Consider the following 56,770-nt stretch of genomic DNA (forward strand, 5'->3'; position numbering starts at 1 on the left):
CCAGGCCCGTCGAAACGGGGTGAACACCCGGTAGCGACCGCCGTCCGCGCTCCGGACCCGGCCAGGTGCCACCGCGTAGGGAGAGCCTGTGCGGACCAGCTCTCGGTCCTGCTCGGTGAGCACCCGTTCCACGGCACGGTCGCGTGCCTGGCCGTAGGGCCCGAAGTCGGCGGCGATGTGGACGCTGTCCGCGCCGATCTCGCGGGCGACCCGCGGGACGACCTCGACCGGGTCGCCCTCGACGACCAGCAGCCGGCCGTCCAGGCTCTCGTCGAGATCTCGCAGACACCCGTAGAGGAACCACTGCCGCGGCGCCCCGGCCGGCGCGAGCAGGCGCTGGTCGAGCACGAACAGTGCCAGTGCTCGAGTGTTCTGCCCCGCAGCGAGGAACGTGGGCTGGTCAGTCACGCGCAGGTCGCGGCGGAACCACACCAGCACTGGGGAGTCATCCATGTCTGCACCAACGTAGCCGTGCCCGGTAGACGCCGCCATGCGCGTGACCCGGACGGGTGCGAAGGTCGTGGAAAACTGGCCATACCTGGGAGGTCTCGGTGACAGATCACGACGTGGTGATCGTCGGAGCGGGCATGGCCGGGCTCGTCGCCGACTGGACCTTCCGTCGCTCGACCTGCGGCTGTTCACCGCGGGCGCGCTGGTGCGCCACGGGAGTCGGCTGCACCGGGTCGTCAATCCACGCCGACACCCCGGCGGCCTCGCGGCGACCGTCGGGTCAAGGCTGCTGCCGTGGAACGACAAGCTGGCACTGGCCACCTACACCGCCCACGCGGCGTACCGACCCGTCCACCGCGTGCTCACGTGGGACGAGACAACCGCTGGCGAATCCCTACGCTGGTGGGGTCTCAGAGGGGCGGGGCTCGAGCGCTTCCTGCGGCCGTTCCTGGCCGGTGTGCTGGGCGAGGACGAGCCGAACACGTCGAGTCGCTATGTCGACCTGGTCTGGCGCAGCTTCGTTCGCGGTCGCGTGGGCGTGCCCGCCGCGGGCATGTGGTCTGACGACGATCTATCACGCCGCGCCGGAACCGCCCGGTGCCGAACCGATCCTGCTGCTCGACGGCAATCCTGACCGCACGATCGCCAACTCGGTCGTCCTGAGCAACGCCGCTGCCGCGTACGCCCCCGACGGTCGCGCGCTCATCGCGACCTCGCTCGTGGGGTCCGCCTCCGTGGAGGCCGATGAACCGGCTGTTCGCCGGCGGCTCGCTCATCTCTACGGCGCATCCACGGCGCGCTGGGAGCATCTGCGAACCGTGACCATCCCGAACGCGCTGCCCGCCGCGCCACCACCGCTGGGTGACCTGCGTCGGTCGGTCGACCTCGGCGACGGTCTCTTCGTCGCGGGCGACCACCGCGACACGCCTTCCATCCAGGGAGCGATGGCCAGCGGCACCCGTGCCACCCAGGCAGTCCTGCGTCGTTCGGAAGTTGGAACCGTCGCCTGAGTTCCAGCTCAGCCCGGACCAGGTCCGCCGTTGCACCAGGGAGCACGGCTCGCGGTCGCGTGCGTACGGGAGAAACCGTGCTTATGGTCGGGAAGACGGCTTCGAGACGGGGGCCAGCCCGAGCCAGGGAGCGCCCGATGACCCAAGATCCGCTCCTCCCCACCGGTAGTTCTGCACTGGGGCACAGCGCGTCGAGAGGCACCTTGTGACGCGCCGCTCTCGGCACCGGACACGGCCCAGGAGCTCGGGGACAAGACAGGACGTCGCGCTCGTCACCGGCGCGTCCAGCGGCATCGGGTTCGCGATCGCGCGCGAGCTCGTACGCCAGGGTCACGACGTGCTCGTCGTGGCCGATCGAGGCGTGGACGACGCCGTGCGCCGGCTGCGCGAGCACTCGGACACCCGGGTGACCGGCCTCGAGGTCGACCTCTCTGTGCCCGCCGGTGTCGAGGAGGTCATCGCCCGTACCCGGGAGCTGGGGGTGCGCACGTTCGTGCTCAACGCGGGTGCCGCCGTGCACGGACCGTTCCGGCACACTCCCCTGGAGAATCAGCTGCGGCTCGTCGATCTGAACGTCCGCTCTGTCGTGCACCTCGCGCATCTCGTCGTTCCCGACCTGGTCGCGGCAGGCTCGGGACGGCTGCTGATCATGTCGTCGATCGCGGCGACGATGCCCGCCCCTCTCTTTGGCACGTATGCCGCGTCGAAGGCCTTTCTGCGCTCCTTCGCCTGGTCGTTGCGCCGCGAGCTCGCCGGCACCGGCGTCAGCGTGACGACGGTCCTACCCTCGGCGACCCAGACCCCGATCTACCGCACGGCCCATATGGAACGCACGCGTATCGGCCGGATCCCGAAGTCCGGCCCCACGATGGTGGCCCGCCGGGCAGTCGACGCACTACAAGACGGCCGCGCCGAGGCCGTTCCCGGTCTGCAGGCCAAGGCGATGGTCGCGATCGCCTCGGTGCTTCCCCAGCCCGCGCGCGCGGCGTTCCACGGCTGGTTCTACGGGCCGGCCGCCCCGCCGGCCGGGCTCAGCCGTTGAGGGGGTCGTGCCCCCAGTTCATCAAGGAGTAGCGCCACCTCGTGTGCTCCACGTCCCCGTCCGGGCGCTGGGCGAGGTGCCGATGGACATACCCGACGACCTTGCGCATGTGCGCCTGGTCGTCGTCCGTCAGGTCGCCCTTCTTCTTGCGCAGCAGGCGCACGATGTGCCGGCCGGACTCGTGGCCGACCGACTCGCCGCCGTCGGACTGGCCCACCGACCTCGACTCGTCGGTGGCCAGCCACCGCTCCAGCTCGGTCGCCGTCATGTTCACGGCCTCGTCGAACTCGTCGCTCACGCGTCGTCCCCCAGCGCGGACGGCTTGTGCACCGCGTCCTTCCCGCTCTTGTCGCTGCGCACGCGGTACTGAGGGTCGTCCTCCGAAGCCCGAACCGTCCGGCCGGCCGCCTCAGTGTCCTCGGTGATCTCCTCGACCACCTCGCCGTGCACCGTCTGCCCATGACTGGACCAGGTGACCTCGTCTCCCTGGTGGACCCTTTTCTCGCTCATGAGTGCAGTCTGTGTCGTCCGACCGCACCTCGCACACGGGCGGGCGGGGTTCGTCGTCAGGCGCGCGGGCGACCCCGGTGACCGCACAAGCACTCGAGCCCGTCACGAATACGGGTCTTGACTGTCAAGGGTTCCACGCCGAGGTGATCGGCGACCTCACGATAGGTGAGGCCTCGGCAGCAGGCCACGGTGATGGCCTCGCGCTGATCCGGTGCCAGCGAGTCCAGGTGACGGCGCAGGGCTTCGTCCTTGACCCCGGCATCGACGTCACGGGCGTCGTCAGGTGTGGCTACGGCTCCGGCATCGACAGCCAGGTCGCGCAAGCCTGGGTCGCGCCCGGAACGCTCGGCCCGGACGTGGTCGCAAGCTCGCCGGCGAGCGATCGTAGCGACCCAGGTCCTGGCGGAAGCGTGTGCAGGGTCGTACAGCGCGGCGGTCTGCCAGACCTCCATCATGACGTCTCGAGTCACCTCGGCAGCGCGATCCGCGTTGCTCACCACACCGAGCGAGACGCCGAAGGCCACGGGCGCCAGTGCGTCGTAGACGGGACCGAAAGTGGCGGGATCTGCTCCGACGCACGCCACGAGCGCTGGGCCGGCGGAGCCCGAGGCCGACGAGGAGCGGCTCGCGTTGTTCACGGCCTCCTCCTGCGGTTCTGCTCCTCGGCTGCGCGGGCGATGTTGCGCTGCATCCCACCGAACACGATGCCGTGGAACGGGCTGATCGCCCACCAGTACAGCTGTCCGGGTAGCCCCCGCGGCGAGAAGATCGCACGCTGGCGGAACGTGGGTCGTTCAGCGGTGTCGCCCTCGATGGACAGTTCGAGCCAGGCCAGTCCAGGCAGACGCATCTCGGCCCGCAACCGCAGCAGCCGACCTGGGTCGACCGTCTCCACCCGCCACCAGTCGAGCGCGTCGCCGGGAGCGAGGCGGTCCGGGTGCCTGCGGCCCCGCCGGAGTCCGGGACCACCGAAGAGGCGGTCCATGACGCCGCGGGCCACCCAGCCCAGACGCCAGGAGTACCAGCCACGCGCGCCACCGATGCCCTCGATCACCGTCCAGAGCGCCTCGCTCGTCGTATCCACCTCGCTCGACCGGTCGTCCACGAGCAGACTCCCGCCGGCCCAGTCCGGATCCTCGGGCAGGGGGTCGGACGGCGCGCCGGGAGTGGAGGCCGAGACCCAGCTCGTGCGCACGTCCAGGTCGCGGATCCGGGCGAGCGCGAGCTCGACCGCCGTGTCGAAGTCGATGAGCCCCTCGGGCGGGTCAGGCACGTACTCCTTGATGTCGTGCTCCTGGGCCACGACCTCGTGCACCAGCGACCCCACGAGCGGTCGCGCGATTCCCGGCGGCACCGGGGTCACGAGACCGACCCAGTGGCTGGCCAGCCCGGGCGTCAGCACGGGCACGGCACGAATGAACCGGGGGCGAAGCCCGGCGACGGCGGCATAGCGCTGCATCATCTCGCGGTAGGTCAGGACGTCGGGTCCGCCGATGTCGAAGCCGCGGCTGACCGTCGTCGGGATGCCGGCCGCTCCGACGAGGTAGCGCAGGACGTCGCGCACGGCGATGGGCTGGATGCGATTGTTGATCCAGCGCGGCGCGACCATCGCCGGCAGACGCTCCGTCAGGTACCGCATCATCTCGAAGGACGCGCTGCCCGAGCCGAGGATCACCGCGGCGCGCAGCACGAGGGTCGGCGCGCCGCCGTCGAGCAGGATCTGCTCGACCTCCCGACGGGACTCCAGGTGGGGCGAGAGCCGCTCACCGTCCGGGTACAGTCCACCGAGGTAGATGACGCGGCCGACGCCGATCTCCCGCGCCACGACCGCGAAGCCTCGCGCGGTACGGCGGTCGCGCTCGGCGAAGCCCGAACCGGTCCCCAGCGCGTGGATCAGGTAGTAGGCAACGTCCACGCCGTCGAGCGCCCTGCGCAGGTCGTCGCGTGAGGTGGCGTCACCGGCGACCACCTCCACGTCGTCGGACCAGTCGCGGGAGGCGATCCGGTCCGGATGGCGGGCCAGCACGCGCACGTCGTACCCGGCAGCCAGCAGCTCAGGCACCAACCGCCCCCCGATATAACCGGTGGCCCCGGTCACCAGGACACGCAACTGGCCCGTCACCGGCGCGTCCGCCGTCGTTCGATCCATGTCATTGCGACCGCTCCCGCTTCCTCGCTCGCCCTCGTGTGACTGAACGTATTCCTAGATAGGCTAGCGAACGCCACAGTCATCGGCCTGCGCGACCTCTAACAGATCGGCTCAGGCCGCCCATAAGGAGGGCTTCATGACGGACCACGCAACCGACCGACGTTCCAGGGACCGGGCTCAGCAGATCGTCGTCACCGCCAGCTTCCTGGTGTGCCTGGTCGGCTCCATGATCGGAGTCGGCGTGTTCGGCGGCACACCGATCGCGTCCGCAGCAGACGGTGCGCTCGCTGCCGACGCCACGCTGCTCGCCCCGGCGTCCGGGGCCTTCTCGGTCTGGACGGTGGTCTATCTCGGGCTCGCGGGATACACGGTGCTGCAGTGGTTCCCCACACCGGCATCCGCTGCCCGGCAGCGCCACCTCCGGCTGCCGGTCGCCGGGACGATGCTGCTCAACACGGCGTGGATCCTGGTGGTCCAGGCCGGTTGGATCTGGGCGAGCGTTGCGGTCATCGCGGTACTGCTCGCCCTGCTCTGCCGGGTCCTGGTGATCCTGATGCGGTCCCGTGCGAGCGGGCCGCTGGAACGTGTTCTCGTCGATGGGACCCTCGGCGTCTACCTGGGCTGGGTCTGCGTAGCCACCGCGGCCAACGTCGCGGCGGCCCTCACCAGCTCCGGTTTCGACGGAGCCGGCCTTGACCCTGAGACGTGGGCGGTCACGATGCTGGTGGTCCTCGGCGGTATCGGGATCGCTCTGGCGACACGGAGCAGGGGCCGTATCGCCGTGGCCGCGGCGATCGCCTGGGGCCTGGCCTGGATCGCCGTGGCCCGGTGGGACACCATGCCGCACTCAGGACCGACGGCAACGGCCGCAGCGGCAGTCGCTGTCACCGTGCTCGGCGTCACCCTGGTACTGCGCGTGCGCGCCGCCCGCGAGACCGCCAAGGTCGGCGCCTGACCACGCAGCGCGGAAGACGCCTCCTGAGCAACGAAGAAGCCCGCTCAACCGGAGCATCTGCCCTGGGCAAGGCGGCGCCTGGAGGTGAGCAGCAGCGTCAGGCCGTCGAGCAGGCGTTCGAGCCCGAACGAGAACAGCGACTCGAGATCGAGCTCCGTGCCTGGCTCCGTCACCTGGGCGACCAGTGGACCGTCGACGGCGAGCCGTGCGACGGTCCACTGCTTGCTGGTCATCCCGGTGTCGAGCTCGGCACCGGCCTCGGACTCGATGTTCACCGCGGTACCGCGCACGTAGTTGACCATCGTGCCGGGCTCGAAGGGCCCTTCCAGATAGCGCATGCGGACACCGTATGGACGCGTACGCCTGGCCAGTTCCGACGGCTCCTGTGCACTAGTGCAGGATCGCTCGGTGCGCGGGAGACCGAGACCGCTCCCGAGCCACACGCGCTGGATAACGCTGTCAGAGTGCAGGTTGACGCTCCCGCGTACGTCCGAAGAGGACGGCACCGAGCCTGTTCGCAAGCGAGTTCAAGACCTTGAACCTCGTGTCCCAGAAGCGACGGGTCTTGCCCCGCCTCAGGGGGCGGCTGGACGCAAGCATGCGGTGCGCCAGAAGTATTCGGATGGACGCACGGTAGCCCGCACTACGAGGTCCTTGAGGCGGTCCCCGAGCCGTGACGCAGGCCCAGCGCCACGACCAGACCCACCACGACGTGCGCGACCATCAGTACCGTGACGGCCCCCGGTGTGGTGCCGGAAGCGGCGCCCACCAGCGACCCGAGCAGGACGACGCCGCACAGCACCAGCCATGCCACCTCGCCGCCGCCCTTCGCGAGCCGCCCGATCACGGTCCGCACGCCCCAGCCCACCAGTCCGCTGACGAGCGCGGCGACCAGCATGGCCACCACCGAGACGGACTGGGTGCTCGCTCCGGTGCGCGCCTCGAGCTCGACGCCGAGCGCCGCACCGACCAGCCAGACCGCCACGGCGGCCGCCGCGCCGACGAACGGCACCGTCCAGGCGGGCCACCTACGCTGAGCTGCTGCTGTTGAGATCTCGGTCATGGGAGTCCTCCTTCTCGGCACGTCCGTCGTGCCTTGAGCCAGCCTCCCGGGGACCGGCCCGCCGGGCATCAGCCTGCAGTACCGACCCGACCGGCCCTTCAGTCGGGGGTCCCCCTACTTCGGTCGGTTCTGTGCCCTGGCCGCCGTACGTAGGGTCGCCGACATGACACGTGATGACGCGCAGGACTGCCCGCCGGACGGCGACACCCGTCCCGGACGGCTCGGCCGCAGACGAGGGTCGCCGTGGCGGACGGCGGTGCCTGCCGTGGTGGTGCTCGCCGCCCTGATGGTCTGGGCGGTCCTGGCCCAGCGGTCGGCGGTCTCCGGGCTCCTCGGCCCGGACCAGCTCACGGTGCTGGACTCCGCCGTGGCAGTCATCGCGCTCGCCCTCGTCCCCTTCCTCTGGTCACGGCACCCGGTGGCGGTGGTGCTGGGCCTCACGGTCCTCGCCGCCGTCTCGCCCGTCGCCACGCCCGCGGCGACCGCCGGCACGCTGCAGGTCGCGCGCTGGTTCCCCCTCCGCACGGCGGTCCTCGTCGCGGTCGCGGGCGTCGCCGCACATGCCGTTCAGGCCCTCTGGCGCCCCACGGCCCTGCCGTGGGGCTGGTGGCTGCTGTGCGACGTCGCCGTGCACGCGGCGCTCCTCGGCTGGGGCGCGTTCTGGCAGGCACGAGCGCAGGTGCTGCGCGACCTGCGGGAACGCGCTCGCCGCGCGGAGACCGACCGGGGCAGGGCACTGACAGAGGCCCGCGCCGCCGAGCGCAACCGGATCGCCGCCGAGATGCACGACGCCCTCGGCCACCGGCTGTCCCTGCTGGCCGCCACCGCGGGCGCCGTCGAGTTCCGGCCGGACGCCCCGTCGGAGCAGCTCGCGGCCGCCGCCGGCCGGATCCGGACCGGCGCGGCGGACGCGCTGGAGGACCTGCGGCAGCTGGTGCGCCTGCTCCGCGACGGCTCGGACCGCCTGGCTCCGCCACCCACCCTCGCCGACATCCGGGGCCTGGTCGACGCCGCCCGGTCCGTCGGCACCGCCGTCGACCTCGACCTCGACCTACCGGACGGGCCGGACGGCGACGGGGCGCCGCCCGCCGTCGCCACCGCCGCCTACCGCGTGGTCCAGGAAGGACTCACCAACGCGCGGCGGCACGCGCCCGGCGCCGCGGTCCGCGTCGCGGTGACCACGCGCGTGGACGAGGTCCTGGTCACCGTGGCCGACGACGGCCCGGCCCGCCCCGAGAGCGGCACCCCGGGCACAGGACTGGTCGGCCTGCGCGAGCGGGTCGAGCTCCTGGGCGGCACGCTCGACGCAGGCCGCTCCCCCACCGGTTTCCTCCTGGACGTGCGGATACCGTGGCGCTGATGGAGACCCGGATAGTGATCGTCGACGACGACGCGCTGGTGCGCGCCGGACTGCGCCTCATGCTCGACGGCGCCGACGGGATCCGCGTGGTCGGTGAGGCCTGCGACGGCGGCGACGTGCCCCGGGTGCTCGACGCCCACCCGGCCGACGTCGTGCTCATGGACCTGCGGATGCCAGGTGTCGACGGGATCGAGGCCACCCGCCGGGTGCGGTCCCGGCCGTCCCCGCCCGCCGTCGTGGTGCTCACGACCTTCGACACCGACGCCGAGGTGGTCGGCGCGCTGCGCGCCGGTGCCGCCGGCTACCTGCTCAAGGACATGCCGCCGGCGCGCATAGCGGCGGCGGTCCGCGCGGCCGCCGTGGGCGAGCCGGTGCTCGCGCCCGACATCGCGCGCCGCCTCATGGACACCGTCGCCGCCGGGGGCGGCGGGGCGGGGGAAGCACGGGCCGCGCTGGACCGGCTCACGAGCCGCGAGCGCGAGGTCGCCGTGGAGATCGGGCGCGGCACGTCCAACGCGGAGATCGCGCGGCGGCTCCACCTCAGCATCCCGACGGTGAAGGCGCACGTCTCGAGCGTGCTCGTGAAGCTCGGCGTGGAGAACCGCACGCAGGTGGCGCTGCTGGTCCAGCAGGCCGGCGCGGACTGAGGTCCGGCTACGGCGTGTCTCGGAAGCCTTGAGGCTTGTGGAACACCGCCCTTCTCCGGCGTCCAGGTTCCGGTGCGGCCCCGGACTGCAGAGTCGATGAGCTCCGTGACGTACCGGTGCGCGCATGGCCGACTCTGGTCCGTGAGAGGCGAGCGCCCGCCTCCTTCGAGAACGTCTCCGCCCACGTCGAGCGGGAGGGGGAGGCTGACGAAAATCTGGCGTCGCTCCTGGCATCGGTGGATGCGACCACCAGCTTCCCCGCAGGCGAGACCGCTCGCCAGGAGCTGGCCACGGCGCTGATCAACACCGACGATGCCCTGCTTGACGTCGGGCGGCCCCAGCGAACGCGCCTCGCGGGTACAGGAAGCTGGGGCTCATCGCCGTCACGGTAAGCACGACCCGTGTAGACGAGGATCGCGTCACGGTCACCCAGCTGGATCAGCCGCTCATCAGTGATCTCGTCCGTCCGCCACGGAGGTGCGTCATTGAGGGAGGCCACTCGCCGCCACCGACCCGAGGGCGCAGTCGGTCGAGCCCGTCACTTGATCTCTGGCAGATCCGCCTCACAGAGCAGGGCCACCGCGCCGCCCCACTCCTGTGTGACATCGCCATTCGCCTGGTCACGGGTGGACGCCGAGGTCTAGGTGAACGTCGAGCCCTGGCTCGACGGCGACCGCATCACCTACACGGCACCATCAGGCTGCTCCCTGGTTGAGGACGGCGTCTACGGCTGTGTAGAGCGTCTCGGTCTCGGTTCTCAGGATGGATTCGCCGGCGGGAAGCGCTCGTTCGACGGAGAGCCCGTCGAGGACCGTGGCCAGGAATCTCACGGCGCGAATGTGGTCCTGCCGAGGCAGGGCGCCCTCCGCTGCGAGCACGGTGAGCCAGTACTCGATACGGCGACTTCCCGCTTGTTCGTGAGCGAGGTACGCGGCGCGAACCTGCTCGGTCGGTTCGGGCGCGATGAAGGCCTCGTAGGCGATGGTCCATCCCCGTCGCGCGTCTGCGCCGACACCTGCCGGTGCCAGCACCTGCCGCAGGCAGTTGACCAACCGGTCCCGGGCGGGGAGGGACCGGTCCCGGATCGGGTCGTCCGGCATGACGTGCTCGTAGATCCGCCCGAGTACCGCTTCCCGCAGGTCGCGTTGGGTGGGGAAGTGGAACCGCAGGGACCCCGTGCTCACGCCGGCGCGTGCCGCGACGGCCCGAACGCTCAGCTTTGCGGCCGTGTCTTCGGCGATCATCTCGGCAGCCGCCTTCAGCACCTCCTCGCGCGAACTGCTCAACGTTCCTCCTCCGAAGCCGGGTGATCCTCACGCCACAGTCTACTAACACAGTGTGATAGCGTCCTGACTATCACACTGTACTAGTAGATCTGAGCTGTCGAGAAAGGCTGGTCACATGAGCGTGGGGCAGTGGTGGGCGGCAAGGCGAGTCAAGCCGGGTGACGGCCGGCCGCTGCAGCGATTCCGCTGGTGGCAGATGCCGGTTCGCTCGCTGTTCTCGATCCAGCTGACCAGCTCAGATGGCGGTGTCGGAACGTTTGCCGTCGACGTCCGGCACTGGGCGCGGCTCGACGACAGCAAGGTCCGGGCTCACCTGTTCATCGACGAAAGACATGAGGCTGAATCGAAGGTGCCGGCGTCGTTTCCCGTCGACGGCGGCAGGATCGCGGTAACGATGAGCAACTTCGGGGTCAGGCGCTGTCACTACATTCCCGCCCAGGGCACACCACAGCAGCTCAGCCCCGACCCCGCTTCCGCGGAAGGCCGTCGGGCCCGCCTCGACGCGGATCATCCGGTCTTGAGCCGGACGATCGGAAGCGTCTCGATCCTGATGCTCGTCATAGGGATCGGTCTGAACCTGCTCCAGGTCGCAGAACCGATCTCCCAGATCCCGCCGATCGCGGAGAGCCTCGGAACCTTCGAGTCCCCCATCCACCTTCCGCTGTGGCTCAACCTCGCCCTCGGCGCCGGGGCAGTGCTGGCGAGCATGGAACGAGCACTCCGGTTGCGGTACACGCCCCTGCTCGACATGGCCGGCAACTGACCGAACTCCGGCAACTAAACGGCTCAAGGAGAAAAGAACCCATGGCAACAACCGTCGCGCCCAGCTGGCTGCTCAGCCCCGGAGAATCGCGCCACGCGCAGGCCGTACCAGGCGGGGTCGAGTACCACCGCGTCCTTGCCGGCGACAGACGTCGCATCGGACGTGGCATCCTCGCGATCGTGCTCCTGCTGGCCGGGATCGTCGTCTTCCCGACCGTCATCGGACGGCTCCTGGGACTCGTCGACCTGCAGATGGGAAACACGACACCGATCCTCGGTGGCAACGACTACACGCCGCTGTACCACGCGGGCTCGATGATCTCCCTCGCCCTGCTTGCGCCGTGGAGCATGCTCATCCAGCGCTGGCTCTACGGCATCCCCGCCGCGTCCCTGCACTCGGTGACCTCTCGATTCCGGTTCGATGTGCTCGGCAAGGCGCTCATCGTGTTCGGGCCTGCCTGGCTGCTCGTGAACGTCATCGGGTTCTTCGGACCCAGCGACGAGGTGCCCTGGTCGCGCCTGGACCTCATCGGCATCTTCGTCGGCACTCTTCTGCTCACACCGCTGCAGACCACAGGAGAGGAGTACGGCGCACGAGGGCTGATGTTCCGTGTGATCGGGAGCTGGACGCGCAGCCGCCGGGCCGGGCTCATCGCCGGGGTCCTCGTCTCGAGCATCATCTTCACCGCGGTCCACGCCTCCACCGATGTGTACATCAACACCTGGTACATGGTGCTCTGGTGCTGCCTGGCGATCATCACGTGGCGCACGGGCGGCCTCGAGATCGCGATAGTCCTCCACGCCGTCCTCAACACGGTCGCCCTCCTCGGCGCGCCGTTGTTCCGCATCGATCTCGGCGGCGCGCTCGCCGACCGATCCGCGGGGGTCGGTTCGCCCACCCAGCTCATCCCGACCGCGGCGGTGATAGTGATCACCGCCCTCGTGTGGTGGTGGACCCGCAGGTCCGGACCCGCGCTCACTCCACTTGCGCGACCCGCCGCCACGCGCTGAGGCAGGGCCGTTCGGCCGCGCCCGACGAGCTCCCTGGGCAAACCGTCACGGGAATGAGATCACCCGTGACGCTTCGCCCCGGCGGCGGACCGATCAGCCGCCCGACGGGAATCGAACTCAACGACGGCACCTTCATCAGCCTGTCACTCGACCACGCCGGGCACAGAACCATGTACGTCACCGACGAGAGCTATTGGCTCCCGCAGCACGCCCCGACGCCCTTGGTTGTGGTGCGGGCGGCACACCTTCCCAGCGCAGACATCACCGCGCCGAGGGAGAACCGCCATGCTGCCCATCCTCCTCACCCGAGAGCCCGAACCCGCAAAGTAGCGGCAGGGAACCCGGGCCGGTTCAAGGTGCTGGTAATGAAGAACCACGGTGGGGTTGCTGTGCCCAGCGATCGCCATCAGCTCCCGCCAACGTGGCTCCCGATCGCGCCGCCCAGGTCAAGGCTGTGTGGCGCAGGTCGTGAAAATGCAGCTCGTCGAGTCCCACGGCAACACGAACCACAGACCAGTTCCGCTCGATGATCGAAGCGTGCAGCACACCCCCGCGCTTCGCCCGGAAGAGCATCCCGTCCGGTCCTGGCGGAGAGAACCTCGCCAGGTGCTCCTTGAGGATCGGCACGACGAACGACGGGATTGCCACGTCTCGGTAGGAGGCGTCAGTCTTCGGCGGCCCGATCTGGTTGTACTTGCCGGCGACCTTCTGATTCGCTGCGGTGCCCCGCACTGCCACCTTTGCCCGCGTCGGGTCCGAGAGGTCAAGGTGCCGCCGCCGCAACGCTCGCAGTTCCCCATTGCGCAGACCCGCGCCAACAGCCAGCGGCACGATCGCTTGAAGGTATGCCGGCATCAGTTCGGTCATCCGCCACATCTGGTCGGCAGTCACCACGATCGGCTCGTGCACCGCCTTGTACCGCAGGGCTCCCCTGACCTTCGCCGGCGAGGCGTCGAGCAGCTCGTGGTCGACGGCGTCGTTCAGGATCGACGACAGTGTCTGATAGGCCGAGTACAGCGCGCCACGTCCGTCGGACTTCTCCTGTCCGTGCCACGTCCGCGACCGCGCTTCCTCCGCATGGCCTCACGAGGCCACTCGCGTCCACTTCCGTCTCACGGGCCCGAAGAAGAAACAGCAGGTCAGGCGACATTTCCCCAGTTCAGGGACCTGCCGCCCGACCTCCTCGATCCTCAGACGTGCTTCCGACGTCTGAGCCTGCGGTTCCGCTACGGGCGCGTGCCTCGTTCCTCGGCCCGCACCCTGCGCTGCACCTCCGGCTCAGACGTTGAACCCGAGCATCCGCAGCTGCTCCTTGCCGTCGTCCGTGATCTTCTCCGGACCCCACGGCGGCATCCAGACCCAGTTCACGCGGAACCCGTCGACGATGCCTTCGAGCGCCTGCGCGGTCTGGTCCTCGATCACGTCCGTCAGCGGGCAGGCCGCCGACGTGAGCGTCATGTCGATGGTCGTGTGGTTGTTCTGGTCCACCTGGACGCCGTACACCAGGCCCAGGTCGACGACGTTGATGCCCAGCTCGGGGTCGATCACGTCGCGCATCGCTTCCTCGACGTCCACCGCGGTGGTGGGCGAAGAGCCCACCCCGTCAGCGGGAGCGGCCGGGGCTTCCTGCCCGACCTCGGTGCTCGCCTCAGTCATCGGTCTCTCCTCACCTCGTTGCCAGCGCGCCACTGCGCGCCAGCGAGTCCTTGAGCGCTGCCCAACCGAGCAGCGCGCACTTGATTCGCGCGGGGTACTGCGACACACCGGTGAAGGCCGCCGCGTCGCCGAGAGCGTCCTCGGCCTCGTCGCCCAGGCCCTTGCCTCGGGACGACATGAGGTCGTGGAACAGCCCGTCGAGCCGCGCCACCTCAGCGAGAGGAACGCCCTCGACCAACGATGTCATGACCGACACCGACGCCTGGGAGATGGAACATCCCTGCCCTTCCCACGAGACGCCCGCCACCGTGCCCTCCGGCGTGACGTCGACCCGGAGGGTCACCTCGTCACCGCACGTCGGGTTCACCTGGTGCGACTCCCCCGCGAGGTGCCCCTCCACGGCCGCCAGGTCGACGAGCCCGTGGCCCACCGGACGCTTCGCGTGGTCCAGGATCACCTGCTGGTACATCTGCTCGAGCGTACTCACGACGCTGCCTCTCTTGATCGTCCGAACAACCGTCCGAACAGTCCGGCCGAAGTTCTCACTCTGCTCCGAAGAACGCGCGGACCCCCGCCAACGCTTCCCGGAACGCCACGACCTCTTCGACCGTCGTGTAGACGGACGCCGACGCGCGCGCCGTCGCGGCCACGCCGAACCGGCGGTGCAGCGGCTGCGCGCAGTGGTGGCCCACCCGGACAGCGATGCCCTTGTCGTCGAGCACCTGCCCGACGTCGTGCGCGTGCACGCCGTCGACCACGAACGAGACCACGGCGAGGCGATCGGCCGTATCGAGCGGACCGATCACCCGGACACCCGGGATCTCGGCGATCTTGAGCAGCTCGGCGGCCAGCTCGGTCTCGTGCCGGGCGACGCCGGCCATGCCGAGCTCGCCGAGGTACTGCGCCGCGCACCCCATGCCGACGGCCTGGGCGACCATCTGGGTACCGGCCTCGAAGCGCTGCGGGGGCGGCGCGTAGGTGGTGCTCTCCATGGTCACCACCTCGACCATGGACCCACCGGTGATGGTGGGCGGCATGGCTGCGAGCAGCTCGCGCCGCCCGTACAGGGCGCCGACGCCGGTGGGCCCGAGCATCTTGTGCCCGCTGAACGCGGCGAAGTCGACGCCGAGCTCGTGGAAGTTCACCGGCATGTTCGGCACGGACTGGCACGCGTCGAGCACCGTGAGGGCGCCGACGCGCTGAGCCGCCGCCACGAGCGTGGCGACGGGCGCCACGGCCCCGGTCACGTTCGAGACGTGCCCGAACGCGAGCACCTTGGTGCGCTCGGTGAGGAGCGTGTCGAGGTCCGACAGGTCGAGCCTGCCGTCGTCGGTCACCGGGATCCAGCGCAGGGTGGCGCCCGTACGTGCGCTCAGCTCCTGCCAGGGGACGAGGTTGGCGTGGTGCTCCGCCTCGGTCACGAGGATCTCGTCGCCCGGCGCGAGCCGGAACCGCGCGGCCGCCTCTCCCCCGCGACCGAGGGTCGCGTTGGAGAAGGCGTAGGCCACGACGTTGATCGCGGCCGTAGCGCCCGACTGCCAGACGATCTCGCCGTCGTCCGCCCCGACGAACGCGGCGACCGCCGCGCGCGCCTGCTCGAACGCCTCGGTGGCCTCCTCTGCGAGCTGGTGCGCACCGCGGTGGACCGCTGCGTTGCGCTGCTCGTAGAAGTCCACCTCGGTGTCGAGCACCACCTGCGGTTTCTGGGACGTCGCGGCGGAGTCCAGGTACACCAGCGGCTGACCGCCCCGCACCGTGCGCTCGAGCAGCGGGAAGTCCGCCCGGACGGCGGCCAGCTCGGTCGTCGAGATCTCGACGGCGGTGGCGTCGCCCGGGGCGATGTCGCCCGGACGCACGGTGTCGGTGGTGGTCATGGTGTCCCTTCGCGATGCGTCAGCAGTGGATCAGGCCGAGACCGTCTTGTTCGCGCCGAGGTACTTGTCGTAGCCCTCTTCCTCGAGGCGGTCGGCCAGCTCGGAGCCACCCTCCTCGGCGATCTTGCCGTCGACGAAGACGTGCACGAAGTCAGGCTTGATGTAACGCAGGATGCGCGTGTAGTGCGTGATGAGCAGGATGCCGATGTCGGTCTCCTCCTTGGCCCGGTTCACGCCCTCTGACACGACGCGCAGCGCGTCGACGTCGAGGCCGGAGTCGGTCTCGTCGAGGATCGCGAAGCGCGGCTTGAAGAGCTCCATCTGGAGGATCTCGTGGCGCTTCTTCTCGCCACCGGAGAAGCCCTCGTTCACGGAGCGCTCGGCGAAGGCCGGGTCCATGCGGAGGTTCTCCATCGCGCCCTTGACCTCCTTGCCCCAGGTGCGGAGCTTGGGGGCCTCGCCGGAGATGGCGGTCTTGGCGGTGCGCAAGAAGTTGGCGACCGAGACACCGGAGACCTCGACCGGGTACTGCATGGCGAGGAACAGGCCGGCGCGGGCGCGCTGGTCGACGGTCATCGTCAGCAGGTCCTCGCCGTCGAGCGTGGCGGTACCCGAGGTGACCGTGTACTTGGGGTGGCCGGCGAGCGCCGACGCGAGGGTCGACTTGCCGGAGCCGTTGGGACCCATGATGGCGTGGGTCTCACCGCTGGCGATGGTCAGGTCGACACCGCGCAGGATCGGCTTGGGGCCTTCCTTGGTCTCGACGCTGACGTGCAGGTCGCGAATCTCGAGGGTGGGCATATCGGTTACTCCTGGGTTAGCTTGCGAAGTCAGTTGTTCAAGAGACGGGCACGGTGACGTCGATGTCGACGAGCACCCGCTCGCCGTCGACGGTCACCGGGTAGACGGGCACGGGGCGCACCGCCGGAAGCTGGACGGGCTGGCCGGTCCGCAGGTCGAACTGCGAGCCGTGCAGCCAGCACTCCACGAGGCAGCCCTCCACCTCGCCGTCGGACAGCGAGACGGCGCCGTGGGAGCAGATGTCCGAGATGGCGTGGAAGGTGCCGTCTGCGTCGCGCGCCACGGCGACCGGGACCGGGGCACCGTCGGCGCCGTCGAGCTCGACGAGCATCGCTTCCTCCGGCCCCAGGTCGTCGGTCATACAGGCGAGCTGCGCGGTCATGCGGTCGGCGCTCCGGTGATCACGCTCATCGACTTCTCCAGCTCGGCCTCGATGGAGGCGAGCAGGCGCTCCTCGACCTCGGGGACGCCGATCTCGTGGATGAGCTCGGCGAAGAAGCCGCGCACGACGAGACGACGGGCCTCGATCTCGGGGATGCCCCGGGCCTGGAGGTAGAAGAGCTGCTCGTCGTCGAACCGGCCGGTGGCGCTGGCGTGGCCGGCGCCGGCGATCTCGCCGGTCTCGATCTCGAGGTTCGGCACGGAGTCCGCGCGCGCGCCGTCCGACAGGACGAGGTTGCGGTTGAGCTCGTACGTGTCGGTGTTCTCTGCGGCGGCCCGGATCAGGACGTCGCCCACCCACACGGTGTGCGCACCGGAACCCTGCAGGGCGCCCTTGTAGGTCACGCGGGACTTGCAGTCCGGCACCGCGTGGTCCACGAAGAGGCGGTGCTCCTGGTGCTGGTCGGTGTCCGCGAAGTAGAGGCCCACCATCTCGACCTCACCGCCGGTGGCGGTGAACTCCGTGTCCGGGGTGACGCGCACGACGTCGCCGCCGAACGTCACCACGACGTGCTTGAGCTTCGCGTCGCGGCCCAGGCGGGCCCGGTGCGAGGAAGCGTGCACGGCGCCGGCAGCCCAGTCCTGGACGCTGACGACGGTGAGGTGCGCGCCGTCCTCGACGACGATCTCGACCGTCTCGGCGAGCGTGCCGGATCCGTCGTGGTCCAGGACCACCACGGCCTCGGAGTGCCGCTCGGCGCGGACCAGCACGTGGGCGGCCGTCGCGTCCTTCGACACACCCGTCAGGCGCACCGAGGTGACCTCGGAGGCCACGGCCTCCTTGGGGATCGTCACGATCGTGGCCTGCTCGAAGGCGTTCCACGCGGTGACGGCCGTGCGGTCGCCGGGCTTGCCGGCCGTGCCGAGGCGGGCGTCGTCGCGAGCGACGGTCTCCACCACCACCTCGGGGGCCGCGGACACCTCGACCGTGACGCCGGAGGTGCCGAGGTCTGCCTGGAACAGCGGCTGGAGGCGGTCGGCCGGGGAGAAGCGCCACTCCTCCTCGCGGCCGTTGGGGATGGGGATGTCCTCGAGGGAGAAGGAGGTGCGGCGCTCTGCGCGCGAGCCCTGGGGCTTGACGGCGCCGTGCGTGTGGGCGCCGTCGGCAACAGCGCGCGTGTGATCGGTCGTGAGAGTCATATCAGCCGACGGACCCTTCCATCTGCAGCTCGATGAGGCGGTTGAGCTCGAGTGCGTACTCCATGGGCAGCTCACGCGCGATGGGCTCGACGAACCCGCGCACGATCATGGCCATGGCCTCGGTCTCTTCCATACCTCGGGACATGAGGTAGAACAGCTGGTCCTCGCTCACCCGCGAGACCGTGGCCTCGTGACCCATGGACACGTCGTCCTCGCGGACGTCCACGTAGGGGTAGGTGTCGCTGCGGGAGATCTGGTCCACCAGCAGCGCGTCGCAGAGGACGTTGGACGCGGAGTGGGAGGCGCCCTCGAGCACCTGGACCAGACCACGGTAGGACGTGCGACCGCCGCCACGCGCCACGGACTTGCTCACGATCGACGACGAGGTGTTCGGCGCCGCGTGCACCATCTTGGCGCCGGCGTCCTGGTGCTGGCCCTCGCCCGCGAAGGCGATGGACAGCGTCTCGCCGCGGGCGTGCTCGCCCAGCAGGTAGATCGCCGGGTACTTCATGGTGACCTTGGAGCCGATGTTGCCGTCGACCCACTCCATCTGGGCACCCTCAGCGGCCGTGGCGCGCTTGGTGACCAGGTTGTACACGTTGTTCGACCAGTTCTGGATCGTCGTGTAGCGCACGCGGGCGTTCTTCTTCACGATGATCTCGACCACTGCCGAGTGCAGGGAGTCCGACGTGTAGATCGGCGCCGTGCAGCCCTCGACGTAGTGCACGTAACTGCCCTCGTCGGCGATGATCAGCGTGCGCTCGAACTGGCCCATGTTCTCGGTGTTGATCCGGAAGTAGGCCTGCAGCGGGATCTCCACGTGCACGCCCGGCGGCACGTAGACGAACGAGCCACCCGACCACACGGACGAGTTCAGCGCGGAGAACTTGTTGTCACCGGAGGGGATGACCGTGCCGAAGTACTCCTGGAACAGCTCGGGGTAGTCGCGCAGGCCCGTGTCGGTGTCGACGAAGATGACGCCCTGCTCCTCCAGGTCCTCGCGGATCTGGTGGTAGACGACCTCGGACTCGTACTGGGCGGCGACGCCCGCGACGAGGCGCTGCTTCTCGGCCTCGGGGATACCGAGCCTGTCGTACGTGTTCTTGATGTCGTCGGGCAGGTCCTCCCAAGAGGTGGCCTGCTTCTCCGTGGAGCGCACGAAGTACTTGATCTTGTCGAAGTCGATGCCCGACAGGTCGGAGCCCCAGCTCGGCATGGGCTTCTTGCCGAAGAGGCGCAGCGCCTTGAGACGCTGGTTCAGCATCCACTCGGGCTCGTTCTTCAGAGCCGAGATGTTGCGGACCACTTCCTCGCTCAGGCCTCGCTGCGCGGACATGCCCGCGGCGTCGCTGTCGTGCCAGCCGTACTCGTAAGAGCCGATCGACGAGATGATCTCGTCATCGGTCTGCCGGCCGGAGCTCTGTTCTGGCGCTTGCGTTTCTGCGCTCATCACTTTCCTTCGGTGGGGGTCGTCGCGGGGATGTTCGTCGCGGGGGTGGGCAAGGGAAGGTTCACGGGGATATTCGTCGTGCAGGCGTGCGCGCCGCCGGCGATGGTCGAGAGGCGCTGGACGTGCGAGCCCAGCAGCTCGCTGAACGCGCGGGCCTCCTGCTCGCACAGCTCAGGAAACTCCTCGGCCACGTGCTGGACCGGGCAGTGCCCCTGGCAGAGCTGGACCGCCCGCGCCACGGTGCCGGCCGTCGGGCCGGTCAGCGGAGCGGGAACGGGCCGGACGGACGCGGCATAGCCGTCGGCGGACAGCAGCTGGACGAGCTGGGCGGCCCGGCCCTCCGCGGTGTCGGCGGTGAGGTGCGGCGCGTAGCTGCTGGCGACGGCGTCGAACCGCTCCTTGGCGAAACCCGCCACCGCCTCGCTGCCGCCCGTCTCCCGCAGGAACCGCAGGACCTGCCGGGCGATCTCCTGGTAGCCGCCCGCCAGCTCGGACTGGCCGCCACCCGTGACGACGTACCGCCGCGCGGGGCGCCCACGCCGGGGAGCACCCGACCGCGAGGCCTCGTGCACGGTGATCTTGCCGTCCTCCTCCAGGAGGGCCAGGTGCCTGCGCACGGCCGGGGCCGTGAGCTCGAGGACAGCGGCGAGGGCGCCGGCGGTGACCGGGCCGCGGGACGCGACGAGCTCGAGCACTCGTCGACGTGTGGTGCCGTCGGTCTCGTGGCTCGCCACGTGGCCGACCGGCACCTGTGTCGGTGCGCTCATGCTGGTCACCTCCCTCACGTCGGTCCGAGGGCAGGCTTCGCCCCCGGGTATGCACGCCTTCCTAGACGCCAATGCTTTTGAGAACATCCTTGTTCCCTAATTCAAGATGCGCAAGGAAGGCGAGCCTCAGTTCGGGCCGATCGCGACACATCTCACACGTCCGGTCCACACCCGGGACACGTACTGCGCCGACGCTCCCCGCACCGCCGCCTACGATTGTTCGGTGCCCCTGTCCGACGCGCCCGCGATCGACCCCGCCCAGGCGGTCACCGCGAGCGCCGCCACAACCAGCCCCGCTGACGCCGCAGCCGACCGCGAGGTCGCCGTGGAAGTGCGTGGCCTCGTCAAACGCTACGACGGCCGCGCGGTCGTCGACGGTCTCGACCTGGTGGCCCGGCCAGGCGCCGTCACCGCCGTCCTGGGACCGAACGGCGCGGGCAAGACGACCACCATCGAGTGCTGCGAGGGCCTGCGCTCCCCCGACGGCGGCACCGTCCGCGTGCTGGGCCGCGACCCCGTCGCCGACGCCCGGGCGCTGCGCCCTCGCGTCGGCGTCATGCTCCAGGACGGCGGCCTGCCCACCGGCGTGCGTGCCCTCGAGCTGCTGCGCCACGTCGCCGCCATGTACGCGGCCCCGCGCTCCGTGGACGAGCTCGCCGAACGGCTGGGCCTGCACGGCTTCGCCCGCACCACGGTGCGCCGCCTGTCCGGCGGGCAGCGCCAGCGCGTGGCCCTCGCCGCAGCGGTCGTCGGGCGGCCCGACGTCGTCTTCCTCGACGAGCCCAGCGCCGGCATGGACCCCCAGAGCCGGCGCGCCGTCTGGGACCTCGTGCGCGAGCTGCGCGCCGACGGCGTCGCCATCGTCCTGACCACCCACCTCATGGACGAGGCAGCCGACCTCGCCGACCACGTCCACATCGTGGACCACGGGCGCCTGATCGCCTCCGGCAGCGTCCGCGAGCTGACCGACGGCGACACCGGCCCCGGCACGGTACGCATCGAGGCGACGCCCGGCCTGGACCTGACGGGCCTGCTCACCACCCTCGGTCCCAACCCTTCGTGGGCAGCCGCGGAGCCCGAGCCCGGCGTGTACACCGTGACCGGACCGGTGGACGCCGCGGCACTCGCCGACGTGACCGCGTGGCTCGCCGACCGGGGCGTGCTGGCCCGGTCGGTCACCACCGGCCGCCGCACGCTCGAGGACGTATTCCTCGACCTCACGGGGAGAAACCTGCGATGAGCGTCCAGACCGTTCCGGCCGCCGCGCCCGCCGTCCGCCGGATCGCGGCCCAGGCCTCGTTCGAGGCGCGGGCGATCCTGCGCAACGGCGAGCAGCTGCTCGTGACGATAGTGCTGCCCGTCCTGGTGCTCGTCGGCCTGGTCCGGACCTCGTTCGTGGACCTCGACACGCAGGGGTACACGCGCATCGACTTCGTGACGCCCGGCGTCCTGGCGCTGGCCGTCATGTCCACTGCGTTCACGTCGCAGGCGATAGCCACCGCCTTCGACCGTCGAAACGGCGTGCTGCGCCTGCTGGCCACCACCCCGCTGGGCCGCACCGGGCTGCTGGCCGGCAAGGTGCTGGGCGTTCTCGCCGTCGAGGTGGTCCAGGTGATCGTCATCGCGGGCACCGCACTGGCACTCGGCTGGCGGCCGGAGCTGGGCGCGTTGCCCGCCGTCGTCGGCGCCGGGCTGCTGGGTACCGCTGCGTTCACCGCCCTCGCCCTCCTGTTGGCCGGAACGCTGCGCGCAGAGGGCGTGCTCGCCGTGGCCAACCTGGTGCTCGTGCTCCTCACGGTGGGCGGCGGCGTGCTCCTGCCCGCCGCGCAGCTCGCCGGCCCGCTGGCGCACGTCGCGGTGCTCCTGCCGTCGGGCGCCCTGGGCGAGGCGATGCGCGGAGCGCTGCTGCACGGGTCCGTCCCGGCGTTCTCCGTGGTCATCCTGCTGGGCTGGACCGCGGCGCTCGGCGCGGGTGCGGCCCGGCTCTTCCGCTGGCACTGAACCGGGTCGTCACGGCCTGTCCAGACTCGGCGTGCGCGGCATCGTCACCGGCGTCCAACGGTCTGGACGAGTCTCGCAGCCGAGCGCTCGTGGTGGCTTGGCATCAACGGTTGTGAGCCTGCCGTTGTCGTACTCCATCAGCGTCGCGGTGGAAGTCCAGGATTCGGTCCGCCTCCGCCTCACTGATGAAGCCGTCAGCCAGGAGCGCCTCCACATCCTCCTCGGAAGAACCAGGCAGCACACCGTCCACGGGGTCGACCACGCGTGGCACCCACGACTCCAGGGCTGCGAGGAGCTCGAACATCTCCGTGGCGATCAGGAGCCCAACATGCCGCTGGAGCACGATCTCCTCCACGCTAGGGGCCACACCAACCGCACTGGCCCGAGCAATCACACGGTGGACACTCGCCTGCGACATGTGCACAGCTCGAGCAATCTCCCGCTGCGCCATCCCGGCTTCAGCGGCCTGGTAGATCCGGCGGGTGCGTTCTATCTCAGCGAGACGGGCATGCGCGTACGCCGACCTCAGACCCGACTCGCTCTTCGCCAACGCGTTTGACATGGCTACCTCCTTGCAGACGAATCTAACGCTTGATTCAAAATGAATCAAGCGCTGGAAACCGGCGACGCGCCAACCCGGTTCGCCGCGGGAATCTACCTACCCTCACTCATAGCGGCTCGGTATGACTCTTTCGCGAGTAGGCGGGTGAAATTTGCCCTTTTAGGGTTCACTTCACCTACATTCCCCAGGGAGGCAGCGTGACTTCCACTCACAGCAACCGCCGTCGGCTGATCGTCGGCGCCGGTATCGCCATCGCCCTCGCAGCGGCTCCAGCCGCTGCGGCCATGACGCACGCGACACCGGACGAGGCCCCTGCGCCCGTCGCGGGCGCACTGATCGAGGACTCGTACATCGTCGTGCTCGAGGACTCCGACGTCGCCAAGGCAGAGGTCAGGAGCACGGCCAAGGGCCTGGTGCAGAAGTACGGCGGCGAGGTGCGGCACTCGTACACCAACGCGGTACGGGGCTTCTCGGCGTCGATGTCGCCGGGCCAGGCCAAGCAGCTCGAGGCAGACCCGTCGGTGGCGTACGTGGAGCAGAACCGCGTGATGACAGCCAGCGACACCCAGTCGCCGGTCCCTTCCTGGGGCCTGGACCGGATCGACCAGGTGGAGCTGCCCCTCGACGACTCGTACACGTACGAGAGCACCGGGTCCGGGGTGACGGCGTACATCGTCGACACGGGCATCCTGAACACCCACGAGGACTTCGGCGGTCGCGCCGTCAGCGGCACCGACACCGTGGACGGTGACGACGACGCCACCGACTGCGCGGGTCATGGCACGCACGTGGCCGGCACCGTGGGTGGTTCGGCCTACGGCGTCGCGAAGGACGTCTCGCTGGTCGGTGTGCGGGTTCTCGACTGCGGCGGCTCCGGCAGCTTCGACGGCGTCATCGCGGGCATCGACTGGGTGACCGCGGACCACCAGGCCGGCGAGCCCGCCGTGGCCAACATGTCGCTCGGCGGCGGCTTCTCGCAGGCCGTGAACGACGCCGTCTCCACGGCCGTCGCCGACGGCGTCACCTTCGCCCTCGCTGCCGGCAACGACAGCGGAGCCGATGCCTGCGACGGTTCGCCGAGCTCCACCCCTGAGGCGATCACGGTGGGCGCCACCGAGGACTCGGACGCCCGCGCCGCGTACTCGAACATCGGCACCTGCGTGGACATCTTCGCGCCGGGTACCGGCATCACGTCGGCCTGGTACACCGGCGACATGGACACCAACACGATCAGCGGCACCTCGATGGCCACACCCCACGTCGCGGGCGCTGCGGCGCTCGTGCTGTCCGGCAACCCCGCGGCTACCCCGGCCGAGGTCGGCGCCAGCCTGTCGGGCGCTGCCCTGCCGGACGTCGTGACCGACCCGGGCACCGGCTCGCCGAACCTGCTGCTGAACGTCAGCGGCCTCTGACGACCACACCCACAGATCCCGAAGGGACCCCGGCACCCGGCCGGGGTCCCTTCGTGGCCCCCGGGTCCGTCAGGCGAAGATGCCCGCCGTCCCCATCTCCACCCGACGGCGCCCGGCCCGTTCGTCGTCACCGAACCGGTCGACTCCCCAGGACAGTGTCGTGGCCAGCTCGAACACCTCGTCGCGGGTGACGGCGTCGGCCGCGTCGCCCGACGACTTCGCGGCGTCGAGCAGGTCACCCGTCCGCACGAGGAGCGGGTTGCACGCGGAGTAGAGCGGCGACTCGGGGTCGTCGTACGCGGTGGCGACGCAGTACGGCAGGTCGTGCCAGATGCGCAGCTGCCACGTCAGCCGCACCAGCCACTCCACGAGCGCCTCCCGCGGGGGGCGCGAACGAGCTAGCTCGTCGGCGTCGGCCAGCGCCGTGCCGATGTAGTCCTCCATGACCGCTGCCAGCAGGTCGTCCCGGGTGGGGAAGTTCCGGTAGAGCGTGGCGTTGCCCACCCCGGCCCGCAGGGCGATGCCGTCCAGCGAGGCGAGCACGCCGTCCTCCGCGAAGGTCTCGCGCGCCGCGCGCAGGACCGCGTCGCGGTTGCGTCGCGCATCGGCCCGCAAGGGCCGCGGCGCTGGTGCGGGAGCACCTCGAGCAGCAGGCATGGCATCTCTCCTTGCGTAAACGGGGAGCGTCCCCACATACTGATCCGGGGACACTCCCCACATGATCGAGGAGTATAGATGAACCAGACACTCGACGGCCGGACGGTGCTCGTGACGGGCGCCAACGGCGGCCTCGGAGCGCAGCTCGTGCAGCAGGCGCTCGACCGCGGGGCCCGCAAGGTCTATGCGGCGACCCGCTCCCCCGGGCGCTGGACGGACCCACGGATCCAGCAGCTGAGCCTCGACCTCACCGGCCCCGACGACGCCACCCGAGCGGCCGCCACGGCCTCCGATGTCGACCTGCTGGTCAACAACGCGGGCATCGCGCTGGCCGATGACTCCCTCTCGGGGCCCGAGGACGAGCTGCGTCGCACCTTCGAGACGAACTTCTTCGGCACGCTGCGCGTCGCGAACGCCTTCGCGCCGGTGCTCGCGGCCAACGGCGGCGGAACCCTCCTGAACATCCTGTCCGCGGCAGCCTGGAGCAATGTGCCGACCGGCTACGCGGCGTCGAAGGCGGCGATGTGGTCGGCCACCAACGGGCTGCGGCTCCAGCTGCGGGCCCAGGGCACGCACGTGGTCGGCCTCCTCGTCGGCATGGTGGACACGCCGATGGCTCAGCGATGGGACGTTCCGAAGGTCAGCGCCGAGAGCGTGGTCACCCAGGCCTACGACGGCGTCGCGGACGGCGCGCTCGAGGTGCTGGCCGACGAGCCGACGCGTGACCTGAGGTCCCGGATGGGCACCAGGGCCGAAGAGCTCTACCCCTGGCTCGACGAGCAGCTCGGCGCGTTCGTGCCCTGAACCGGCAGGACTGGCCCAGCAGGACTGCCACGGCAGGAGGGGTCGGCCCGCATCCGGCCCCTCCTCTGCGCCCGGGCACAGATCACACCCGGTCAGGACCGCATGCGGGGCGCGACGCCGCCGTCGGCCGCTAGCGTTGGGCTGTGACCGCAACCGCCGCCCCCACGTCCCGGTTCGCCGCGTTCGCCGGCTGGATCGACCGCTTCCGCCACTGGACGCGCGCCATCCTGGTCGCGAACCTGATCGGCCAGATCGGCATCATCGGGACCGGCGGTGCCGTGCGCCTGACCAAGTCAGGACTGGGCTGCTCGACCTGGCCGCAGTGCGAGCCCGGCCAGTTCACGCCGCAGTTCCACGAGGCCACGACCCTGCACCCGTACATAGAGTTCGGGAACCGCACGCTGACCGGCGTGCTGGCACTCATCGGGGTCCTGCTCGCCGTCGCGGTGTGCACCGACCTGAAGCGGTCGCAGTCCTATCGCCTGCTCGGCCTGGTGCCGCTCCTCGGCGTGCTGGCGCAGGCCCTGATCGGCGGCGTCGTGGTGCTGCTGCACCTGCACCCGGGCTGGGTGTCCCTGCACTTCGGCGTGTCGGCCGCTCTCGTGGCGGCGTCGCTGTACGTGCTGCACCGGCACGACGAGGGCGACAAGGCCCCTACCCGCGTGGTCGGGCCCCGTGTCCGCGCCCTGGCCTGGGCGCTCGCCGCGCTGACCGCCGTCGTGGTCGTGCTCGGCGTGCTGACCACGGGCGCGGGCCCCCACAGCGGCGACGCCGAGGTGGGCTACCGGATCGCCGTCGACCCGGCGCTGCTGACCAGGTGGCACGCCGCCGCGGTGTGGGTGTTCCTGGCCGCCCTGGCCGCCTACCTGGTAGCAGCTCGCGGCGGACCCGCACCGGTACGGCGCGCAGCACTGATCCTGCTCGCCATCACGCTGGCGCAGGGCCTCATCGGGTACGTGCAGTACTTCACCGACCTGCCCGAGCTGCTGGTGGGGCTGCACATGATCGGCGCCGCCGTCCTGATCGCCGGCACCACGCGGGTCTGGCTGACGACCCGGGTGCGCTGAGCCGCGACGGCCCTGACCGCTGCGTAGCCGGCTGGGCGGTGTACTGCCCCAGCGAGGTCCGCGCCTGAACGTCGACCACGGACGGCACTGAGGACGGTGCGGCCTCAGGACTGACGGCGCGGAGGCCGTGCCGCTAGGGTCGTCACGGGAATCCCGGGCACCGCCGAAAGGGTTGCATCGATGCAGCGAGTCCGTAGGTATCTCGACCCGGTCCTCGTGGCTGGTGTGCTCTTCTCCGTCGTCGTCTCGGTGGTCCTCGACGTGTCCGGCCTGGCGACCGGTGCGGAGCCACTGATCGTCGGTCTCGTCGGTACGGCGATCACTCTCGTCCTCGAGTCGATCGTGCTGGCCGAACGACGGTTCCGGTGGCGGGAGCGGTTCGCCCGGGCGCCCGAGCTCGAGTCCCGCATGGAGCAGGTCGCGGACTGGCTGATCGAGGTGTCAGAGCGGTACCCAGGATCCCAGGTCGAGGCCGAGGCGCAGCGACGCGTCGACCGCCTGCTCCAGGACGTCGAGGAGCTGGCGTCCGGACGGATGAGGTTTCCCGGCAGCGACTACCGGTTGATCGTCCGGGCCACCAGGGAGGCCAAGAGCACCATGTGGGCCATCACGAACCTGCGGACCCATACCGGGGAGCAGGCCTTCGTGGGGCCCAAGTACTGGGAGGAGAACCGGCGTGCGGTGCAGCGCGGCGTCCGGGTCGCGCGGGTGTTCGCCTACGACGAGATGACCGACCAGACGCGCGACCTCGTCGCGCAGCACGAGCAGGCGGGCATCCAGGTCCACACGGTCCGGAACGACCGGGTGCCGTCAGAGGCCTCGATGAGCCTGGTGGTCTGGGACGACGCCGTGGGGTGGGAGGCTCAGCTGAACGCCGACGGCGAGGTCGTGGAGAACCGGTTCACCGTGCGTCCCGACGACGTGCGCCGGCTGGTCGGCCTGTTCCGCCGTTGCGTCGACGCCGGCGACCCACCCGAGGCCCGCACCGTGTGAACCGGGGGCGTCCGGCTCACGAGCCGCTCCAGGGCACCGAGCAGAACGCCCGACGGGAGCACACGCGGAGCAGCCCGACGGCGCGCCGCGGTGATCCCCGAGGTCGTGACTTCGCGGCAGAGCGCCAGCATCAGCGCACCGGCAGCACGGGTGGCGCCCAGCTCGCGAACCGCTCCATGGCACCGAGCATGGCGCCCGACGGGAGCGTGCGCAGGAACGCGTTGCGCATGCCGACGAGCGCAGGGTTGGCCAGCTGCTCGCCGAACCGCGCGCTCGCCCAGGCGGAGCGCAGCACCCCGGCGGTCCGGGGACGCCGCACGCGGTCGTAGTCGGCGAGGCCCTCGACCACCGAGGCGGGGCCGGAGACCGACGCCGCGAGCACCACGGCGTCCTCGATCCCCTGGCCTCCGCCCTGGCCCACGTTCGGCGGCATCGCGTGCGCCGCGTCGCCCACCAGGGCGACCCGGCCTCGCGTCATGCGCGGGATCGGCTTCGGAAAGCCGTAGAGGTCGAGCTGCAGCAGCCGCTCCGGCGGTGTGGCGGCCAGGACCTGCGGAATGGGGTCGTGCCAGCCCGCGAAGGCTGTCCTGGCGGCGTCCAGGTCTTCGACCGGGTCGCCCGTCGGCCGACCCGGCGGGCCCACCTGTGTCGCGTACCAGTAGAGCTGTTCGTCGGCCAGAGCGATCAGGCCGAACTCGCCGCCAGGCCCCCACGTCTGGGACATCTCCGTGATCCCGGGGTTGTCGAGCACGGCGAGCCAGGTCGTCGACCCCACGTACGTGGGTTCAGTCGCGCCCGGGGCGACGGCGGCGCGCAGGTTCGACCGGACGCCGTCGGCGGCGACCACCAGGTCCGCGCTCAGCGTGGATCCGTCCTCGAGAGTGACGGTGGCGGGTCGTGCGGCGTCGCCGGGCTCGACCGCGAGCGCCCCCGCGCCGTAGGTGACGTGGGCCTCGCCGAGGGCGTCCAGGAGGGCCTCTTGGAGGCGGGGCCGGTGGAAGGCGATGGCGATGGTGCCGAGCCGTGCGGCGATCTGCTCGGCCGACAGGTGGACCAGCGCCCGGCCCGAGCCGTCGCGGAGCATACCTGGGGAGATCGGCCGGCCCGCCGGCCGCACCGTGCCGCCCACCCCTGCCGCGTCCAGGCCGCGCAGCGCGTTCGCCATCAGCACGATGCCTGCACCCGTGGTGCGCGGCTCGGGCGAACGTTCGAGCACCCGGACGTCCCAGCCGCAGCGCAGGAGCGCGTTCGCCGTGGTCAGCCCCGCGATCCCCGCTCCGACGACTATCGCACTCCTGGTCATCAAGCCTCCCTGGCGACTGTTCGCGACACCACTACGTACGTAGTAGTACACATGGTGCCATACTCGAGAGGTGCCCCGTACCAACCCGGCCCGACGCCGCGCCCTGACCGACGCCGCCATCTCCCTGCTCGCGTCCGACGGTGTGCACGGGCTCACCCACCGTTCCGCCGAACGCGCGGCGGGGCTCCCTGCGGGCACCGCCTCCAACTACTTCCGCAACCGCGAGGAGCTGCTGGTCGCGGCGGCCGAGCGAATCCTCGAGCTCCACCTCGAGGAGATGGACCGCGTCAACACCGACGCCGTCCGCGAGGGCACCGACCGGGCGCCGGACCTCGCCGAGCTGATCGGGATCTCGCTCGAGACCGCGTCGTCGTCCCTGCGCGACCGGTACCTGGCGATCTTCGAGCTGGTGCTCGAGTCGCGGCGCCGTCCAGCGCTCGCCACGGCCATGTCCCGCCTCGCCGGCGGTGCCGCCGCCTTCACCGGCGACCAGCACACCCTGCTGGGCCTCGACCTGCCGCCACGGGCGGCCCCGATGCTCATCACGCTCTACGGTGCCGCGTTGTTCGCCCTCGTCACCTCCCCCAGCGACACCGGCGTCCCGTCGGCGCACGAGCTCGCGCGGGCCCTCGTCGCAGGCACGCTCGCCACCACCGCGGACGACGAGCGAGGCACCGGCCCGCGCACCGACCTCGGCCCGGACGAACGCGGCACCGGCCCCGGCCCCGGCCCCGGCCCCGGCCCCGACGAGCGCAAGGCCGACAGCAGCGGCGGTGACAGCCCCGCCGTGTGAATCAGTTAAGTCCGTTGCCTGCGCCACCGCCGGCGCCGACCGTCGAGGTACGCCCGCGCCGCGGGCGCCGTTCGACGACGCACGCATCGGAGGCCACGCCATGAACCGAGCCCGAAGGCGGAGAGTCCTAGCCGCCGCAGCACTGGCCGCACTGTCTCTGGGCGCCCTCGGCATCGTGCCGGCGGCCGCCGGACCCGCCGGACCCGCCGAAGCCGACCCGGATCCCGTCACACAGGCGGCGCCCCGCGCCGTGACCGGGGAGTACGCCGACCGGTTCCTGGTGATGTACGACAAGATGCACGACCCCGCCAACGGCTACTTCTCAGCGCAGGGCATCCCCTACCACTCCGCCGAGACGCTCCTCGTGGAGGCACCGGACTACGGCCACGAGACGACGTCGGAGGCGTACAGCTTCTGGCTGTGGCTGGAAGCCTCGTACGGCCAGATCACCGGCGACTGGGAACCGTTCAACAACGCCTGGGACACGCTCGAGGCGTACATGATCCCGACCACGGAGAACCAGCCGACCAACGGCGCGTACAACCCGGCCTCCCCGGCCACGTACGCGCCGGAGCACAACCACCCGAGCGCCTACCCCGCGCAGCTCGACTCGGGCGTCTCCGTCGGCCAGGACCCGATCGGCGCGGAGCTCCGCCAGACCTACGGCACCAGCGAGATCTACGGCATGCACTGGCTGGCCGACGTCGACAACGTGTACGGCTTCGGCGCGGCACCCGGCTCCTCCGAGCTGCTGGGCCCGGACTACGAGGGCACCTCGTACATCAACACGTTCCAGCGCGGGCCGCAGGAGTCGGTCTGGGAGACCATCCCGCAGCCCGCCATCGACGACTTCTCCTACGGCGGCCCGAACGGGTACCTGGACCTGTTCACCGGGGACGCGAGCTATGCGCGGCAGTGGAAGTACACCAACGCGCCCGACGCCGACGCGCGCGCCGTCGAGGCCGTGTACTGGGCCAAGCAGTTCGCCGACGAGCAGGGCGCGGGCGGCGAGATCTCCGGCACCGTCGACAAGGCGTCCAAGATGGGCGACTACCTGCGGTACTCGTTGTTCGACAAGTACTTCAAGGAGATCGGCTGCGAGTCCACTGGCTGCGCGGCGGGATCCGAGCGCAGCTCGGCGCACTACCTGATGTCCTGGTACTACGCCTGGGGCGGCGCCCTGGACACGAGCGGCCCCTGGGCCTGGCGCATCGGCTCGTCGCACGCACACTTCGGCTACCAGAACCCGCTGGCGGCCTACGCGCTGTCCACCGACGCCGACCTCGTCCCCGCCTCGCCGACCGCTCAGGACGACTGGTCGACCAGCATGGACCGGCAGCTCGAGTTCTTCCAGTGGCTGCAGTCGGCTGAGGGCGGTATCGCGGGCGGCGCCACCAACAGCGTGGACGGGTCCTACGGCTCGCACCCGGCAGGTACTCCCACGTTCTACGACATGGCGTACGACGAGGCACCCGTCTACCACGACCCGCCGTCGAACCAGTGGTTCGGCATGCAGGGCTGGGGCGTGGAGCGGATCGCCCAGCTGTACCACCAGACGGGCGACGAGCGGGCGCAGTCCATCCTCGACAAGTGGGTGCCCTGGGTGCTCGACGAGATCACCGTGACCGCCGACTCCTGGCAGGTACCGTCCGAGCTGTCGTGGACCGGCGCCCCGGACACCTGGGACCCGGACAGCCCCGGAGCCAACACGGGCCTGCACGTGGACGTCATCTCGCACGGGCAGGACGTCGGCGTGGCCGGCGCCATCGCCCGCACGCTCATCTACTACGCAGCGGCCTCTGGCAACCAGCAGGCGGCCGACACGGCCAAGGCCCTGCTCGACGCGATGTGGGAGCAGGACAGCGACGAGAAGGGCATCGGCACCGTCGAGTCCCGCGCCGACTTCGGCCGGTTCGACGACGAGTACCAGCCCGGCGGCGACGGCGTCTACGTCCCGGAGGGCTGGACCGGCACCTACCCCAACGGCGACCAGGCCTCGGCCGGCGTCTCGTTCCTGGACCTCCGGTCGTTCTACGAGGACGACCCCATGTTCCCCGAGGTCCAGGAGTACCTGGACGGCGGCGACGTCCCGCAGTTCACCTACCACCGCTTCTGGGCCCAGACGGCGGTAGCGACGGCCATGGCGGAATACGACCGCCTGCTGGGCGCCGGCGCGGAGTAGACACGTCTACCCAGCGATTCGGCCCGAAACCGTTGAGAGTTTCGGGCCGAATCGCTGGGTAGGACCGGAAACTCAGACCTCCGGGACCCAGAGGTCCTCGCCCGACGGCGGCGTGCCGACCGGTCCAGCGCCAACGGGTACCGGCACCGGCGCGGCCTCCGGCAGGTCGCCCAGCGCGCGCTGCGCCACGGCACCCGACGAGAAGTTCGCGTAGCACTCGGGGCAGTACCAGTCGGGCGTCGGCACCGGGGTGTCGAACCCGCCGTACACGACGTCCGGCTCGAGCTTCATGTTGTCGTGGATGGCCTGGCCCCACACGATGCGCTTGGTGGCGCCACGCTGGCCGCACGACGGGCACGACGGACGCATCTGCGCCCGCTGCGACAGCACCGGGTGCGGGTGCAGCAGGGCGTGGCACGGTCCGCACACCAGGAACGTCTGCTCGATGAGCTCACCGAGGGGGCGCTCGCCGGTCTCGCCGGTGTGGGCACCGTCGTCGTGCGGCCGCAGCTGCATGACGTCGACGAACCGCTCGCACGACGCACACCGCTCCTCGCGGCGCAGGTCGGCGCCCGCCACCTGCTTGTGCCCGAGCAGACGCAGGACGTGCAGGTTGGGCGACAGCTCGTCGGTCTCGCAGTTGCCGGCGTCGAGCGTGCCGGTGGCACCGTGCTTGTACTGGTGGGCGATGCCGTCGAGCACCAGGCGGGCGTGCTCCTGGGGCAGCCAGCCGGACGACCGCGCGTACGCTGCGGCGCCGTTGAAGAGGTCGTCCCACACCACTGGCTTGTCGGGGCCGAACACCTCGTCGCTGACCCAGTCCTCGCCCTGGCTGGTGCCCATGAGCTCGACCGCGGCCACGATGCCGGGTTCGGAGCCCACGACGGTGACGACCACGTCGCCGCGCTGCGGTCCGTCGGCACCACCCGGCAGTCGGTGCTCGTGGCTGCGGCTCGCGATCGCGACCGCCTCGCCCAGCCAGTCCTCGGACCAGTTGAGGTAGACGGACGGAACGAGCCACGCCGGAAGGGACGATACGTTGGGAAGCATGTCGGGTTCGCTGGTCACGCGGGGAGAATAGCGCAGCCCGATGACGTCGCTCTAACCGCGACCGGTCACCGGGCTGCACTCCGGTCAGTTCTTGCGGTACTCCCACGGGCTGTCGACCGGGCGCAGCGTCTCCCAGTCGGACGCCCGGCCGATCGCCGCCGCGAGCACGCCCGCGATGGTCGCGGCGTTGTGCAGCTTGCCGGCGAGCGCGAGCGCGGCCGCCTCCTCCAGCGGCACGGGCACGACGACCATGTCAGCCTCCTCGGCCTCGCGCGTGTGCAGCTCGTCGTCCGGCACCGGCGTCAGGTCGCGGGCCAGGTAGACGCGCACCGCCTCGTTGCTGCCACCCGGCGTGGGCAGCAGGTCGAGGAGCACGTCCCAGGTGCCTGCGGTCATGTCCGCCTCCTCGGCCAGCTCACGAGCCGCCGCGACGTGCGGGTCCTCGCCGTCCAGGTCGAGCAGGCCGGCGGGCGCCTCCCAGAGGAAGGCGCCGACCGGGTGCCGGTACTGGCGCAGGAGCAGGACGTCACCGTCGCCGGTCAGCGCCACGACGACCACCGCGCCCGGGTGGTCCACGTACTCGCGGCGGACGATGCCGCCGGTCTCGCCCAGGTCGACCTCGTCGGAGACCATGTCGACCACGAAGCCCTGGAACGGGACGTCCAGCCGACGCGCGGGTCGCGGGTCGATGACGTCGCCGACCTGCTCCGTGCTCATGGTCACGAGGGCTGCTTCTCGAGCGCGGCGGCGATCAGGCCCGAGAACAGCGGGTGCGCCCGCGTGGGGCGCGACTTGAACTCCGGGTGGGCCTGCGTGGACACGTAGTACGGGTGCAGGTCGGCGCGGAGCTCGACGAACTCCACGAGCGACGAGTCGGGCGACGTGCCGGAGATCAGCAGGCCCGCCTCCTCCAGCTCGCCGCGGTACGCGTTGTTCACCTCGTAGCGGTGCCGGTGCCGCTCGGACACCTTCTCGCTGCCGTACGCCTTGGCCACCACGGAACCCGCGGTGAGCTGGGCCTGGTAGGCGCCGAGGCGCATGGTGCCGCCCATGTCGCCCTCACCCTCGACGATCGCCTTCTGCTCGGCCATGGTCGCCACGACCGGGTGGCTGCTGCTCGGGTGGAACTCGGTGGACGACGCGTCCGCCCAGCCCAGCACGTTGCGCGCGTACTCGATGACCATCGACTGCAGGCCGAGGCAGATGCCGAGGGTCGGCACGAGGTTCTCGCGCGCCCAGCGCAGCGCCCCGACCTTGCCGTCGATGCCGCGCACCCCGAAGCCGCCCGGCACGAGGATCGCGTCGACGCCCTCGAGCGATGCCTTCGCACCCTCCGGCGTCTGGCAGTCGTCCGCGGCGACCCAGCGGATGCCGACCTTCGCGTCGTTCGCGAAGCCGCCGGCACGCAGCGCCTCGGTCACGGAGAGGTAGGCGTCAGGCAGATCGATGTACTTGCCGACGAGCGCGACCTCGACGTTGTGCTCGGGCTCGTGCACACGCTCCAGGAGGCGGCTCCAGCCGTCCCAGTCGACGTCGTGGAACGGCATGCCGAGGCGGCGCACCACGTAGGCGTCCAGGCCCTCGGAGTGGATGACGCGCGGGATGTCGTAGATCGACGGGGCGTCGGCGCAGTTGATCACTGCCTCGTTGTCGACGTCGCACATGAGCGCGATCTTGTTCTTGATGCCCTGCGGCACCACGCGGTCGGAGCGCAGCACGATGGCGTCCGGCTGGATGCCGACGGTCCGCAGCGCGGCCACGGAGTGCTGCGTCGGCTTGGTCTTGAGCTCGCCGGACGGACCGATGTACGGCACCAGCGAGACGTGCAGGAAGAACACGTCGTCGCGGCCGAGCTCGTGCCGCACCTGGCGCGCAGCCTCGAGGAACGGCTGCGACTCGATGTCGCCGACGGTGCCGCCGATCTCGGTGATGATCACGTCGACGGCGTCGGACGCCTGCTCGCGCATCCGGAACTTGATCTCGTCGGTGATGTGCGGGATGACCTGCACGGTGTCGCCGAGGTACTCGCCGCGGCGCTCCTTGGCGATGACGCGGGAGTACACCTGGCCGGTCGTCACGTTCGAGGAGGCGGGCAGCTCGATGTCGAGGAACCGCTCGTAGTGCCCGATGTCCAGGTCGGTCTCGGCACCGTCCTCGGTGACGAAGACCTCACCGTGCTGGAACGGGTTCATCGTGCCGGGATCCACGTTGAGATAGGGATCCAGCTTCTGCATGGTGACGCTGAGGCCACGCGAGCGGAGCAGACGGCCGAGCGATGACGCCGTCAGCCCTTTGCCGAGAGAGGACGCCACACCACCGGTGACGAAGATGTGCTTGGTCGGCGTGGAGGCGCCGGACCGCTGACGGGACTGGAGACTGCTTCGGTGTTCGACCACGGAACTCCACCCTATCCGAGGTACGGCGTGCTCGTGGTGTAACTCCCAGCACACCCGCCGTTCACTCGCGGATCGTCGGTTGTTCCGATCGAGTCTGCCCCCGCGGAGCCGTTCTCGCCCGCCGGATCAGGCGCTCCGGGAGAACTTCCTCCGCAGCTTGCCCAGGCGGGGGCCGACGGCGGCGCGCAGACGGGGGTCGAGCAGAACGGCGATCACGAGCGTGACGAGCGCGGCCAGCAGGCCTACGGCCAGCCCGAGGCCGAGAGCGGCGGCGAAGCTGCCGCCGTCGAACTCCACCTCGCGCAGCGGCGCGGAGTCGAACCACCCGAAGGAGAGGCGCTCCGGCGCGAGCCACGCGGGCACCAGCAAGCCCGCGGCGGTCCCGGCGCCCGCGGCCACCACGAGCACCCCGAGCGCCCGCCAGACGCCGCTCAGCGCGTCCGGGCCAAGGTGCCTGCGCACGGCCAGGAGCAGCCCCAGCCCGGCCACGATCATCCCGGCGGTGCCGACGGCACCCAGGACCGCCATGACGTCGGACCGCAGCGCGTACTCCGAGCAGGAGGGCACCGTGCAGCCCCGCCCCGGCGACCGGCCGGCGAACAGCAGCGGGACGAGGGCAGCGCCGATCGCGGACACGCCCCACCCGCTCGCGGTGGCGATGACGGCGGCCCGCCCGTGGTCGAGGGCGTACAGCGCGCGCGACAGGTGCAGGATCAGCGCGAAGCCGATCAGCCCGGGCGCCAGCCAGATGAGTCCAGTGGCCATCCCCGGAGCGTCGCCCCGCACGATGAGGTCGAAGACCCGCTCGACGAACGGCGCTGCCGCCATCAGCGCGGCGACGCCGGCAGCCGTCACGAGCAGCAGGGTGCGCGTGGTGCGTGCCACGAGAGCGCGCAGCTCGCCGAGGCGGCCGGCCGACGCGTGCTCGGCGAAGTACGGGAACGCACTGGTGGCGATCGGGAACGCGAGCACGGCGTACGGCAGGAAGTAGACCTGCTGGGCGTACAGGTAGACGGAAAGCGTGCCGTCGCCGCCAGCGGCGTTGGCGGCGCGCAGCGTCAGGAACACCGACAGCTGCTGGACGACCAGGGCTCCGACGCCCGCGAAGGCCAGGCGCGCGGCCCGCGGCCCCTCCCCCGACGGGAACCGCAGCGTGGGCCGCAGCCGGAGCCCGGTGCGCCACACGGGCACCACGAGCGGCAGGGCAAGGAACAGCACGCCGAGCGTGGTCCCCCACGCCAGCCACCCGAGCGCCCTGGTCGTCAGCGCGGCGACGTCCTGCTGGTCGCCGTGCGCCAGCGCGCCGAAGACCGCGTAGACGACGATCACGACGAGGCTGGACACCAGGGGCGCGAACGCCGGCCAGAAGAACCGCTTGTGCGCCTGCAGGATGCCGCCCAGCACGACGGCGAGGCCGTAGAGCGGTACCTGTACGGCGAACACGCGCAGGAAGCCCGTGGCGACGTCGACGTGCACCGGGTCGGTCAGCCCGGTCAGGCTGATGATCGGGCGCGCCAGGAGCGCCATGAGCCCGGCCAGCGGCACCAGCACCACCAGCGTCCAGCCGAGCAGCGCCGAGGCGATCCTCGACGCCCGCTCCTTCGAGTCGGCCGTGCCGTCGGCGCTGGCCGTGCCGTCGGCGCCGAACGCGGCCCGGCTCAGCGGCCCGGCCAGCAGCGGCACGACGGCGCCCGCGAGCGCACCGCCGGCCGCGACCTCGAAGAGCAGGTTGGGCAGCTGGTTGGCGGAGTTGAAGACCGTCCCGACGCCGTCGGACCCGAGCCACCAGCCCTGTCCGAGCCAGCGGCCGAAGCCGACCATGCGGCTGGCGAGCGTGACGACCGTGACGAGCAGCGCGGCGCTCGCCAGGGTTCTGGCGCGGCTCACGCGCCCGGGGAGGCCACGGGTCGCCTACCGAGCATGTCGGCCTTGTTCAGCCACTCGTTGCCCGCGATCACCTTCGAGAAGCTGACCTTCTCCGAGGCCAGCATGAGCCCGACCACGCCAGCGAGCGCCGTCCAGCGCACCGCGCGGGACGTGCCGAACGCGATCTGGCTGCCGACCAGGGCGCCGAGCGCGTTGGCGCCGCCGTCGCCGAGCATGTCCTGCTCCCCCAGGTCGCCGGGTGCGGCAGCGGCAGCGGCGCCCAGCACCGCACCGGTGGCGGCGCCCGCGCCGGTGGCGGCGCCCGCGCCGCCCAGCATGAACGGGAGGCTTGCCGCCGTGCCTGCCTTGAGCGCCCGGCCGGGACGCAGGTCGAAGAGGTTGATCAGGTTCGCGGTGCCCCCGATGAGAGCGCCGTTGAGCCCGACGTCGACCAGGTGACCGAACGCGCTGCCCGTGCGAGGCGTACCCACCGCAGCGGCGACGAGCGCAGAGCCGGAGATGCCGAGCACCTTGAGCCCGCCGGTGGTCAGCCGCCCCTCCACGAGGGCGCCGAGGTGGCCTCGCAGGCCCTTGGTGCGCACTGACGTGTCCTCGGCGAGGTCGTCGACCAGGCCGAAGGCGCCTGCCGCGGCCGTCGCGAACGCCGACGCCCCCGGTGCCCGGCCGCCGCTGACTGCCGCGCCGGCCACGAGCCCCGCGGTGACCGCCGGACCCTCCAGCAGGCTGATCGGCTCGCCGCGATGGTTGGTCCGCGTCCACAGGGAGGCGCCGCCGAGGCCGCCCTCGGCGACCTTCTCGCCCAGCTTGCGGCGCGCGAACGCCGTCGCGACGCCTGCGACGATGCCAGCGGCGATGAACCTGCCTGCACCCATGAGTACCCCTCGGTCTGTGTCGGTTCTTCGGTCCGTGCTTCGGGTCGGACTCTCAGCTTCTGCTCCGGCTCAGCCTCTACTCATATCGACTGAGCCTGCGGTTCCGCTTCGGGCGAGTACCTCGTTCCTCGGTCCTCACCCTGCGCTGCACCTCCGGCTCAGTCGACCGACGGCGGAAGGACCGCCGTCGCGTCGTCCTCCAGGCCGTACTGCCCGACGACGCCGCCCAGGCGCGCCGCGACGGCCAGCGGCACGTTGATGCGGCCCACGAGCCGGTCGATGCCGCTCACCGTGCTCACCTCTGGGGCGATCTCCTCGTCGTCCCGCACCGCCTGCACGACGTCGCCCCGTTCCGTGGTCGGTCCGGCGAGGACCGCGGCGCCGGAGACCTGCTGCACCGCCTGTACGACGGAGAGCCACACGTCCTCCGCACCCGGTTCCGCCTCCTCGGTGGCGCCGTCGGCGGTCTCCTGCGGCTGGCCGGCGGGGCCGACCAGCAGCACCACCGCTTCAGCTGCCTGGCTCTGCTCGTCGCCCGGCTCCACGAGGCCGAACCGCTCCAGCTGCAGCTCGAGGTCGGTGGCCTGCGAGCTGCGGTCCGTGCCACCGTCGCTGCCGGTGAGCGAGAGGGCGAGCGCCGCGCCGAGCACGGCGCTCGGGTCCTCCTGCTCCGGCGCCGCCTCGCCGAGGTTGGCGCGCAGCCCCTGGGCGAGGGTCTCGCGGGACGACTCCTCGGCGGCGTCCGTCCACGCCTCGGTGAGCACCGACTTGGACACCACGGTGGCGCCGGCCGTGTCGATCTGGTTCAGGACGCCGTCGTGCACGTCCTGGGAGACCTCGCCGAGCTGCACGACCGCCACGCGCGTGCCCTCGAGCGATCCGGTGACGAGCTGCGTGCCCGCCGCCTCGATGAAGCGCTCGTCGCCGTCGAGGGCGGTCTGCGTGGCGTCCAGCTCGGTGCGCAGGTCGGTACGCTCGGCGCGCAGCGCGTCCACCTGTTCCGTCAGGGTCTCCCCGATCGCGCCCTGCAGCGGTCCGGCACCGAGGATGATGCCGACGGCGAGGGCGAGGAAGACGGAGATGAGCGAGACGAGGTGGTATCGGAAGTCGATCACGGTACGGAAGAGTCCTTAGGCATGTTCCGGGCAGCGGGTGCCCGGCATCAGGTCGGGGCGGCAGGAGGGTCGGAGCGTGTGCTCCGGGCCGGTCAGCCGCCGAACAGGTGGCTGATCCAGGACACTACGTCGTCGAAGCGTGCCCCGATCAGTCCGAAGAAGGTCTGGCCCGCCGAGGTCGAGGCCAGCGCCGCGAGCACCGCCGCGACGCCCGCCCCGGACAGCAGCGTGAGCTGGGTGTTCGAGATCCGCGTGCGGTAGAGCCTCGAGACGCCCTTGGCGTCCACGAGCTTGCCACCGACACGGAGCCGGGTGAGGAAGGTCGACGCCATGCCCGCCCGCCCCTTGTCGAGGAACTCGACCAGCGTGGCGTGCGTGCCGACGGCGACGATGAGCTCGGCGCCCTTGTCGTCCGCCAGGAGCATCGTGATGTCCTCGCTGGTCCCCGTGGCGGGAAAGACCACTGGGTCCACACCGAGCGCCTTGACGCGCTCCAGACCGGGGGCCTTGCCGTCACGGTAGGCGTGCACGACGATCTCCGCGCCACAGGCCAGCGTCCGGTCGGACACGGAGTCCATGTCGCCGACGATCATGTCGGGCTGCCAGCCGGCGTCGATGATCGCGTCCGCACCGCCGTCCACGCCGATCAGGACCGGCCGGTTCTCCCGGATGTAGGACCGCAGCAGTGCCAGGTCCTCGCGGTAGTGGTAGCCGCGCACCACGATCAGCACGTGGCGGCCCTCGATGGAGGTGCTGATGTCGGGCACGCCCACGCCGTCGAGCAGGAGGTCCCGCTCGCGCCGCAGGTAGGTCATGGTGTTCTCGGCAAACCGCTCGATCTCGGCCGACAGGCCTTCGCGTGCGGCTGCCTGGTCCGTGGCCACGGTCTGCGGCGTCTGGTAGGTGCCCGTCGCCACGACGACGTCGCCGACGAAGACCTCGCCGCCCGCGATCCGGACCTCGGTGCGCTCGTCGATCGCCATGACCGCGGGGCCGAGGTCGTCCACCAGGGCGATGCCGGCGGCGACCAGGATGTCCGGGCCCGTGTTGGGGTACCTGCCGGAGGTGGACCGGGCGGCGTTCAGCACCGCGACGGGACCGGCGGACACGAGGGCGTCCGCCGCGACGCGGTCGATGTCGACGTGGTCGATCACGGCGATATCACCCGGGTTGAGCCGGGACGTCAGCTCCTTGGTCCGCGCTCCGATCCGGGCAGGTCCGTGCACAGTGGCCTGCGGATGGGCCGTTCCGTGGTCGGTGGCGCTCTTCGCTGCGCTCTTGTCAGCGCGCTTCTCGGGTCGGGAGATCAGCTTCATCCGCTCTATCGTCCCACGACCGAGGACTCCAGGAGCTCGAGCGCGTGGGTCCGCGCCGTCTCGGAGTCGTCCTGGCCGGACAGCATGCGCGCCAGCTCACGGACGCGGGCGTCCGCGGTGACTTCACGCACGCCCGTGACGGTGATCATCCCGTCGTCGGAACCGGACGATCCGGCGTCGCCGTCGGAGCTCTTGGTGACCACGAGGTGCGCGTCCGCGAACGCCGCTACCTGCGCCAGGTGGGTCACGACGACCACCTGGGTGCTACGGCCCAGCTGCGCCAGCCGGCGGCCGACCTCGACGGCGGCCCGGCCACCCACGCCTGCGTCGACCTCGTCGAACACGAAGGTGCTGCGCGGGGTGTCGGCGGTGCGCTCGGCCGCTGCGCCGCCCGAGGTGGCCAGGGCGACCTCGAGCGCCAGCATCACGCGTGAGAGCTCACCGCCGGACGCGCCCTTGCCGAGCGGCCGCTCCGGCGCACCGGGGTGCGGCACGAGCAGGAACGTGATCTGGTCCGCACCGAACGGGCCGGGCTGCTCGAGCGGCTCCGCCGAGACCACGAGGTGGGCGCCGCCCATCGCGAGGCCGTGCAGCTCGTTCGTCACGGCCTCGGCGAGCTGCGACGCGCCGCGGGTGCGCTCCGCCGTGAGGATCTCGGCCAGCCTGGCCAGCTCGCCGTCCAGCTCGGTCACCCGGTCGCGCATCGAGGCGAGGCGGTCGCCGCCGTCGTCCAGGTCGAGCAGGCGCAGGCCTGCGTCGCTGGCCCACTGCAGGACGTCGTCGATGGTCTCGCCGTAGGAGCGCGTCAGGGCGTTCAGCTCGGCCATGCGGTTGTGCGCCGTCTCCAGCCCGGCCGGGTCCGCCTGCAGGTCGTCCACGTACGCGGCGACGTCGGTGGCGACGTCCGCCAGCAGGTAGCCCACCTCTGCGAACCGTGTGGCGAGCGCGCCGAGCGCGGCGTCAGAGTGGGCGGCGGAGTCCAGGGCGCGCCGCGCCCGCTCTACGAGCGCTATCGCGTTCTCGCGCGCGCCGTCCGCGTCTTCTCCCGCGACCGCCTCGTGCGCCTCGGTGGCAGCGGTGCGGAGCCCTTCCGCGTTGGACAGGCGCTCGATCAGGGCCTGCAGCTCGGCGTCCTCACCCGTCACCGGGTCCACCCGCTCGATCTCCTCCAGGCCGATCCGCAGCAGCTCGACCTCGCGCGCCCGCTCGGCGCCGCGCGCCTCCAGGTCCGCGATCTCGGTCAGGAGACCGCCGCGCTCCGTCCATGCGGTGCGGTAGGCGGACAGCACCCGCTGGTGGGCCGGGCCCACGAACGTGTCCAGGGCGTCGCGCTGCTTGGCCGACGTGCGCAGCCGGAGCTGGTCGGACTGGCCGTGCACGGTGAACAGGTCCTCGGCGATCTCCGCGAGCACACCCTGCGGCACCGCGCGGCCGCCCAGGTGGGCGCGTGACCGGCCGTCGGCGATGGTGCGCAGGATCACGACGGTGCCGTCGTCCTCCACCTCGCCGCCCGCCTCATCGACGCGGCCAAGGACGGCATCCCGCCCCGAGACGCGTACCCGGCCCTCGACCGCCGCCGACGACGCACCCGGGCGCACCGACTGCGGGTCCGCCTTGGCGCCCATGAGCAGGTTGAGCCCCGTGAGCACCATCGTCTTGCCGGCACCGGTCTCACCCGTGATGACGGTCAGGCCGTCGGACAGGGGTACCCGGGCCGAGCGGATGACGCCCAGGTTCTCGATCGCGATCTCCTCGAGCACCTGACTCCTTAATTCTCTGGTGTGGTGTCGGCTGGGTCAGAAGGTACATCCTGGACCTCCACGTGCCCTGACCCGACACGGTCCCGCCAGCCCGACACGGGCAGATTGAACTTCGACACGAGCCGGTCCGCGAACGGCGCGTTCGACAGTCGTGCGAGCCGCACCGTACCCCCCTGACGCACGACGACGCGAGAGCCACGGGGCAGCCGGATCTCCCGGCGGCCGTCGCAGGTCAGCACCCCCTCGACCGTCGACTGCGGCAGCACGTCGACCGTATACCTCGACCGCGGACCGATCACGAGCGGCCGCGCGAACAGGGCGTGCGCCGACAGCGGGACCATGAGCACGGCGTCGACGTCGGGCCAGATCACCGGGCCGCCGCCCGAGAAGGCGTGCGCCGTGGAGCCCGTCGCCGTGGCCATCACCACACCGTCGCAGCCGAACGACAGCAGCGGGCGGCCGTCCACCCCGATCGCCACCTCGAGCATGCGGTCGCGCGTGGCCTTCTCCACGGTCGCCTCGTTCAGCGCCCAGCCGACCACCGGCTCCGCCGTGCCGGGCAGGTGCACCGTGACCTCGACCGTCGCGCGCTCCTCGACCTCGTAGTCCCGGGCCGCGAGCCGCTGCACCGCGGCGCGCAGGTCCTCCCGCTCCGACTCCGCGAGGAAGCCCACGTGCCCAAGGTTCACGCCGAGCAGGGGGACGTCGGTGCCACGGGTGAGCTCCGCGGCGCGCAGGATCGTGCCGTCACCGCCGAGCACCATCACCGCCTCGGCGTTGTGCACGCCCTCCGCGACGCGCTTGGCCGCCATGTGGTCGCCGAACTCCTCGGCCAGCGCGTCGTCGTGCAGCGTGTACTCGAAGCCCGCCGACTTCAGCTCGCGCAGGGCCTCGGCCAGCGCCGCGACCGCCTTGGGGCGGCCACCGTGGGTCACGATCAGGACGCGCCTGGTCACAGCTCGCGCTCCTTCTGCTCGTCGGTCTGCTGAGTCCTCCGTGCGGCGCCCACAGGCCCCCGCACGACGACGGCCGGTGGCTCAGGCGGGTGGCCCGGCCGCTCGGGCTCGCCCTGCGCCGGGAGCCAGGCCACCGCGGTCTCGACGGCGTCGGCCAGCTCGTGCTCGCGGGGTCCCGCGCCGGGCTCCCCGGCGAGCTGTCCCGTGCTCCCCTCGACGGGCCCCGGGCCGGCCTCGCGCACGAGCCACAGGAAGAACTCCCGGTTCCCGCTCGGCCCGGGCAGCGGGCTCGGCACGACCGCACACACCCGCAGGCCCGCGTGCTCCGCTGCGTGCGCCACCGTGCGCACCACCTCGGCGTGCAGCGCCGAGTCGCGCACCACGCCACCGCTGCCCAGCCGCTCGCGCCCGACCTCGAACTGCGGCTTGATCATCAGCAACGCGTGCGTCCCCGGGCGCAGCACGCCCGCCACAGCAGGCAGCACCATGGTCAGGGAGATGAACGAGAGGTCGGCGACCACGAGGTCCGGCGGTCGTGCGAGATCGGCCGGCGTCAGGTCGCGGACGTTGAAGCCCTCGACGACCGTCACCCGATCGTCGGCACGCAGCGCCGGAAAGAGCTGGTCGTGACCCACGTCGATGGCGACCACGTGAGCGGCGCCCCTGCGCAGCAGCACGTCGGTGAAGCCGCCGGTGGACGCGCCCAGGTCGGCGCAGAACGCACCCTCGACCTGTGGCCCGCCCGGCACCCGGGCCAGAGCGTCCAGCGCACCGGTCAGCTTCAGCGCGGCGCGCGACGCGAACTCGTGCGCCGGGTCGTGCCCTGGCAGCAGCGACACGTCCGTTCCGTCAGCCACCGCCGACGACGGCTTGACCACCACCCGGCCCGCGACCAGCACCCGGCCGGACCCGACAAGCTCCGCGGCGTGCCGCCGGGAGCGGGCCAGCCCACGGCGGACCAGCTCCGCGTCCACCCGCGTGCTCCCTGTCATGGTCACCACTGTCAGGCGTCACCGGCGAGGTGGGCCCGGAGGGCGTCGTGCACGGCCTCGAACCGGGCCACGTGATCGGCCGGGGGCAGGTCGTCGAGCCCGTCGAGCGCGTCGAGGGCGCTCCGGACACCCGCGTCGGGATCAGCCGGGCCGCTCAGGGTTTCCTCGGTCTCGTAGAACTCGTCCATCGTGCGTCAACGCTCCACTGTGCTCGTCCGTGCCCGTCGGGCTGCCGCCCGTTGCCCTGAGCCGTCTGCCGTCTGCCTGCTGCCTGCTGCCTGCTGCCTGCTGCCTGCTGCCTGACACGGTACCCGCCGCCACCCCCGGAACCTGGGATAAGCGGCGCGAACTCCACCGAAAATGACCAGCTTCCCTGCCGAGTGCAGACTTCGTCGCGCCCGTGATCAGCGACTGCAGAGCTGGTTGCGGACAGCGACCCTGTATCCGCAACCAGCTCTGCACTCGCCGAATCGGAGTGCGACAAAGTCTGCAGTCAACCTGGCTCAGACGGACAGGTCGGGTACCGACGTCCGGTCCAGCGGCTCTCCCGCATCGACGGCGGCCCACGTCGCAGCGCACGCCGCACGGACCAGGTCGATCCCCGCTCCGTCCAGCCGCAGCCCGCCGTCCGACACTTGGGCCGCCGCACCGCCGCACACGTACCAGTCGTCCGCGAGCCCTGGCGCAGGGTGCGGTTCGAGCAGCGCACGCAGGTCGGCCCCCAGGAACGACGGGCGTTCGCCCGGCTCGGCAAGCACGGCGTCGCGCGCCCCCGAGACACCTGTCAGGACGTGCAACCCCGGGTACCCGCCGGCGCGCGCGCCGGCGAGGTCCGTGTCGAGCCGGTCCCCGATCACCAGCGGCCGGCTCGCCCCGGCCCGCTCGACCGCGAGCCGGTACATGGTCGGCGACGGCTTGCCGGCGCTGTCGGGCGTGACACCCGTCGCCGACACCACGGCACCCACGAGGGCACCGTTCCCCGGCGCGAACCCGCGCGCCGTCGGGAGCGACAGGTCCAGGTTGCTCGCCACGTGCCAGGCACCACCGCCCACCGCGTACGCCGCCTCGGCGAGCTGAGTCCAGCCCACCTCGGGCGCGTAGCCCTGCGCGACGGCGTCCGGCTTGTCGTCCGCCGACTCCACCACGGTGAAGCCCGCGGACCGCACCGCCGTCACCAGCCCCTTTCCGCCCACGACCAGGACCTTCGCGCCCGGGTCGAGCCGGGTGGTGAGCAGCGCGGCGCAGGCCTGCGCGGCAGTCATCACCTCGTCCGGATCCGTCGGAATCTCCAGGCCCGTGAGCTGGCCGGCGACGTCCTCCGGCTCCCGTGACGCGTTGTTCGTCACGAACACCAGGCGCATCCCGCCCGAACGCGCGGCGGTCAGGCTCGCCGACGCGTGCTCGATCGGCAGGTGCCCCTTGTACGCCACGCCGTCCAGGTCGACGAGCGCGAGGTCGTACACCGCGGCGAGCGGGGCATCGCTCGCCAGCAGGCCGGCACTTGCGATCACGCCTTCTCCTGCCCGACGTCGGGCCGGTCACCCTCAGGGACCGACTCGCCCTCGGCGGTGCTCACCTCTGGCTCGTCGGCGGAGGTCTCCGCCGAGTCCTCGTCCGCTGAGCCGGCGGCCGACTCGGGCTCGCTCGGCGAGTCAGGCGCGTCCGTTGCCGGCTCGCTCGGCTCGTCGACGGCGACCACCGCGGGCTGGTCGGCCGCGTTGGCGTCGTCGGCCTCGTTGGCCGATCCGGGATCGTCGGCGTGGTCCACATCGTCGGGCTCGTCGGGCTCGTCGGGCTCGTCAGGCTCGTCGGCCGAGTCGGCCGAGTCGGCCGAGTCGGCCGAGTCTGCCGAGTCTGCCGAGTCTGCCGAGTCTGCCGAGTCTGCCGAGTCTGCCGAGTCCGCTGAGTCCGCTGAGTCGGACGAGTCGGACGAGTCCGCCGAATCCCCGGAGTCAGCAGAGCCGGCTGACTCGTCGTCCTCGTCGTTCGGCTCGTCGTTCGGCTCGTCGGCGACCTTCTCGTCGCTGTCGGGCTCGTCGGCAGGCTCGTCCGCAGCTACGTCAGCCGACTCCTCAGGCACATCACCTTCGTCGTTCGAAGTGTCCTCCGCGACCTCCTCGGGGTGGTCGGCGACGTACTCCTCCTCGGCGAGCATCGCGTCCTCCTCGACGTCGAACACCGTGATGTCCTCGCCGGGTGTGTCAGCGCCGATGACCCGCTCGAGCGCCTTGCTGTCGACCGACGCCAGCAGCGCGGTCGCCTCGTCCGGCCGACCTGCGGCCTCGAGCGCCACTGCGCGCGCCTGCACGACCCGCAGCGCCAGGTCACCCTTGGCGTCGTCGGCCGCGACCTTGTCGAGCACGGCCAGGGCGGCCTCGTGCTCGCCCAGGTCCGAGCGGGCACCGCTAGCCACGATCGCGAGCTCGACGCGGCCGGTCACGTCGAGCGACGCGGCCTCCTCCGACGCGGCGAGCGCCAGTGCACGCTCCGGGCGGCCGAGGCCGCGCTCGGCGTCCGCCATGATCGGCAGGTGCTCGGACGAGCCGTTCAGCCGGCGAACCGTGCGCAGCTCGCGCAGCGCCTCCGCGAACCGGTTGGTGTGATACGCGGCCAGGCCGGCGGCCTCGCGCACGATGTCGATCCGGCCCGCGCCACGCACGGCCGCCTGGGTGTGCTCGTAGGCGCGCTCCGGGTCGACGTCGAGCAGGCGGCCCGCCATCACCAGGTGCAGCCCGACGTACTCGGCGTGGTCCTTGCTCAGGCCGCGCAGGCGCCCGCGCACGTCACGGTCGAGCTGGTTGAACGCGGCGTCCTCGGCGATCTCCGGCTCGGGGGGCCGCGGCGCACGTTCCTCGCGCTCCTCGCGGACGCCCTGGGCCGGGCGGTCGTCGCGGCGCGCCGGGCGGTCAGTGGTGTTCCCGCGGAGCGGGCGAGCACCCCGGTCGTCACGGCCACGGCTGTCCCGCGCGCCCCGGTCGTCACGGTCGCCGAACGAACGACGCGGGCGGTCGTCGTCCCTGCGTGCCGGGCGGTCGGCGCTCCGGTCGTCACGGCGGACCGGACGATCCGTGCCCCGGTCGTCACGGCGGACCGGGCGGTCAGCGTCGTTGCGACGCGGGCGGTCAGCACCCCGGTCGTCACGACGCGGACGGTCGGTACCACGGTCCTCGAACGTGCGACGCGGGCGGTCGTCGTCCCGACGTGCCGGGCGGTCGGTGCTCCGGTCATCACGACGGACCGGACGATCCGTGCCCCGGTCATCACGGCGAACCGGGCGGTCAGCGTCGTTGCGACGCGGACGGTCAGCACCCCGGTCGTCACGACGCGGACGGTCGGTACCACGGTCCTCGAACGAACGACGCGGGCGGTCATCCCGGTCGCCGAAGGAGCGGTGCGAGCGGTCGTCGTCCCGACGTGCCGGGCGATCCGTGCCCCGGTCGTCGCGACGCGGGCGATCGGCGCCCCGGTCCTCGAACGAACGACGGGGACGCTCGTCGTCCCGACGTGCCGGACGGTCATCGTCCCGACGCGCCGGACGGCTGCCACCACGGTCCTCGAAGCTACGCTGCGGACGGTCGTCGCGGTCGAAGCTACGGCGGGGGCCGTCATCACGCCGTGCCGGACGGTCATCTTCCCGGCGCTGGGGACGGTCGTGCTCACGGCGCACAGGGCGCTCACCGTCGCGGCGCACCGGACGGTCGCCGCCCCGGTTGTCCCGGTTCTCGTACGGTCGACGCGAACGGTCGCCGTCGTTCCCGCGGTGCGGGCGGTCGGTGCGTGGTGCGCGGTCGTCGCGGCCGCCCCGGTACGCGGAGGTGCCGCCGCGGTTGTCCCGGTCCCCAGAGGAACGGGGGGAACGGTCGTCATCGTTGCGGCGGGGCGCGCGGTCGCCGACGCTCCGGTCGTCCTGACGCGGGCGGTCAGCGCCACGGTCGTCGCGGCGCGGGCGGTCAGCGCCACGGTCCTCGTACGGCCGGCGCGGGCGGTCTGAGCCGCGGTCGTCGCGCCGAGGGCTGTCACCGCCACGGGCGCCGTCGAACCGGCGGCCCCGGTCACTACCGCGCTCTCCGCCGCGGTCTTCGCGACGCGGACCCTGGCCCTCGTTGCGACTGCCGCTCTTGCGCTCGCCTTGGCGGTCGCCCTCGCGGTCGTTCCCCTGGTCACGGGGCGTTTCGTTCACGGTGTTCCCTTCGATGACAGATGCCCGCTCATTCTCCCATGCGGGCGGCCGTCCCCAGGGGTCGAAAGGCTGTGACGTTGCGTGCCCGAAGCCGACCCCGCGTCTGTCAGGTCACCCAGCCTCACACCCGCACCCGGGCGACCTCCGGGTTGAAGGCGTCGGGCTTGCGCACCATGCGTATCGCCGTCAGGACCAGGACCGCCACCAGGACCAGCAGCACCACCATCCCTGCGTTGAACGCGAACCCGAAGATCCACAGGTAGCCGATGCCGCCCGCCGCGAGGCAGTAGTAGGTCATCGGCAGGATCGTCTTGCGGATCAGGTCACCCTCGCGCCCGAGCAGGCCAACGGTCGCGGCGGCGGCGACCACGTTGTGCACGGCCACCATGTTGCCCGCCGCGCCACCCACGGCCTGCAGGGCGGCTACCGTCTCGGGCGAGGCCGCGCCGATACCGAGACCGGTGTTGAACTGGAACAGGGAGAACATCATGTTGGACACGGTGTTCGATCCGGCCACGAAAGCGCCGAGCGCCCCGATGAACGGCGACACGATGGGCCAGCCCTGACCGGCCAGGTCGGCAGCGGCCTGGGCGAGCGTGATCGGCATCGAGTCGATCCCTGCCCCGTTGAAGTCGGGCCCGGAGTTGATGAAGATCCGCACCAGCGGCACCGCGCACAGGAGGGCGAACGCCGCGCCGCCGAGCTGCCCGGCCGCCACCTTCCACGACTCCCTGATCTGCGAGCCCTTCATGCCGTGCAGCACGTAGGTGACGAGGCACGCGAGCAGGAAGATCGCGCCCGGCGAGTACAGGAGGTCCATGTTCTGGCTGATCCCGGTGCCGAAGATGTTCGACACCTCCAGCACCGCCGGGCCGGTCAGGAACTCCTTGATCGCCGGGACGTTCCGGGTGACCAGGAGCAGTGCCGCCACGATGAGGTACGGCGACCAGGCCCGGACCATCGACATCTTGCGGGTGAGGGTGGCCGCCTCCTTCGTGGGGTCGACGGTGCCCATCCAGCGGTCGCTCCAGCGCTCTCGTGGCGGGAAGTCCCACACGTCCTTGGGCATCAGGAAGCCCTTCGAGGACGTGAACATCACGAGCACCAGCCCGATGAACCCGCCGAGCATCGCCGGGAACTCCGGCCCGAGCACGTAGGCGACGGTCACGTAGGGCACGATCATCGCGAGCGCCGCGTAGACCGCGAACGGTGCGACGGCGAGGCCGGACCGGAACGACCGCTTCTCACCGTAGAACCCGCACATGAGGGTGACCAGGATGAGCGGCACCAGGATGCCGACGATCGCGTGGATGGTCGCCACCTGCGTGGCGGTGTGCGCGATGAAACCGAGGTGGTCCAGACCGAGCACGTCGGCCCGCGCCTGCACCTCGGGCGCCAGCGCGCCAGAGGTGTCCGCCAGCCCGGTCCCGAGCCCCGTCAGCATCGGCGTGCCGACGGCGCCGAAGCTCACCGGCGTGGACTGGATGATGAGGCCGGCCATGACGGCGGCCGCCGCCGGGAAGCCGAGCGCCAGCAGGAGGGGGGCGACGACGGCGGCGGGCGTACCGAACCCGGCGGCCCCCTCGATGAACGACCCGAACAGCCAGGCGATGATGATCACCTGGACCCGCCGGTCCGGGCTGATGGTGGTGAAGCCGGCCCGGATCGTCTGCAGGGCGCCGCTCTTGGTGAGCGTCTCCAGCATGAGCAGCGCACCGAAGATGATCCAGAGCAGCCCGATCGCGATCAGCAGGCCCTGCACGATGGACGCGCTGACCGCGACCAGCGACATCTTCCACGCGAACAGGGCGACGAGCACGACCACCGCGAGGCCGACGGGCATCGCCGTCCGGGCGGGCCAGCGGAAGCCGAGCAGCAGGGTTCCCACAACAAGGATGGGGAGAAGTGCGAGCAGGGCAAGGACGGCGAGGTTGTCCATGATGACTCCAGCTCCGGCGACGCTGCCGGGTAGGGTGCGCTAGTTATTTCGCATGTCGGAACTATCACTCCACTGTCCGACAAACGTAGCAGTTACCCCAGGCCACCGGGAGTACCCAAGATCACGTCAGCAGGTCCCCCGGCCCGACGCCGCGCAGCGACGCGTCGAGCACCAGCACCATGTGCGCCGTCGGCATCTCACGTCCCTGCCGGCCCAGGGCGTCGGTGATCTGCAGCAGGCACCCCGGGTTGGACGTGACGAGCAGCTCGGCGCCGGTGGCAGCTACGTTCGCAGCCTTCCGGTCACCCAGCTCCCGCGCGGGCTCCGGATTGGTCAGGTTGTAGATGCCGGCGGACCCGCAGCACATGTCGCCCTCGGCGATCTCCTTGACCACCAGCTCAGGGATCGTCGCGAGCACGGCCCTCGGCTGCGCCTTCACACCCTGCGCGTGCCGCAGGTGACAGGCGTCGTGATACGCGACGGTCATCGGCAGCGGGTGCCGCTGCGCGACGGGCTCCAGCTCCGCCAGCACCTCCGAGACGTCCCGGGACCGCGCGGCGAAGTCCGCGGCCCGCTCCGCGTACCGGGGGTCGTCCGCCAGCAGGTCCGCGTAGTCCTTCATGGTGGACCCGCACCCGGCCGAGTTGGCCACGATCCGCTCGACACCCGTCTCGGAGAACGTGTCGATGAGCGCCCGCGCGTAGTCCAGCCCTTCCGCCTCGCGCCCGGCGTGCACGGACAGCGCACCGCAGCACCCCTGGTCCGGCGGCACGACGACCTCGCACCCCTCGGCCGCCAGCACCCGCGCCGTCGCCGCGTTGACCCCCGGGTAGAACTCCCGCTGCACGCAGCCGAGCAGCATCCCGACGGTCATCCGCTGCACGCCGACGGCGGGCACGAGCGCGGGCACCGGGACGCGCGGACCCACCGGCGGCGCTATCGCCTCCATCGTCGCCAGCGTCGGCGACAGGCGGGCCAGCACCGGCCGCACCAGCCTCGACAGGCCGCTGCGCTGGTACAGCGCGAGCAAGGGCCGCACCAGGCGAAGCCGTTCGGGCCGGGGGAACAGCGCGAAGATCGCCGACCGCAGCAGCCGCTGCCCCCGCGTCCGGTGCTCGGCACCACGCCGTTCGACCTGCTGTCGCGTCGCCTCGACCAGCTTGTCGTACTGCACGCCCGACGGGCACGCGGTCACGCACGCCATGCAGCCGAGGCACGCGTCGACGTGCTGCACCAGCGACGGCGACATCGGCTCCCCCTCGAGCCCCTCCTTCATGAGGTAGATCCGCCCGCGCGGGGAGTCCATCTCCTCGCCCCACAGCGAGTACGTGGGACAGGCGGGTAGGCAGAACCCGCAGTGCACGCAGTCGTCCACCAGCTCGCGAGCCGGCGGATGATGCTCGTCGAAGGCCCCGCCCAACGAGCCCAGCAGGTCCGGCTTCGCCTCGGTCATCAGATGCCTCCCACGAATCGGCCGGGCGCCAGGTTGCGCCCGGGATCGAGCTGCCGCTTGACCGCACGCATGAGATCGAGCCCGCCCACGGGCCCCCACGCGTCCAGCTCCGCGCGCACCTCGCGCGACGCCCGCAGCACGGTGACGGTCCCGTCGCGCGGGTGCGTTGCGGCACCCCGCAGGTGCCCGACGGCGGCCGCCGTAGCCTCCGGCGTCCCCGTCACCAGCGCGTGCAGCACCCCGGCGGCGCTCCCCCGCAACGCCACGCCGACGCCGTACCGCTGCTCAGCGTCCCGGGCCGCCGCCAGCAGACCGGCCACACCGGTAAGGGTCGCGGTCGCCTTGGCACAGGTGCCACCACCGCCGGTCGAGCCTGTCGAGACCCCCGCACCCGGCAACGCCGCCCACCAGCGGGGCGCCTCTGCCTGCACCCGCCCGCCCAGCAGCTCGGCGACAGCGGCGGCCCGCTGCCCCACCGCGCTCCCCGTGCCCTCGATCAGCACTGCCACCTCGGCGACGTCACTCCCTGCCGGCCGGTCGATCTCCACTGCGGCGGGCGCGAGCTGCGACGCGACGACGTCCCGAGCCCGCGCGGCGACGTCGGCCAGCCGGCCGGTGGCCACGGCGTACGCCCGGTCGGGACGGGCCGGGTGCAGCCGGAACGCGGCTCGCACCACCACGCCGAGCGTGCCGTACGCTCCGGTCAGGAGCTTGGCCAGGTCGTACCCGGCGACATTCTTGACGACCTTGCCGCCCGACGACGCAGTGGTGCCGTCGGCGAGCACCACGGTGGCCCCGAGCACCAGGTCGCGGAGCGCGCCGCGCTGCAGGCGACGCGGCCCGGACGCTCCGGTCGACAGCGCCCCGCCCACGGTGGATCCGGCCGCGAGCCGTTCCGGCGGCAGGTCCACCACGAGCTCCTGCGCCGCTGCCCGGACCGTCTCCGAGAGCTCCGCCACCGGCAGCCCCGCCTCGGCAACGACCACGAGGTCACCCGCGCCGTGCTCCACCAGCCGGTGCAGGCCCGTGGTGTCCAGGATCAGGTCGACCCGCTCGGGCGGGGCGCCCCAGTCCAGGGCGGTCGCGGCGCCGCGCGCGACTGTGACCAGGCCCTGGGCGGTCGCCTCGCGCAGCACCGCTGCCACCCCGTCAGCCGACGTCGGCCGCGCGACTGCAGCTGCAGGCACTCCGTCCACGGTATCCGCCGGACCCGCGACGGTGACCTGGCCGCCGGCCTGCTTCAGCGCGTCCTCGAGCCGCTGCAGGTCCGCCATCAGAAGACCTCCGCCACGCCGGACTCCGCGAGCGGGTGCGCGCCCCGATGCCGCCCCGGCTGCTCCCCGCACAGTCGCGGCGTGGGGAAGACCTTGCCGGGGTTGGCGATGCCCTCGGGGTCGAAGGCGCAGCGTACCGCCTGCATGGTCTCCAGGTCGTCGGCGGTGAACATGCGCGGCATGTGCTTGGCCTTGTCCGCGCCCACGCCGTGCTCACCCGTGATGGAGCCGCCGTGCTCAAGGCACAGGTCGAGGATCCCGCCGGCCACCTCTTCCGCCCGGTCGACGGCGCCCTCGACCGAGCCGTCGAACAGCACGAGCGGGTGCAGGTTGCCGTCGCCGGCGTGGAACACGTTCGCGACCCGCACGCCGGCGCTCTCTCCGAGCGCGGCGATCTGCCGCAGCACCAGCGGCAGCGCGGTCCGCGGGATCACGCCGTCCTGGACGATGTAGTCCGGGCTGATCCGGCCCACCGCCGCGAAAGCGGACTTGCGGCCCTTCCAGATCAGGGCGCGCTCGTCGTCGTCCGCCGCGACCCGCACCTCGAAGGAGCCGGCCGCCTCGCAGAGCCGCACCACGTCGTCGAACTCCCCCGCGACGTCGGGTGACGGCCCGTCCAGCTCGACCACGAGCACCGCGCCCGCGCCCGCCGGGTAGTTGCAGTGCACCGCCGCCTCCGCGGCCTCGATCGCGAGGGCGTCCATCATCTCGATCGCGGCGGGGATCACGCCGGCGGCGATGATCGCGGAGGTCGCGGCGCCGGCGTCGTCCATGGAGCGGAAGGCGGCGAGCAGGGTCCGGACCTCCTGCGGAAGCCGCGTCAGGCGCACGGTGGCCGAGGTGACGATGCCGAGCGTGCCCTCGCTCCCCACCAGCGCGCCGAGCAGGTCGTACCCGGGCGGGTCCGGCGCCTTGCCGCCGATCTCGACCTGCTCGCCGGCGGGCGTCACGAGGTCCACGCCGGTGACGTGGTTGGTGGTGAAGCCGTACTTCAGGCAGTGCGCGCCGCCCGAGTTCTCGGCGACGTTGCCGCCGATCGAGCAGACGGACTGGCTGGAGGGGTCCGGCGCGAAGTAGTACCCGTCCGGGCTCGTCGCGGCGGTGAGCTGCAGGTTGATCACCCCGGGGTCGACGACGGCGCGCTGGTCGTCGACGTCGGCGTCCCGGATCGATCGCATCTGCGACAGGACCACGAGCACGCCCTCCGAGTGCGGCAGCGCCCCGCCCGACAGACCTGTGCCCGACCCGCGCGCGACGAACGGCACCGAGTGCCGCGCACAGGCCCGGACCGCGGTAGCGACGTCGTCCGACCCCCGGGCCAGGACCACCACCCCCGGGATCACCCGGTAGGCCGCGAGCCCGTCGCACTCGTACGTACGACGCCGCTGCCGGTCGGTGATCACCCGCTCCGGACCGAGCTCGTCGACCAGCTCGCCGATGACGACGTCGAGCGCCGCGGACGCGTTCCCGGACATGGCAACCTCCTTGTTGCGAGCCACAACGTCTTCGTCAAGTCAGGGCATGTCGAGTCAGGGCATCTTGGCGTAGGCCGGGAGAGTGAGGAAGTCCGCGTAGTCGTCCGCCACCGCGACCTCGAGGAACGTCTGCTTCGCTTCCGCGTAGTCCGCCGCGTCGCCCGGCAGCTTGGCGATCTCCTCCTCGACGAGCTGGTCGATCAGCTCGCGCGTGACCTGGTGGCCGGTGTCCGCGAGCGTCACGTCGTTGTGGAGCCACTGCCACACCTGGGACCGCGAGATCTCCGCGGTCGCGGCGTCCTCCATCAGGTTGAAGATCGCGACGGCGCCGAGCCCGCCGAGCCACGCCTTGAGGTACTGGACACCCACCGAGATGTTGTTCCGCAGGCCGGCCTCGGTCACGTCTCCCGGCGTCGAGGCGACGTCGAGCAGCTGCGCCGCGGTGACGTGCACCTCGTCGCGGGTCCGGTCGATCTGGTTCGGCTTGTCACCGAGCACCGAGGTGAAGACCTCCTTGCAGAGCTCCACCATGCCCGGGTGCGCCACCCAGGAACCGTCGAAGCCGTCGTTCGCCTCGCGGGTCTTGTCGTCGCGGACCTTGGCGAACGCGGCCCCGTTGACCGCCTCGTCGCGGCTCGGGATGAAAGCGGCCATGCCGCCGATGGCGTGCGCGCCGCGCGTGTGGCAGGTCTTGACCAGCAGCTCGGTGTACGCGCGCATGAAGGGCACGGTCATGGTGACGGCGTTGCGGTCGGGCAGCATGAACTCGGTGCCGCGGGTCCGGAACGACTTGATCACCGAGAACATGAAGTCCCAGCGGCCGGCGTTCAGGCCCGAGCTGTGCTCCCGCAGCTCGTACAGGATCTCTTCCATCTCGAACGCCGCCGGGTAGGTCTCGATGAGCACGGTGGCGCGGATGGTGCCCTGCGGGATACCCAGGAAGTCCTGGGCGAGCACGAACGCGTCGTTCCAGAGCCGCGCCTCCAGGTAGGACTCCATCTTGGGCAGGTAGAAGTACGGGCCCTGGCCCTTCTCGATCTGCCGCAGACCGGCGGTCGCGACGTAGAGCGCGAAGTCCACCAGGCTCCCCGACACCGGGCGCCCGTCGACCTGGATGTGCTTCTCCGGCAGATGCCAGCCGCGGGGCCGCACGATGATCGTGGCCAGCTCCTCGTCCGCCTTGAGCGCGTAGTGCTTGCCGTTCTCGCCGGTGAAGTCGATGGTGCGGTTGATCGCGTCGAGCAGGTTGAGCTGCCCGCCCACGACGGCACTCCACTGCGGCGTGTTCGCGTCCTCGTGGTCCGCCAGCCACGCCTTCGCGCCGGAGTTCAGCGCGTTGATCGTCATCTTGCGGTCGGTCGGCCCGGTGATCTCGCACCGCCGGTCCTCGATGCCGGGCGCCGGCGGCGCGACACGCCAGGTCGGGTCCTCACGGATGTGCCGCGTCTCGGGCAGGAAGTCCAGCGTGCCGCCCGCGGCAAGGTCCTCGACCCGCCGCTGCCGGGCGTCGAGGAGCTCCAGCCGGCGGTCGTCCAGCGCACGGTGCAGGGCCGCGACGAGCGCCAGCGCCTGCGGGGTGAGCACCTCCTGCGCGCGCGCTGCGATGTCACCAGTGATCGTCAGGCCGTCCGGAGTGTCCACGTGTCTTCCCTCGGTCGAGTGGCTTGGTCCGGAGCCGCGTCGATTCCACGATCCGGAAACCAAATACTTCCTAGTGAAAACAGTAGGTGGCCGACGGCGCGGGGTCAACGCGACGCTCAGCCTCCGGACAGCTCCGCCGCGACGTCGAGCGCCACCTCGTGGAGCACGGGCACCGCGCGCTCGCCGAACTCGTAGGACACCCGTGCCGCCGGGCCCGAGACGGACAGCGCCGTCGGCACGGGCGCACCCGGGACGACGACGGCGAAACACCGCACGCCGATCTCCTGCTCGCCGTCGTCCACGGCGTAGCCCTGCT

Annotated in this window: 55 protein-coding genes (2 of these 55 running past the window's edge); 16 read left to right on the forward strand and 39 right to left on the reverse strand. The window is 71.4% G+C overall.

Annotation, left to right across the window (positions count from 1 at the left end):
* On the reverse strand, positions 1-453 hold the beginning of the coding sequence (locus tag APR04_RS05755; RefSeq protein WP_253868436.1) for a cryptochrome/photolyase family protein. Its footprint begins 948 nt before the window's first position; the window shows 453 of its 1,401 coding nt (coding positions 1-453); its start codon is at positions 451-453; the stop codon falls past the left edge of the window.
* Positions 454-944: 491 nt separating this feature from the next.
* On the opposite strand from APR04_RS05755, the gene APR04_RS05760 reads away from it, so the two are divergent.
* Entirely contained in the window at positions 945-1,460 is a 516-nt protein-coding gene (locus APR04_RS05760; protein WP_253868437.1) for an FAD-dependent oxidoreductase, read from the forward strand.
* Between the two features lie 205 nt (positions 1,461-1,665).
* Positions 1,666-2,502: an SDR family NAD(P)-dependent oxidoreductase gene (locus APR04_RS05765; RefSeq protein WP_253868438.1), complete on the forward strand. Its 837-nt coding sequence runs from the start codon at positions 1,666-1,668 to the stop codon at positions 2,500-2,502.
* On the opposite strand, the gene APR04_RS05770 is transcribed toward APR04_RS05765, so the two are convergent.
* Genes APR04_RS05770 through APR04_RS05785 form a run of 4 tightly spaced genes read right to left on the reverse strand, consistent with a single transcriptional unit; the run spans position 2,492 to position 5,161 of the window.
* A complete protein-coding gene (locus APR04_RS05770) occupies positions 2,492-2,800 on the reverse strand; it encodes a DUF3140 domain-containing protein (RefSeq protein ID WP_253868439.1) in 309 nt (102 codons plus the stop codon). The two genes, APR04_RS05765 and APR04_RS05770, sit on opposite strands and share 11 nt — an antisense overlap.
* Entirely contained in the window at positions 2,797-3,012 is a 216-nt protein-coding gene (locus tag APR04_RS05775) for a hypervirulence associated TUDOR domain-containing protein (RefSeq protein WP_253868440.1), read from the reverse strand. The genes APR04_RS05770 and APR04_RS05775 overlap by 4 nt, the downstream gene beginning before the upstream one ends.
* 56 nt (positions 3,013-3,068) lie before the next feature.
* A complete protein-coding gene (locus tag APR04_RS05780) occupies positions 3,069-3,650 on the reverse strand; it encodes a sigma-70 family RNA polymerase sigma factor (protein ID WP_253868441.1) in 582 nt (193 codons plus the stop codon).
* A complete protein-coding gene (locus APR04_RS05785; RefSeq protein ID WP_253868442.1) occupies positions 3,647-5,161 on the reverse strand; it encodes an SDR family oxidoreductase in 1,515 nt (504 codons plus the stop codon). Before APR04_RS05785 ends, APR04_RS05780 begins: the two co-directional genes overlap by 4 nt.
* Before the next feature lie 136 nt (positions 5,162-5,297).
* On the opposite strand from APR04_RS05785, the gene APR04_RS05790 reads away from it, so the two are divergent.
* Positions 5,298-6,116 carry a TspO-related membrane protein gene (locus APR04_RS05790; protein ID WP_253868443.1) on the forward strand — a complete coding sequence of 273 codons (819 nt, stop codon included), beginning with the start codon at positions 5,298-5,300 and terminating at the stop codon, positions 6,114-6,116.
* Positions 6,117-6,160: 44 nt separating this feature from the next.
* Here APR04_RS05790 and APR04_RS05795 read toward each other — a convergent pair whose 3' ends face one another.
* Both APR04_RS05795 and APR04_RS05800 read right to left on the reverse strand, forming a co-directional pair.
* Positions 6,161-6,454 carry a hypothetical protein gene (locus APR04_RS05795; protein WP_253868444.1) on the reverse strand — a complete coding sequence of 98 codons (294 nt, stop codon included), beginning with the start codon at positions 6,452-6,454 and terminating at the stop codon, positions 6,161-6,163.
* A 305-nt stretch (positions 6,455-6,759) separates the two neighbouring features.
* The gene (locus tag APR04_RS05800) at positions 6,760-7,179 is read right to left on the reverse strand and encodes a DUF6069 family protein (RefSeq protein WP_253868445.1); all 420 of its coding nucleotides are present in this window, start codon (positions 7,177-7,179) and stop codon (positions 6,760-6,762) included.
* A 163-nt stretch (positions 7,180-7,342) separates the two neighbouring features.
* Between APR04_RS05800 and APR04_RS05805 the strand changes: the two genes are divergently transcribed.
* Together APR04_RS05805 and APR04_RS05810 are read left to right on the forward strand one after the other, a co-directional pair.
* Complete coding sequence (locus APR04_RS05805; RefSeq protein WP_253868446.1) at positions 7,343-8,539, forward strand: sensor histidine kinase; 1,197 nt, start codon at positions 7,343-7,345, stop codon at positions 8,537-8,539.
* Positions 8,539-9,186, forward strand: coding sequence for a response regulator transcription factor (locus APR04_RS05810; RefSeq protein WP_253868447.1), 648 nt, complete (start codon positions 8,539-8,541; stop codon positions 9,184-9,186). The genes APR04_RS05805 and APR04_RS05810 overlap by 1 nt, the downstream gene beginning before the upstream one ends.
* Positions 9,187-9,881: 695 nt before the next feature.
* Here the strand turns inward: APR04_RS05810 and APR04_RS05815 are convergent.
* The gene (locus tag APR04_RS05815; RefSeq protein ID WP_253868448.1) at positions 9,882-10,472 is read right to left on the reverse strand and encodes a TetR/AcrR family transcriptional regulator; all 591 of its coding nucleotides are present in this window, start codon (positions 10,470-10,472) and stop codon (positions 9,882-9,884) included.
* 115 nt (positions 10,473-10,587) lie between these two features.
* Between APR04_RS05815 and APR04_RS05820 the strand changes: the two genes are divergently transcribed.
* Positions 10,588-11,235: a hypothetical protein gene (locus APR04_RS05820; protein ID WP_253868449.1), complete on the forward strand. Its 648-nt coding sequence runs from the start codon at positions 10,588-10,590 to the stop codon at positions 11,233-11,235.
* A 41-nt stretch (positions 11,236-11,276) separates the two neighbouring features.
* Positions 11,277-12,245, forward strand: coding sequence for a CPBP family intramembrane glutamic endopeptidase (locus APR04_RS05825; protein WP_253868450.1), 969 nt, complete (start codon positions 11,277-11,279; stop codon positions 12,243-12,245).
* A gap of 351 nt (positions 12,246-12,596) precedes the next feature.
* On the opposite strand, the gene APR04_RS05830 is transcribed toward APR04_RS05825, so the two are convergent.
* From APR04_RS05830 to APR04_RS05870, 9 genes are all read right to left on the reverse strand, one after another.
* Complete coding sequence (locus tag APR04_RS05830; RefSeq protein WP_253868451.1) at positions 12,597-13,154, reverse strand: site-specific integrase; 558 nt, start codon at positions 13,152-13,154, stop codon at positions 12,597-12,599.
* A gap of 369 nt (positions 13,155-13,523) precedes the next feature.
* Positions 13,524-13,901, reverse strand: a complete 378-nt coding sequence (locus APR04_RS05835; RefSeq protein WP_253868452.1) for a metal-sulfur cluster assembly factor — start codon at positions 13,899-13,901, stop codon at positions 13,524-13,526.
* 10 nt (positions 13,902-13,911) lie between these two features.
* Positions 13,912-14,388 (reverse strand): Fe-S cluster assembly sulfur transfer protein SufU, encoded by a 477-nt coding sequence (gene sufU / locus APR04_RS05840; RefSeq protein ID WP_253868453.1) that lies wholly within the window; start codon positions 14,386-14,388, stop codon positions 13,912-13,914.
* Positions 14,389-14,443: 55 nt separating this feature from the next.
* Complete coding sequence (locus APR04_RS05845) at positions 14,444-15,775, reverse strand: SufS family cysteine desulfurase (RefSeq protein ID WP_253868454.1); 1,332 nt, start codon at positions 15,773-15,775, stop codon at positions 14,444-14,446.
* Between the two features lie 30 nt (positions 15,776-15,805).
* A complete protein-coding gene (sufC, locus tag APR04_RS05850) occupies positions 15,806-16,576 on the reverse strand; it encodes a Fe-S cluster assembly ATPase SufC (protein ID WP_253868455.1) in 771 nt (256 codons plus the stop codon).
* A gap of 37 nt (positions 16,577-16,613) precedes the next feature.
* Positions 16,614-16,958: a non-heme iron oxygenase ferredoxin subunit gene (locus APR04_RS05855; protein ID WP_253868456.1), complete on the reverse strand. Its 345-nt coding sequence runs from the start codon at positions 16,956-16,958 to the stop codon at positions 16,614-16,616.
* The gene (gene sufD, locus APR04_RS05860; RefSeq protein ID WP_253868457.1) at positions 16,955-18,157 is read right to left on the reverse strand and encodes a Fe-S cluster assembly protein SufD; all 1,203 of its coding nucleotides are present in this window, start codon (positions 18,155-18,157) and stop codon (positions 16,955-16,957) included. Before sufD ends, APR04_RS05855 begins: the two co-directional genes overlap by 4 nt.
* Position 18,158: 1 nt before the next feature.
* The gene (gene sufB, locus APR04_RS05865; protein WP_253868458.1) at positions 18,159-19,607 is read right to left on the reverse strand and encodes a Fe-S cluster assembly protein SufB; all 1,449 of its coding nucleotides are present in this window, start codon (positions 19,605-19,607) and stop codon (positions 18,159-18,161) included.
* On the reverse strand, positions 19,607-20,374 hold the full coding sequence (locus tag APR04_RS05870) for a helix-turn-helix transcriptional regulator (RefSeq protein ID WP_253868459.1): 768 nt from the start codon (positions 20,372-20,374) through the stop codon (positions 19,607-19,609). Before APR04_RS05870 ends, sufB begins: the two co-directional genes overlap by 1 nt.
* 223 nt (positions 20,375-20,597) lie before the next feature.
* Between APR04_RS05870 and APR04_RS05875 the strand changes: the two genes are divergently transcribed.
* Positions 20,598-21,614 (forward strand): ABC transporter ATP-binding protein, encoded by a 1,017-nt coding sequence (locus APR04_RS05875; RefSeq protein ID WP_253868460.1) that lies wholly within the window; start codon positions 20,598-20,600, stop codon positions 21,612-21,614.
* A complete protein-coding gene (locus APR04_RS05880; protein ID WP_253868461.1) occupies positions 21,611-22,375 on the forward strand; it encodes an ABC transporter permease in 765 nt (254 codons plus the stop codon). Before APR04_RS05875 ends, APR04_RS05880 begins: the two co-directional genes overlap by 4 nt.
* A gap of 103 nt (positions 22,376-22,478) precedes the next feature.
* On the opposite strand, the gene APR04_RS05885 is transcribed toward APR04_RS05880, so the two are convergent.
* A complete protein-coding gene (locus APR04_RS05885; protein ID WP_253868462.1) occupies positions 22,479-22,730 on the reverse strand; it encodes a hypothetical protein in 252 nt (83 codons plus the stop codon).
* 404 nt (positions 22,731-23,134) lie between these two features.
* On the opposite strand from APR04_RS05885, the gene APR04_RS05890 reads away from it, so the two are divergent.
* Positions 23,135-24,349 carry a S8 family peptidase gene (locus APR04_RS05890; protein WP_253868463.1) on the forward strand — a complete coding sequence of 405 codons (1,215 nt, stop codon included), beginning with the start codon at positions 23,135-23,137 and terminating at the stop codon, positions 24,347-24,349.
* A 69-nt stretch (positions 24,350-24,418) separates the two neighbouring features.
* On the opposite strand, the gene APR04_RS05895 is transcribed toward APR04_RS05890, so the two are convergent.
* Complete coding sequence (locus APR04_RS05895; protein WP_253868464.1) at positions 24,419-25,006, reverse strand: TetR/AcrR family transcriptional regulator; 588 nt, start codon at positions 25,004-25,006, stop codon at positions 24,419-24,421.
* A 78-nt stretch (positions 25,007-25,084) separates the two neighbouring features.
* Between APR04_RS05895 and APR04_RS05900 the strand changes: the two genes are divergently transcribed.
* The 3 genes from APR04_RS05900 (at position 25,085) to APR04_RS05910 (ending at position 27,870) form a co-directional block, all read left to right on the forward strand.
* Positions 25,085-25,810 carry an SDR family oxidoreductase gene (locus tag APR04_RS05900; RefSeq protein ID WP_253868465.1) on the forward strand — a complete coding sequence of 242 codons (726 nt, stop codon included), beginning with the start codon at positions 25,085-25,087 and terminating at the stop codon, positions 25,808-25,810.
* 143 nt (positions 25,811-25,953) lie between these two features.
* Positions 25,954-26,877: a COX15/CtaA family protein gene (locus tag APR04_RS05905; RefSeq protein WP_253868466.1), complete on the forward strand. Its 924-nt coding sequence runs from the start codon at positions 25,954-25,956 to the stop codon at positions 26,875-26,877.
* A 180-nt stretch (positions 26,878-27,057) separates the two neighbouring features.
* Complete coding sequence (locus APR04_RS05910; protein ID WP_253868467.1) at positions 27,058-27,870, forward strand: hypothetical protein; 813 nt, start codon at positions 27,058-27,060, stop codon at positions 27,868-27,870.
* Between the two features lie 130 nt (positions 27,871-28,000).
* Here the strand turns inward: APR04_RS05910 and APR04_RS05915 are convergent, their stop codons facing one another.
* The gene (locus APR04_RS05915) at positions 28,001-29,173 is read right to left on the reverse strand and encodes an FAD-dependent monooxygenase (protein ID WP_253868468.1); all 1,173 of its coding nucleotides are present in this window, start codon (positions 29,171-29,173) and stop codon (positions 28,001-28,003) included.
* Between the two features lie 70 nt (positions 29,174-29,243).
* On the opposite strand from APR04_RS05915, the gene APR04_RS05920 reads away from it, so the two are divergent.
* Positions 29,244-29,966 carry a TetR/AcrR family transcriptional regulator gene (locus APR04_RS05920; protein ID WP_253868469.1) on the forward strand — a complete coding sequence of 241 codons (723 nt, stop codon included), beginning with the start codon at positions 29,244-29,246 and terminating at the stop codon, positions 29,964-29,966.
* A 100-nt stretch (positions 29,967-30,066) separates the two neighbouring features.
* Positions 30,067-32,148, forward strand: a complete 2,082-nt coding sequence (locus APR04_RS05925; protein ID WP_253868470.1) for a glycoside hydrolase family 48 protein — start codon at positions 30,067-30,069, stop codon at positions 32,146-32,148.
* 72 nt (positions 32,149-32,220) lie between these two features.
* On the opposite strand, the gene APR04_RS05930 is transcribed toward APR04_RS05925, so the two are convergent.
* The 13 genes from APR04_RS05930 to APR04_RS05990 all read right to left on the reverse strand — a co-directional run bounded on the left by APR04_RS05930 (position 32,221) and on the right by APR04_RS05990 (position 47,274).
* Positions 32,221-33,216, reverse strand: a complete 996-nt coding sequence (locus APR04_RS05930) for a hypothetical protein (protein WP_253868471.1) — start codon at positions 33,214-33,216, stop codon at positions 32,221-32,223.
* 66 nt (positions 33,217-33,282) lie between these two features.
* A complete protein-coding gene (locus APR04_RS05935) occupies positions 33,283-33,915 on the reverse strand; it encodes an NUDIX domain-containing protein (RefSeq protein ID WP_253868510.1) in 633 nt (210 codons plus the stop codon).
* Between the two features lie 2 nt (positions 33,916-33,917).
* On the reverse strand, positions 33,918-35,594 hold the full coding sequence (gene pyrG / locus APR04_RS05940) for a CTP synthase (protein ID WP_253868472.1): 1,677 nt from the start codon (positions 35,592-35,594) through the stop codon (positions 33,918-33,920).
* Positions 35,595-35,720: 126 nt separating this feature from the next.
* Positions 35,721-37,481 carry a murein biosynthesis integral membrane protein MurJ gene (murJ, locus tag APR04_RS05945; protein WP_253868473.1) on the reverse strand — a complete coding sequence of 587 codons (1,761 nt, stop codon included), beginning with the start codon at positions 37,479-37,481 and terminating at the stop codon, positions 35,721-35,723.
* Positions 37,478-38,353: a hypothetical protein gene (locus tag APR04_RS05950; protein WP_253868474.1), complete on the reverse strand. Its 876-nt coding sequence runs from the start codon at positions 38,351-38,353 to the stop codon at positions 37,478-37,480. Before APR04_RS05950 ends, murJ begins: the two co-directional genes overlap by 4 nt.
* 158 nt (positions 38,354-38,511) lie before the next feature.
* The gene (locus APR04_RS05955) at positions 38,512-39,468 is read right to left on the reverse strand and encodes a copper transporter (RefSeq protein WP_253868475.1); all 957 of its coding nucleotides are present in this window, start codon (positions 39,466-39,468) and stop codon (positions 38,512-38,514) included.
* Positions 39,469-39,560: 92 nt separating this feature from the next.
* A complete protein-coding gene (gene steA / locus APR04_RS05960; protein WP_253868476.1) occupies positions 39,561-40,784 on the reverse strand; it encodes a putative cytokinetic ring protein SteA in 1,224 nt (407 codons plus the stop codon).
* A gap of 5 nt (positions 40,785-40,789) precedes the next feature.
* Complete coding sequence (gene recN, locus APR04_RS05965) at positions 40,790-42,544, reverse strand: DNA repair protein RecN (protein ID WP_253868477.1); 1,755 nt, start codon at positions 42,542-42,544, stop codon at positions 40,790-40,792.
* Positions 42,545-42,552: 8 nt separating this feature from the next.
* The gene (locus APR04_RS05970) at positions 42,553-43,500 is read right to left on the reverse strand and encodes an NAD kinase (protein ID WP_253868478.1); all 948 of its coding nucleotides are present in this window, start codon (positions 43,498-43,500) and stop codon (positions 42,553-42,555) included.
* Complete coding sequence (locus APR04_RS05975) at positions 43,497-44,492, reverse strand: TlyA family RNA methyltransferase (protein ID WP_253868479.1); 996 nt, start codon at positions 44,490-44,492, stop codon at positions 43,497-43,499. Before APR04_RS05975 ends, APR04_RS05970 begins: the two co-directional genes overlap by 4 nt.
* 11 nt (positions 44,493-44,503) lie before the next feature.
* On the reverse strand, positions 44,504-44,680 hold the full coding sequence (locus tag APR04_RS05980) for a hypothetical protein (protein WP_253868480.1): 177 nt from the start codon (positions 44,678-44,680) through the stop codon (positions 44,504-44,506).
* Between the two features lie 315 nt (positions 44,681-44,995).
* Complete coding sequence (locus APR04_RS05985) at positions 44,996-46,000, reverse strand: HAD-IIA family hydrolase (RefSeq protein ID WP_253868511.1); 1,005 nt, start codon at positions 45,998-46,000, stop codon at positions 44,996-44,998.
* Complete coding sequence (locus APR04_RS05990) at positions 46,000-47,274, reverse strand: hypothetical protein (RefSeq protein WP_253868481.1); 1,275 nt, start codon at positions 47,272-47,274, stop codon at positions 46,000-46,002. Before APR04_RS05990 ends, APR04_RS05985 begins: the two co-directional genes overlap by 1 nt.
* Here APR04_RS05990 and APR04_RS05995 point away from each other — a divergent pair.
* Positions 47,218-48,483: a hypothetical protein gene (locus APR04_RS05995; protein ID WP_253868482.1), complete on the forward strand. Its 1,266-nt coding sequence runs from the start codon at positions 47,218-47,220 to the stop codon at positions 48,481-48,483. The genes APR04_RS05990 and APR04_RS05995 overlap by 57 nt on opposite strands.
* Positions 48,484-48,793: 310 nt before the next feature.
* On the opposite strand, the gene APR04_RS06000 is transcribed toward APR04_RS05995, so the two are convergent.
* The 6 genes from APR04_RS06000 to APR04_RS06025 form a co-directional block, all read right to left on the reverse strand.
* Entirely contained in the window at positions 48,794-50,611 is a 1,818-nt protein-coding gene (locus APR04_RS06000; RefSeq protein WP_253868483.1) for an L-lactate permease, read from the reverse strand.
* 121 nt (positions 50,612-50,732) lie between these two features.
* Positions 50,733-52,064: a glycolate oxidase subunit GlcF gene (glcF, locus tag APR04_RS06005; protein ID WP_253868484.1), complete on the reverse strand. Its 1,332-nt coding sequence runs from the start codon at positions 52,062-52,064 to the stop codon at positions 50,733-50,735.
* Positions 52,064-53,338: an FAD-binding oxidoreductase gene (locus tag APR04_RS06010; protein WP_253868485.1), complete on the reverse strand. Its 1,275-nt coding sequence runs from the start codon at positions 53,336-53,338 to the stop codon at positions 52,064-52,066. The genes glcF and APR04_RS06010 overlap by 1 nt, the downstream gene beginning before the upstream one ends.
* Entirely contained in the window at positions 53,338-54,813 is a 1,476-nt protein-coding gene (locus APR04_RS06015) for an FAD-linked oxidase C-terminal domain-containing protein (RefSeq protein WP_253868486.1), read from the reverse strand. The genes APR04_RS06010 and APR04_RS06015 overlap by 1 nt, the downstream gene beginning before the upstream one ends.
* Positions 54,814-54,867: 54 nt before the next feature.
* Entirely contained in the window at positions 54,868-56,454 is a 1,587-nt protein-coding gene (aceB, locus tag APR04_RS06020; RefSeq protein WP_253868487.1) for a malate synthase A, read from the reverse strand.
* 116 nt (positions 56,455-56,570) lie between these two features.
* Positions 56,571-56,770, reverse strand: the end of a protein-coding gene (locus APR04_RS06025; protein ID WP_253868488.1) for an IclR family transcriptional regulator. It continues 547 nt past the right edge of the window; only the last 200 of its 747 coding nucleotides appear in the window; its start codon lies off the right edge, out of view — the gene reads right to left on this strand; it ends in the stop codon at positions 56,571-56,573.

Origin of the sequence: Promicromonospora umidemergens (assembly GCF_024171995.1) — a bacterium.
In the GTDB taxonomy this organism is placed as follows: Bacteria; Actinomycetota; Actinomycetes; order Actinomycetales; family Cellulomonadaceae; genus Promicromonospora; species Promicromonospora umidemergens.

Coding starts and splice junctions, on each gene's coding strand:
- APR04_RS05900 (WP_253868465.1), top strand. CDS start 25,085: ATGAACCAGACACTCGACGGCCGGACGGTGCTCGTGACGGGCGCCAAC.
- glcF (WP_253868484.1), bottom strand. CDS start 52,064: ATGACCGAGGCGAAGCCGGACCTGCTGGGCTCGTTGGGCGGGGCCTTC.
- APR04_RS05935 (WP_253868510.1), bottom strand. CDS start 33,915: ATGAGCACGGAGCAGGTCGGCGACGTCATCGACCCGCGACCCGCGCGT.
- APR04_RS05910 (WP_253868467.1), top strand. CDS start 27,058: ATGCAGCGAGTCCGTAGGTATCTCGACCCGGTCCTCGTGGCTGGTGTG.
- APR04_RS05880 (WP_253868461.1), top strand. CDS start 21,611: ATGAGCGTCCAGACCGTTCCGGCCGCCGCGCCCGCCGTCCGCCGGATC.
- APR04_RS05925 (WP_253868470.1), top strand. CDS start 30,067: ATGAACCGAGCCCGAAGGCGGAGAGTCCTAGCCGCCGCAGCACTGGCC.
- APR04_RS05805 (WP_253868446.1), top strand. CDS start 7,343: ATGACACGTGATGACGCGCAGGACTGCCCGCCGGACGGCGACACCCGT.
- APR04_RS05775 (WP_253868440.1), bottom strand. CDS start 3,012: ATGAGCGAGAAAAGGGTCCACCAGGGAGACGAGGTCACCTGGTCCAGT.
- APR04_RS05810 (WP_253868447.1), top strand. CDS start 8,539: ATGGAGACCCGGATAGTGATCGTCGACGACGACGCGCTGGTGCGCGCC.
- APR04_RS05800 (WP_253868445.1), bottom strand. CDS start 7,179: ATGACCGAGATCTCAACAGCAGCAGCTCAGCGTAGGTGGCCCGCCTGG.
- sufC (WP_253868455.1), bottom strand. CDS start 16,576: ATGCCCACCCTCGAGATTCGCGACCTGCACGTCAGCGTCGAGACCAAG.
- APR04_RS05980 (WP_253868480.1), bottom strand. CDS start 44,680: ATGGACGAGTTCTACGAGACCGAGGAAACCCTGAGCGGCCCGGCTGAT.
- steA (WP_253868476.1), bottom strand. CDS start 40,784: ATGAAGCTGATCTCCCGACCCGAGAAGCGCGCTGACAAGAGCGCAGCG.
- APR04_RS05855 (WP_253868456.1), bottom strand. CDS start 16,958: ATGACCGCGCAGCTCGCCTGTATGACCGACGACCTGGGGCCGGAGGAA.
- APR04_RS05790 (WP_253868443.1), top strand. CDS start 5,298: ATGACGGACCACGCAACCGACCGACGTTCCAGGGACCGGGCTCAGCAG.
- APR04_RS06010 (WP_253868485.1), bottom strand. CDS start 53,338: ATGGCGGACCTGCAGCGGCTCGAGGACGCGCTGAAGCAGGCCGGCGGC.
- APR04_RS05895 (WP_253868464.1), bottom strand. CDS start 25,006: ATGCCTGCTGCTCGAGGTGCTCCCGCACCAGCGCCGCGGCCCTTGCGG.
- APR04_RS05870 (WP_253868459.1), bottom strand. CDS start 20,374: ATGAGCGCACCGACACAGGTGCCGGTCGGCCACGTGGCGAGCCACGAG.
- APR04_RS05795 (WP_253868444.1), bottom strand. CDS start 6,454: ATGCGCTATCTGGAAGGGCCCTTCGAGCCCGGCACGATGGTCAACTAC.
- APR04_RS05835 (WP_253868452.1), bottom strand. CDS start 13,901: ATGACTGAGGCGAGCACCGAGGTCGGGCAGGAAGCCCCGGCCGCTCCC.
- APR04_RS05915 (WP_253868468.1), bottom strand. CDS start 29,173: ATGACCAGGAGTGCGATAGTCGTCGGAGCGGGGATCGCGGGGCTGACC.
- APR04_RS05760 (WP_253868437.1), top strand. CDS start 945: ATGTCGACCTGGTCTGGCGCAGCTTCGTTCGCGGTCGCGTGGGCGTGC.
- APR04_RS05825 (WP_253868450.1), top strand. CDS start 11,277: ATGGCAACAACCGTCGCGCCCAGCTGGCTGCTCAGCCCCGGAGAATCG.
- sufD (WP_253868457.1), bottom strand. CDS start 18,157: ATGACTCTCACGACCGATCACACGCGCGCTGTTGCCGACGGCGCCCAC.
- APR04_RS05785 (WP_253868442.1), bottom strand. CDS start 5,161: ATGGATCGAACGACGGCGGACGCGCCGGTGACGGGCCAGTTGCGTGTC.
- APR04_RS05845 (WP_253868454.1), bottom strand. CDS start 15,775: ATGACCACCACCGACACCGTGCGTCCGGGCGACATCGCCCCGGGCGAC.
- APR04_RS05820 (WP_253868449.1), top strand. CDS start 10,588: ATGAGCGTGGGGCAGTGGTGGGCGGCAAGGCGAGTCAAGCCGGGTGAC.
- sufB (WP_253868458.1), bottom strand. CDS start 19,607: ATGAGCGCAGAAACGCAAGCGCCAGAACAGAGCTCCGGCCGGCAGACC.
- APR04_RS05950 (WP_253868474.1), bottom strand. CDS start 38,353: ATGGGTGCAGGCAGGTTCATCGCCGCTGGCATCGTCGCAGGCGTCGCG.
- APR04_RS05975 (WP_253868479.1), bottom strand. CDS start 44,492: ATGACAGGGAGCACGCGGGTGGACGCGGAGCTGGTCCGCCGTGGGCTG.
- APR04_RS06000 (WP_253868483.1), bottom strand. CDS start 50,611: ATGGACAACCTCGCCGTCCTTGCCCTGCTCGCACTTCTCCCCATCCTT.
- APR04_RS06015 (WP_253868486.1), bottom strand. CDS start 54,813: ATGTCCGGGAACGCGTCCGCGGCGCTCGACGTCGTCATCGGCGAGCTG.